Origin of the sequence: Microbispora sp. ATCC PTA-5024 (genome assembly GCF_000511135.2) — a bacterium.
Taxonomy (GTDB): Bacteria; Actinomycetota; Actinomycetes; order Streptosporangiales; family Streptosporangiaceae; genus Microbispora; species Microbispora corallina.
The window spans coordinates 556,465-609,167 of record NZ_KI866523.1; the positions used below are offsets into that span (position 1 = coordinate 556,465).

The following is a 52,703-nucleotide window of genomic DNA, read 5'->3' on the forward strand; positions in this document are numbered from 1 at the left end:
GACCACGAGCCGCCCGCGGCGCCGCCGGGCGCCGCCGTCCCCCTCGGTCACCATCGGACCTCCGTCCACACGTCCTCGTCCCCTTCGTCCCCCTCGGGCCGCCGGGTGGGGGCCCGGCACGGCGACGAGCATGGCCGTGGAATGTCAGGAAGCCGTCAGCAACCCATAGCGCTTCGATGAGCACGCGGCCGCCCGGGAACGGCAGTCCCCTGGCCGACCTAAGCTCGGCGGCATGTGCGCATATGTCCTGGTGGCGGAGGACGACGTCAAGCAGGCCGACCTGGTCCGCCGCTATCTGGAGCACGAGGGCCACCGGGTCGTCACCGTCCACGACGGGCGGTCGGCCCTGGATGAGGTGCGCCGCCGGGCCCCGGACCTGATGGTGCTCGACGTGATGATGCCGAAGGTGGACGGGCTGGACGTGTGCCGGATCGTCCGCGCCGAGTCGGACCTGCCGGTGCTGATCCTCACCGCGCGCACGACGGAGGACGACCTGCTGCTCGGCCTCGACCTCGGCGCGGACGACTACATGACCAAGCCGTACAGCCCGAGGGAGCTGATGGCCCGGGTCCGCGCCCTGCTGCGGCGCACCCGGGCGGCCGCCTCCGCGCCCGCCCCCGTGCTGACGGCCGGCGCCGTGGCCGTGGACCCGGCCCGGCACGAGGTGGTCGTGGACGGCAGGCGGATCGAGTGCACGCCGGGGGAGTTCCAGATCCTGGAGCTGATGGCCGGGGAACCCGGCAGGGTCTTCACCCGCGAGCAGATCCTGCTGCATTTGCACGGCTTCGACCGGTACATCACCTCACGGGCCGTTGACGTGCACGTCATGAACCTGCGCAGGAAGATCGAGCCCGAGCCGCGGCGGCCGGTGCGCCTCGTGACCGTCCACGGGGTGGGCTACAAGCTGACCGACGCGGCACCGGGCTCCCCCGATGACGCCTGACCCGCCCGCTCGCCGGGGCTTTGCGCGCCCCATGACGCCTGACCCGTCCGCCCGCCGGGGCTTCGCGCGCCCGATGACGCCTGACCCGTCCGACCGCCGAGGCCCGCTCGCGCGCCGTGGCCTGCTGGTGCGGCTGCTGGCCGTCTCCGTGCTCGTGTCCGTGTGCTCGATCGCGGCCACCGCCTGGCTGGTCGTCCGCAGCACGACCGTGGCGATCAGGCAGGAGGAGGGCCAGGCGCTCGCGGAGGACGCCCGCGCCTACCGGGCCCTGCTCGGCTGGGCCGCGACGCACACGACGTGGGACGGCGCGCGCGACACGGTGGTCCGGCTGGCCCACCAGATCGGGCACCGCGTCACGCTCACGACCGAGGACCGCCGGGTCGTCCTCGACTCCGACTCCGGGCCGGTGTCGCTGCCGGCCACGCCGACGGCGGTCGTCGAGCCGCTGGCCGTCGACACCGCCCTCGCCGGCGGATCGCCCTCCGACCGGATCGACCCCCGCGTGACCGGGCCGTTCCGGCTGCCCCGGGCCGAGCGCACACGGCTGCGCGTGGCCGCCGAGCAGCAGGCGCTCTGCCTGCGGCAGAGCTTCTCCGCCACCGCTCAGGTCGTCGAGGGGCCGAGCGGGCGCCCGTACGTCGAGTCGCCCACCCTCAACCCGACGCTGGCCGCCCGCTGCGCGAGCCCGGTCCTGGACGGCCTGACGCCCACGGAGCGAAAGGCGCTGCGCCACCTCACCGGCCTCGTGAACGCGTGTCTCGAGCGCCGCGGCGCTCCCCCGGTGACGCTCGGCCTCGACTTCACGTGGACGCCGGTGCCCGCTCCGGCACCGGCCGGCGGCCGGGCCTCCGGCCCCTCGGCGCAGCCGCCCGCCGCGAGCGTGCCCAGCTGCATCGCCACCGGCCGGCACGAGCAGCTCGCGCCGTACGTCGCCCCCTCCGTTCTGCTGTTCGTCAGCAGTCGCGGTGCCGGCGCCTCAACGATCGTCGACCTGTCCCCCACCGGCCAGGCCAGGATCGCGGGGGTCGTCGCGCTCGTGCTGGCCGTCACCGTGGGCGTGACCGTCCTGGCCGGCGTACGGCTCGTCCGGCCGCTGCGGGCGCTGACCCACGCGGCCCGGCAGATGGCCGACGGGGACGTGTCCGCCCGCGTGGAGGTCGCCGGCGGGGACGAGATCGGCCGGCTGGCGGACGCCTTCAACGCCATGGCCCGGCGGCGCGAGCAGCTGGAGGAGCTGCGCAAGGACATGGTCAGCGACGTCGCGCACGAGCTGCGGACCCCGCTCAGCAACATCCGCGGCTGGCTTGAGGCGACCGAGGACGGCCTGGTCGCGCCGGACCGGGCGCTGATGTCCTCGCTGCTGGAGGAGGCCGCGCTCCTCCAGCACGTCGTCGACGACCTGCAGGACCTCGCCGTCGCCGACGCCGGGGAGCTGACGCTGCACCGGCGGCCGATGTACGTCCACGAGCTGCTCGACCAGGTGGCCACGGCGCACCGGGGAGGCGCGGACGGCACGGGCGTCCACCTGTCCGTCGAGGTCGAGGGAGAACCGTCGGTGGCGGCCGACCCCGTGCGGCTGCGCCAGGCCGTGGGCAACCTCGTGTCCAACGCCGTCCGGCACACGCCGCCCGGAGGACGGGTGGCCCTGCGGGCGCGCGAGGAGGGCGCCGACCTGGTGATCGAGGTCGCGGACACCGGCGTCGGCATATCGCCCGAGGACCTGCCGCTGGTCTTCGAGCGGTTCTGGCGGGTGGAGAAGTCCCGCAGCCGGCGCACCGGCGGCAGCGGGCTCGGGCTGCCCATCGTCCGCAAGCTCGTCGAGGCGCACGGCGGCTCGGTCTCCGCCGCGAGCGTCCCGGGCGAGGGCTCGGTCTTCACGATCCGCCTGCCCGTCCACTCCTGAAGGGGCAGGACGCACGACTACCGCGCCCTCATCCGGGCCTGACGATTCCCTGACACCGGTCGCCCATCCTCGTCCCCATGAACGGACACAGCATCGTCACGCCGACGCACATCCGGCTCGGGAGGGCACTGGGCGCGGCCGCGCTCGCCACGGCCGCGCTGACGGCCTGCGGAGGGACCTCGCAGGCCGCCGCCGGCGCGCAGAACGACCACGTCGCCTCCCTCGTCACCGCCACGGCCTCCGGCGCGACGGCCGCGGGAACGGCCGCCACCCGGCCGCCGAAGCAGGAGACGGTCGACTCGCGACGCCCGCAGCTGCGCCTCGACAGCTCCGCGGAGGAGATAACCGCACTGAGGAAGGCCTACGCCGAGTGCCTGGGCGAGCACGGCGCATGGGACGCGGGGACGACGGGCTCCGCGGCGCAGAAGGCCGAGGACAAGGCCCGGAAGGCCTGCGAGGACAAGGAGCCCCTCCTGCCGCCCGAGATGGACCCCGAGCGGAACCCGCACTACGCCGACGCCGTCCGGGCGGAGGTGAAGTGCCTCAAGGGACACGGGTTCAAGGTCCACCTCGTCCCCGCCGCCGGCTCGGACCCCAACGCGATCTCCTGGACGTACGACAGCATCCCCGCGGAGGGCGTGGACATCGAGGGGATCCAGGACCAGTGCCGGATCAAGGCGTTCGGCGGCGGCGGGGCGTTGCGCCCGGGCCCCGCGTGAGCCGTACGGCCTGAGGGAGGCCTGGCCCGGGTCCGGCGGAGGTGACGGAGGCGGCTGTCCGGGTACCGCTCCTGGCATGACCTCTGGACCGGATCCGCTGGCCGGGCTCGACCCGTTCGGCATCTTCGACACCGAGGCGGAGCGGCTCGACCGCTTCTTCGCCTCCCTCGACGAGGACGGCTGGAACCACCCCTCCCGCTGCGAGGGGTGGACGGTGCGCGACGTGCTCGCCCACCTGGCCGGCGAGGAGCTCTACAACCACGCCTGCCTGGACGGGGACATCGACGGCTTCTACGAGCTGCTCGACCACGAGGGCGTGCGCGGCGGGTTCGAGGGCTTCAACGAGTGGTGCGTCCGCAAGCGCCGGCTGCTGCCGGTGCGGCAGGTGCTGGACGAGTGGCGGGCCAAGAACGGGGAGACCCGCAGGCGCATGCGGGCGCTCGGGACGGACGCCTCCCTCGACACGTCCGTCGGCCCGTACCCGACGGGATTGCAGGCCTTCCACTACGGCTCGGAGTACGCCACGCACGCCGACGACGTGGGAGCGCCCGTGCCCGGCGAGGAGGCGCCGGGCCGCCTCGACTGGCGGGTGCGTGTGGGGATGTTCGCCCTGGACGAACGCGGCGCGAAGGCCGGGATCGAGCGCACGGGCGACCGCGTCCTGGTGACCGTGGACGGCATGGGCGCCGACCTGTCCGCCGAGGAGTTCGTGGAGGCGACGGTGGGCCGCCTGCCTGCCGCGCACCCGATCGACGCCCGCCTGCGGGCCGCCCTGCGCTGCCTCGCCTGAGCCCGCCGCTCCCGGCCGGTCGCCTGGGACGGCGTCACAGCCCGCGGGAACGGCCCCGGCCGGGGCGCGGTGGCGACCACCGCGCCCCGGCCGGGGAACGCTCCGCGCCGGGCGGCGTCCCTCAGCGGGTCGCACCGCGGCCTCCGCCCGCCGCGTAATAAGACGCGGGCGGCCACCTGACCCGCCCCGGCCGGCGGCGGGCACGGCGTCGCCGGAAGGAGCGCCCGCGGCGCGCCGGACGGACGTCCGGCCGGGCTCGCACCCGCTCGGGCGCTGCCGGGCATCCACGCGAGCGGCTCTCGTCCGGCCGCGCTCGCACCCGCGCAAGCGGCGCCGGGCATCCACGCGAGCGGCTTTCGCGGCGTCGTCTCGGCCTGGCGGTGACGCCCGAGCCCGCGGGACGGGACGGCCGGAAGTCCCTCACGGCCGGCGGCGGGTCCCCGCCCGGTACGGCGCGCGAACCGGCACAGGCCGGGCGCGGCGGGAGGACGGGTCCGGGCGCGAGGGCCGGTGGGCCTTCCCCTCCCGCCCGGAGCGGTTCGTGCCCGGAAGGGCACACGTATCGATAAACGCGTCATCGCGAACAATCCCCAAGTCGGTACGGCCCTGGGAGGCCGGTTTGCCGGGGGGATCCAGACGTGTCGCTCATCCAGTCGTGCAGGCGATTGGCGGCGGCACGTCAACCATGCACCGGGATCGGCCCCAATCGCAATCAGGCGCGCCAGAGAGGGCCGTTCGGCCCGTGTTGCGCCCGACCGGCGGCGAAATGCCCCACGAACCCCCGGGGGTTCACGCCGGCGCGGCCGGAAGGGAGAGGATCATGGTCAGCCCTCCCCCGGGCGTCTCCTCGGGGACCAGCGTCCCGCCCATCGCCTCGGCCAGCCCGCGCGACAGGGCCAGCCCGAGCCCGACCCCGGTGTGGGCGTCCCGGTCGCCGTACCGCTGGAAGGGCAGGAACACCCGGTCGTGCGCCTCCGGCGGGATGCCGGGCCCGCGGTCGACGATCCGGACCTCCACACGGTCGCCGTACCGGCTCGCCCCGACGAGCACGGGCGCTCCGGGCGGGCTGTACCGGACGGCGTTGGACGTGACGTTGACCAGGATCCGCTCCAGCAGGACCGGGTCGGCCTCGACGTCGGGCAGGTCAGGCGGCATGTCGAGGACGACCCGGGCGCCCGCCTCCCCGAGGTCGGCCACGGCCCGGTGCGCGACCTCCTCCAGCGCGACGTGCTCGAGCGCGACCCCGAGCACGCCGGCCTGGAGCCGGCTCATGTCGAGCAGGTTGGCCACCAGCCGGGTCAGCCTCACCAGCGACTCGTCGGCGGTGGCCAGCAGCTCGTCGCGGTCCGCGCGCGACCACCGCACGTCGGTGCTGCGCAGGCTCTCCACGGCCGCCTTGGCCGAGGCGAGCGGCGTGCGCAGGTCGTGGCTGACGGCCGCGAGCAGCGCCGTGCGCATCCTGTCGGCCTCCGCGAGCGGCCGCACCTTCTCGGCCTGCTCCTCCAGCCGCCGCTGCCGCAGGGCGACGGCCAGCTCGGCGCCGAAGGCCTCCAGCACCCTCCGGTCGGACGCGTCTAGCAGGCGCCCGCGGAGCGCGAGCACGAGGCCGCCCGCGATCGGCATCCCGGTGTCGGCCGCCGCCGGGCAGGTGCAGGGCGGGCCGCCGGCGGCGCCGAGGATGCGCCACGCCTGCGGGTCGCCCGCGTCGCCCACGCCGGGGACGGCCTCGGTCCGCCGTTCCAGCAGCGTGACCGACGTCAGGCCGAAGATCTCCCGCAGCCGCGCCAGCAGGGACGGCACGGCGCCCTCCCCCCGCAGCACGTGCCCGGCCAGGGTGGACAGGATCTCCGCGTCCGCGCCCGCCCTGGCCGCCTCGCGGGTGCGGCGGGCGGCCAGGTCCACGATCGCGCTGACGGCGCCGCCCACGACCACGAAGACGACCAGGGCCAGCAGGTTCTGCGGGCTCGCGATCGACCAGGTGTGCAGCGGCGGGGTGAAGAACCAGTTGAGCAGCAGGAAGCCGCCGACCGCCGCGGTCAGAGCGGGCCACATCCCGCCCACGAGCGCGACCGTCACGACCGCCGCCAGGAACAGCAGGATCTGGCTCGGCAGCGTGAGCGCCCCGCGCAGCGGCAGCAGGACCCCCGTGAGGGCCGGGACGCCCAGCAGGGCCAGGGCCCACCCCGCGATCCTCCTGCCCCGGGTCAGGGCGGCGCGGGACGGCTGCGGACGCCTCCCGGCCCGGGCCTCGTCGTGCGGGATCATGTGCACGTCGATCGAGCCGGACAGCGCGGCGACCGTGACCCCGACGCCGCGCGTGAGCAGCCGGGCCGCCCGGCCGCGGCGGGAGGCGCCGAGCACGAGCTGGGTGGCGTTGACGCTCCGGGCGAAGCCGAGCAGCGCCTTCGGCACGTAGTCGCCGACGACCTGGTGGTAGGAGCCGCCCAGGTCCTCCACGAGCGTGCGCTGCCGGGCGAGGTGGACGGGGTCGGTCCCGGCCAGCCCGTCCGACCGGGTCACGTGGACGGCGAGCAGGTCGGCGCCCGTGGTCCTGGCCGCGATCCGGGCGGCGCGCCGGATGACGGTGTCCCCCTCCGGGCCGCCGGAGAGGGCGACGACCACCCGCTCGCGGGTCTCCCAGGTGCTCAGGATGCCGTGCTCGGCGCGGTAGCGGTCGAGCTGCTCGTCGACCTTGCCGGCCACCCACATCAGGGCCAGCTCGCGCAGCGCGGTGAGGTTGCCCTCCCGGAAGTAGTTGGCCAGCGCCGCGTCCACCTTCTCGGGCACGTAGATGTTGCCGTGCGCCATCCGGCGCCGCAGCGCCTCGGGTGACATGTCCACCAGCTCGACCTGGTCGGCCCGGCGGACGACCTCGTCCGGCACGGTCTCCCGCTGGGGCACCCCGGTGATCTCCCGCACCACGTCGTTGACCGACTCCAGGTGCTGAATGTTCACCGTCGAGATCACGTCGATCCCGGCCTCCAGGATCTCCTCGACGTCCTCCCAGCGCTTGGCGTTGCGCGACCCCGGCACGTTCGTGTGGGCCAGCTCGTCGATCAGCACGATTTTCGGCCGGCGGGCGATCACGGCGTCCACGTCGAGCTCGGTGAACGTCCCGGCCCGGTACGCGATCGTTCGCCGGGGCAGCACCTCCAGCCCCTCCAGGAGCTCCTCCGTACGGGGACGGTCGTGGGTCTCCACCAGGCCCACGACCACGTCCCGCCCGCGGGCCCGGCCGCGGCGGGCCTCGCAGAGCATCGCGTACGTCTTGCCCACCCCGGGTGCCGCGCCGAGGTAGACCCGGAGCCGCCCGCGCGTCATCGGCGTGCGCCCCCGCCGTCAGGAGCGGGCGCCGTCGAGCTCCTCATGGAACCCAAGGTACGGCGCGCGGCGGCCGCCGTCTCGGGGGCCCGGACGCTCAGGGCAGCCAGGAGACCCGGCCGTGCAGCAGGCCGTACCCGACGAAGGCGACGACGTCGATGAGGGTGTGGGCGACGATCAGCGGCATGGCCCGCCCCCAGCGCTGGTAGAGGCGGCCGAAGACCAGGCCCATCACGACGTTCCCGGCGAAGCCGCCGAAGCCCTGGTAGAGGTGGTAGGAGCCGCGCAGGACCGCCGACACCCCCACCGACCGCCACGGCGCCCAGCCGAGCTGTCCGAGCCGGTGCAGCAGGTAGCCGCTGACCAGCACCTCCTCCAGCACGCCGTTCTGGGCGGCCCCGAGCACCAGGACCGGCACCCGCCACCACACCTCCGGCAGGTCGTCCGGGACGACGTTGAGGTTGACGCCGGACGCGTACACCGCGAGGTAGAAGGCCAGGCCCGACCCGCCGATCGCGGCGGCAAGCACGGTCCCGCGCAGCAGGTCGCGCCCGGGCTCGCGGCGGTCGACGCCGATGGTGCGCAGCGACTCCCCCGAGCGGGCCAGCAGGTAGGCCACGAGCCCGACGGGCGCCACGTTCACCGCGAGCTGCGCGAGGTGGAGCGACAGGTCGAGCCAGGGGCGGCCGGGCGCGTACGAGCTGTTGAGCACGGCGTGCTGGCTGTCCAGCGCCTTGGGCGCGGTGAGCGCGCCGATGAGCTGGATGAGCGACAGCAGCCCGCTCGCCCCCAGCGAGACGGCGAAGACCGCCACGATCTCCGGCCCGATGAGCCGCGGCGTCAGGCCCGAGGGGTTCGACGTCCCCACGGAGCCGCCCGCCGGTCGTGCGGCGCTGTCGTCGTCCATGCCCGCAGGGTAGCGCCCGCCCGGACCCGGTCCCGCCCCCCGGCGGCGTCATCGCCGCGACGGCGTCAGTACGGCAGCGCCCGGGCCTTGAACGAGGCGGCCACGAAGGGCGCCTTGAACTTCGGGAACGCCACGGTGTTCGCGTAGCCGTCCGAGGTGTACCGGTCGTTGGGGTTGGCCTTGAGCCAGTCGAGCCACGCCATGGAGCAGAACTTCACGCAGTCGCCGACCTTCTCCTTCGACCGGATGCGCGGGATGCCCACCGGGTCGAAGTCCTTGGTGTACGGCGAGGGCGCCGGGGTGTACCCGGCCAGGAAGACGCCCCGGTAGTTGTACGACACGCCCTTGTACGAGCCGTGCAGAGCCCACTCCTTCTTGCTCGGCTGGTTGCCGTACGGCAGGGCGAGCGTCACCGGAGGCGTCTTGATGAGCGAGGTGATGAGGTTCTGCCCGCCGACGATCTGGTTCTCGACCTCCTCCTTCGACTTGCCAAGGAGGTTGAGGTGGTCGTGGGTGTGGTTGCCGATGTCGAACCCGTTGTCCTTCAGCCACTCCAGGACCTGGACCTGCTCCTCCTGGCGGGCCTTGCCGAACATGTCCTTGATCACGTAGAACGTGGCCACCGGGCGGAAGCCGGGGTGCTTGGCCGCGACGTCCATGAGGATGCCGACCGCCGTGTCCGGCAGCGGCTTGCCCATGCCGTCGAGCGACACCTGGGACGGCGAGGAGTCGTCGAACGTCAGCACCACCGGGTGCTTGCCGGCCGGAATGTCGATCTTCCCGGTCACGTACTCGGCGGCCGTGATCGGCACGTAGTCCTCGGCGGCCAGCCGTTCGAGCTCCTCGCGGAACTGCTGCGGCGAGCGGTCGTCGCCGGGCGGCGGGTTCTTCACGATCCGGTGGTACATGATCACCGGGATCTGGCCCAGCTCGTTGGCCTTCACCCGGGCCGCCGCCTCCATCTCGCTCTTGCGGAGCGAGGCCTCGGCGGCCACCCTGTGCTGCTTGGCCGCCGGAGCGTCCGCCTGCTTGACCGGCTTGGCGCTCGACCCGCACGCGGACAGCGTGACGGCGCTCAACGACACCACTGCCAGGCCGGCAGCCCCGAAGCGTCCCATGGATCCCCCTCAACGGGCCGCGGTACTCGATGAGCGACTCCTACCCACCGACCTCGCGATTCTCACCGAGCGTAGGACAAACACCACGCTGCGTGAATCTCCGCAGGAATTACCCGCTTCGGGCGTGTCGCTTCGCGACGGCCCGCCTCAGATCCGGGGCGCGGCCTCAGATCTGGGGCTCGGCGCAGAAGGCGACGCCGTCGCCGGACAGCTCGACCGGGCCGTCGGACGCGGGGACGAAAACGGACTCGCCGGCCTGCAGCTTGACCTCGGCGCCGACCCGGACGGCGCCCTCGGTGCACAGCACGATCCGCGGCAGCGCGCCCTCCAGCACATGGGAGGCGCCGGGTGTGACCCTGCGGAGCAGGAAGTCGGGGCACGGCGGCGCGTACACGCCGCCGGCCGGCTCGACGGCGAGCGGCTGCGCGTCCGGCCGGGTGACGCGCAGCAGCTCGTCCACGTCGATGTGCTTGCCGGTCAGCCCGGCCCGCATCACGTTGTCGGAGCACGCCATGATCTCCACCCCGAACCCGTCGAGGTAGCAGTGCAGGACGCCGGCGCCCAGGTAGAGCGCCTCGCCGGGGGCGAGCTCGTGGCGGCGCATGAGCAGCGGCGCGAGGACGGCCGGGTCCTCGGGATAGCGCCGGGCCAGCTTGGCGACCAGCGCGTAGTCGGGCTGGTGGACGCTCGATGCGGCCCACACGACGGCCTCGACCAGTTCGCGCCGGGAGCCCGGCCACTCCAGCAGCAGCCGCAGCGCGGCCAGGACGTCGCCGTCCCGCAGCGCGTCGGCGACCGGCGTGAGCGCCTCGACCTGGAGGCGGCCGACGAGCATGGCCGCCTGGTCGGCGGGCCGGAAGCCGGCGAGCCCCCGGAACGGCGTGATCGCGCAGATCATCTCGGGCTTGTGCCAGGGGTCGGCGTAGTTGGCGTCGCCCCGGGCGAACCCGTCGGCCGCCTGCTCCGAGTCGGGGTGGACCTGCAGCGACAGCGGCTGGTCGACCGCGATGACCTTCAGCAGGTACGGCAGGCGCTCCCCGAACCGCTCGACGACCGGCCACCCGAGCGTCCCCTCGGGGTCGGCGGCGACGGCGTCAGCCAGCGACACCGGGGAGCCGTTCCCGGACAGCAGCGACGGGCTCGCGGGGTGCGCGCCCAGCCACATCTCGGCCTCCGGTCCCCCGGCGGGCCGGCCCATCAGGGCGGCGATGGCCGTACGGGAGCCCCAGGCGTAGTCCTTGATCGGGTTGGTGAGCAGATCCACGTCGTCCTCGCGTTAGGTGACCACCGGCGCGCGGCGGGGGAGGGGGAGCGCGCCGGTGTCAGAGACTAACAGCCGTCATCGGCGCGGCTCGTTGACGCATCGCAGCACCGGGTGGCGGACGAGCGCGTCCGGGTCCGGGCTGCCGCCGGTCACGTGGAAGACGGCCGTCTCCCCCGGCAGCAGCGTGACGAGCTGGTCGTCCACGGTCGCCAGGGGGTCGAGGCGGTCGGGGAACAGCGCCAGCTCCCGCACGACGGTCCGCGCGGTCACGGCGACCCGCAGGCCCTCGGCCGTCCGCTCCACCACGGTGTCCATCTCGGCCTCCGGGTAGTCCATGGCCGGGTCCTCGGACGGGAACCGCAGCGCGCGGACGCCGTCGAGCGTGGCGGTCAGGACCTCCCGCGCCGGGTCGTCCGGGGTGAGCAGGGCCGCAGGCAGCGCGACCGACGCCGTCCCCCGCGCCGGTACCTCGACCGCGAGGCGCTCCTTGGCGAGCGGCTCCCCGGACAGGGTCAGCCGGACCACCGACAGCTCTCCCGACCACGGCTCGTCGCTGTCGTTGACCACGGCCACGGCGTCGTCCTGGAACGTCAGCAGCCGGTCGGCGTACGCGCGGCGGACGGCGTGCCAGAGCGGCTTGAGCCGGCCGCCGCCGTCCACCGCGGCCCACGAGGTCACCGGCCAGCAGTCGTTGAGCTGCCACACGATCGTGCCCATGCAGTACGGCGCGAGCGCCCGGAACCGCTCGAGCGCGAACGTCACCGCCCTGGCCTGGTTGAGCTGCGTGTAGTAGTGCCAGTCGTCGAAGCCCTCCGGCGCGGGCAGGTGGTCGCCGAGGCCGCGCAGCAGCTTGAGGTTCCCGTCGACCGCCTTCTGGTGGTGCGCGACCCCCGGCGAGGCCGGCGTGAGCGGCTCGTCGGTGACCGCGGCGCGCAGCGTGGCGTACGCCGGCGGGCCCTGGAAGCCGAACTCGGCGACGAACCGCGGGCTGTACGTCGCGTAGTGCGTGTAGTCGTGGGCGTTCCAGACGGTCCAGATGTGCGCCGTCCCCCGGGACGGGTCGTTGGGCGGCAGGTCGGGGGCGCCGGAGTAGGGGGTGCCCGGCCAGTAGGGGCGGGTCGGGTCCAGCTCGGCGACGATCCGCGGCAGCAGGTCGTAGTAGAAGCCGCCGCCCCAGGTGCGGCCGTGGAGGTCGTCGCGCCAGTCCCAGTCGGCGAGGCCCCAGATGTTCTCGTTGTTGCCGCACCACAGCGCGAGGCTGGGGTGGCGCGCCAGGCGGGCCACGTGCTCCCTGGCCTCGGCCTCCACCTCCCCGCGGAACGGCTCCTCCTCCGGATAGGCGGCGCACGCGAAGGGGAAGTCCTGCCAGACCAGCAGGCCGGTCTCGTCGGCCAGGTCGTAGAAGTCCTCGCTCTCGTACAGGCCGCCGCCCCACACCCGCAGCAGGTTCGCGCCCGCCCCGGCCGCCTGGGCGAACCGCTCCGCCACCCGCTCGCGGGTGAGCCGGCTGGGAAAGGTGTCCTCGGGGATCCAGTTGAACCCCCGGACGAACACCGGCCTGCCGTTCACGACCAGGGTGAACGCGCCGTCCGTCCGGTCCAGCTCGATCGAGCGGAAGCCGATCCGGCCGGTCCACTCGTCGTCGCCCAGGCGCACCGTCAGGTCGTACAGCGGCTGCCCGCCGTGCCCGCGCGGCCACCACAGCTCCGGTGCGGGCACGGTCAGCGTGACGACGCCGGTGCGCCGCCCGGCGTCCAGCCGCACGGTCTCGGTCACCCCGGCGACCGAGGCGGTCAGCGTGAGCGGGCCCTCGGCCGCGCGGTCGGCGGTGACGTGCACCTCGACCCGGCCGTTCACCGCGCCGTCCGACTCCTCCAGCGTCACGAGCGGGCGGACCTCGGCCAGCCGGGCGCCGCTCCACGTCCGGATGCCGATGGGCCGCCAGATGCCGGACGTCACCAGCGTCGGCCCCCAGTCCCAGCCGAAGTTGCACGCCATCTTCCTGATGAACGGGAACGGCTGCTCGTACGCGCCGGGACGGTCGCCCAGGGCCGCTCGCCGCGCCTCGGCGTACTCGTACGGCGGCTCGAACAGCACCTTCAGCGTGTTGTCGCCCTCGCGCAGCAGGTGGCGCACGGAGAAGCGGTACGACCGGTGCATGTTGGCCGTCCTGCCCAGCTCGACCCCGTTGAGCGTCACGGTCGCCGCCGTGTCGAGCCCCTCGCACACCAGGTCGGCCCGCTCGTCGTCCGTCCCGTCCCAGGTGAAGACGGTCTCGTACGACCACGCGGTGCGGCCGATCCAGGTGAGCCGCGTCTCGTTGTCGTCGACGTACGGGTCCTCGATGAGCCCGGCGGCCAGCAGGTCGGTGTGGACGCAGCCGGGGACGGCGGCCGGGACCCCGGCGACGACAGGCCGCAACTGTCCCGTGGACGACACGGCCGTGACGGTCCATCCCTCATGCAGCGGACGGTACGAGCTCACGCTTTCTCCTTTGCGGGTTTCCTGGGGGCGCCCGCCCCCTCAGCGCATCCCGAGCAGGCCGCGAAGTGGCCGGGCTCGGCCTCGGCGAGGCCCGGGCGGGTCCGGACGCCCTCCGGGCTGCCGTGGTACGGGCACGGCGTCTCACCGGGATCCGCCTCCTCCTCGTCCCACCGCGCGTGCAGCCGCGGCACCGCGGCCAGCAGCGACCGCGTGTACGGGTGGAGGGGGTTGGCGAAGACCCGCTCGGTGGGGCCCGTCTCGACGACCGATCCGTGCCGCAGCACCACCGTCCGGTCGCTGACGTAGGTGCCGAGGGACAGGTCGTGGGTGACGAACAGGATGCCGAGCCCGCGCGCCCTGAGGTCGGCCAGCAGGTTCAGCACGTCGATCCGCGTCGACGCGTCGAGCATGCTGATGATCTCGTCGGCGACCAGGAGCCGGATGTCGAGCAGCACGGCCCGCGCGATGAGCATGCGCTGGAGCTGCCCGCCGCTGAGCTGGTGGGGATACCTGCCGAGCACCTGCCCGGGGTCGAGCCGCACACCGCGCAGGGCGCCCTCCACCCGTTCGCGCCACTCCGCGGCGGCCACCCGGGGGAAGTACTCGTCCTTGATCATGGAGAACACGCGGTCGGCCTTGAAGACCGGGTTGTAGCAGCTGAACGGGTCCTGGAAGACGCCCTGCACCTGCCGGTAGTACGCCTTGGCCGAGGGCAGCGCCCGGATGTCGGTCCCGTCGAAGGTGATGGCGCCGGAGCTCACCGGGGTGAGCCGCAGGATCATGCGGGCCAGCGTGCTCTTGCCGCTGCCGCTCTCGCCGATGAGGGAGACCACCTCCCCGGCGTTCACGTCGAAGCTGACGCCGGAGACCGCCCGCAGCTCGCGGCCGCCGAACGCGCCGGCCCGGTAGACCTTGGAGACGTCGTCGAGTCTGAGCATCACTCGGCCTTCCAGCAGGCGACGTGGTGGCCGGGGGCGACCTCCGCGAACGGCGGCTGCTCGGCGCACCGGGCGAACGCGAGCGGGCAGCGGTCGCGGAACCGGCACCCGGCGGGCGGGTCGAGCAGGGACGGCGGGGCGCCCGGGATGCCCGCGAGCCGCCGGTCCTCGTGCCGCACCCCCGCCTCCGGCAGCGAGGAGATCAGCATCCGCGTGTACGGGTGCCGCGGGGCCGTCACGAGGGCCTCCGCCGGGGCCTTCTCGGCCAGCCGCCCGGCGTACATGACCGCGATCGTGTCGGCGATCTGGTGGACGAGCGCGATGTCGTGGGTGACGACGATCATGCTCTTCACCAGCCCGCGGTCGCGGAACTCCCGCAGCGTCCGGGCCACCGCCTTCTGGGTGGAGACGTCGAGCGCCGAGGTGACCTCGTCCGCTATCAGCAGCGAGGGGTCGAGCAGCGTGGAGATCACCATGACCACCCGCTGCCTCATGCCGCCGGACAGCTCGCCGGGATAGCGGTCCAGCACGTCGCGGGCCAGGCCGACCAGCTCCAGGCGCCGCTCCAGCTCGGCCGTCTCCGGCCCGGCCCCGCGGGAGGCCAGCAGCTCGGACACCATCCTGCCGATCCTGCGGGTCGGGTTGAGCGCGCTCATCGCGTACTGCGGGACGAGCGACACCTCGCGGAACCGGTGGGCGTTCATCGCGGCGTCGTCGCCGATGGGCAGCGTCACGCCGTCGAGCTCGACCGTGCCGCCGACGTGGCGCATCCGGCCGTCGAGCCGGATCAGGCTCTTTCCCAGCGTCGACTTGCCCGATCCGGACTCCCCGGCCAGGCCCATGATCTCGCCGTCCGCGACCGAGAAGGTGACGCCGTCGAGCGCCTTCACGTCGCCCCGCAGCGTCCGGTAGTGGACCCGGAGGCCGGTGACCGTCAGGGACACGTCACATCTCCCTCAGCTTCGGGTTGAACACCTCGTCAAGCCCGACGTTCATGACGTACAGGGCGCCCACGACGGCCGTGATCCCGGCGCCCGGCGGGACGAACCACCACCACATCCCGAGTTGCAGGGCGCTCCAGCGGGCGGCGTTGTTGAGCATGAGGCCGAGCGAGACCCCCTGGGTCGGCCCGAGCCCGATGAAGTCGAGCGAGGCCGCGACGAGGACGGCCCCGCCGAACAGCAGGATGAACGTCATGAACAGGTAGGAGCTCATGTTCGGCGCGATCTCCCGCACGATGATCCGGGGAGTGCGCACGCCGCTGAGCCTGGCCAGGTCCACGAAGTCGCGCGAGCGCAGCGAGAACGTCTGCGCCCGGATCGCCCGCGCCGCCCAGGGCCACGAGGTCAGCCCGATGAACAGCGCCTGCACGCCGATGCTCCGCACGCCCAGGTACGCGTTGGCGACGAGCAGCACGACCAGGGCGGGCAGCACGAGCACGATGTTGGTGAGCATGTTGAGCACCTCGTCGACCAGGCCGCCCCGGTAGCCGGCGGTGAAGCCGACCGCCATGCCGATGAGCGCCGCGAGGCCGCCGCCGAGGACCCCGACCAGGAAGGTCGACCGCAGGCCGTACACGAACTGGGCGAACACGTCCTGGCCGAACGTGGTGGTGCCGAACCAGTACTCCCCCGACGGCGACGCCATGGCCGGCCCCACGTAGTCGTTGGGCCCGTACGAGATCGTCATGGGGCCGACGACCGCGGCGGCCAGGAACACCACCACGACGACCAGGCCGGCGACCAGCTTGCCGTTGCGCAGCGCGAAGTGCAGCGCCTCCCGGCGTACGGCCGGGGCGGGGGTCTCCTCCGTGACCGCGTGCGTCGTCGTCACGCCGCTCCTCCCATCCCGGCCCTGGTCCGCGGGTCGACCAGGACGTACGCGACGTCGACGACGAAGTTGGCGACCAGCACGCCGAGGACGATGAACAGGAACGTGCCCTGCAGCAGGAAGAAGTCCTGGTTCTGGATGGCCTGCAGGATGAGGTGCCCGAGCCCGGGGTACGAGAAGACGATCTCGGTGACCAGGGCGCCGGCGACCAGCACGCCGAGTTGCAGGGCCAGCCCGGTGATCTGCGGCAGGATCGCGTTCCTGAAGGCGTACCGCCGCACCAGCCGGCCGGGCGCGCCGAGCGACCGCAGGTAGGTCACGTAGTCCGCCTCCAGCTCGTAGATGATCATGTTGCGCATGCCGATGGCCCAGCCGCCGAACGCCACGAGGAACAGCGACGCGAACGGCAGAAACCAGTGCTGCAGGAGGCTGCCGGCGAACGCCCAGGACAGCTCGGGCCGCATGGCGAAGCTGTAGGCCCCGGCCACCGGGAAGATCCCCGCCACGATGCCGAGCGCCCAGGCCAGCAGGATGGCCAGCCACATGTACGGCGTGGCGGTCAGCACGTAGCCGAGCGGCAGGACGGTGTTGTCGAGCCACCTGCGCCGCGCCGCGAAGGCGCCGAAGCGGTTGCCCGCCACCCAGCTCAGCAGGATGGCCGGGACCAGCAGCCCCAGCGTGTACGGCACGGCCCGGACGATGACGTCGGTGACGGGGGTGGGGAACAGCCAGATGCTGATCCCGAGGTCGCCGCGCAGCAGCGCCCCCCAGAAGTTGAGGTACTGCCGCCACAGCGGCTGGTCGAAGCCGAACATGCTCGTGTAGTGCAGGCGCATGGCCTCGACCGCCGCCGGCTGGGAGACGTTGGCCCGCGAGAGCATGCTCTGCACGGGGTCGCCCGGCATGAACCGCGGGATCACCCAGTTGACGGTGACGGCCACGAAGAACGTGAGCCCGTAGACGAGCAGCTTCCTGCCGAAGTACCGGCGCACAACCGACCTCCAGGTCGCACAGGGGCGCCCCCCTTCCCGCCGCGCGAAGGGGGGCGCGAGAAGATCAGCCTCCGGAGACCGGCTGGAGCTCGGTCAGCATGAGCGTGCCGCCCATCTCCAGCCAGTTGCGCCACAGCGTCGGCGGGTACTTCGGCGTGCCCGCCGCGCTCGTCGGCCAGTTCTTCCACACGGAGTCGGTGGTCTGCGACCACAGGCCGTTGTACCAGAGCGGGATCACCGGCAGATCCTGCAGCTGGATCTTCTGTAGCTGTGAGGTGATCTTCCTCATGCCCTCGATGTCGCCCGGCTTGACCTGGTCGAGCTGCTGGGTGAGGTCCCACGCCTGCTTGTTCTCGTACCGGCCGAAGTTGGTGACCGTCTGCATCTTCTGGACGGGCATGCGGAAGACGTAGTCGTAGTACATCCAGGGGGTGTTCGACAGCTGCCGGTCGTTGTTGAGGACCATGTCGAACTTGCCGGCGTTGCGGTTGTCCACAAGGGCGTTGTAATCGGGGAAGTCGGCCTGGACGTCGATCCCGGCCTCCTTGGCGCTCGCGCTGATGACGCGGGCCGCCTCCATCCAGTCGGTCCACCCGGCCGGCACGACGAGCTTGAGCGAGATCCTGGCCCCGGTCGGCGACTCGACCAGCCCGTCGCCGTTCGTGTCCTTGTACCCCGCGTCGGCCAGCAGCTTCTTCGCCTTCGCCACGTCGTGGGTGAAGCCGTACTGGGCGACCACGCTCTGGTCGACGTACTTGTCCCACTGGGGCAGCAGGCCCGTCGGGCCTGCCGCCTTGACGAGGTTGCCGTAGACGCCCTCCACGATCTTCTTGGTGTCGACGGCGGCGGCGACGGCCCTGCGGAAGTTCACGTCGTCCATCGGCTTCTTCGTGGTGTTCAGCAACAGCCACGTCGTGTTGGCCGGCAGCATGTACGGCGGCTGGTCGTAGTACGTCTTGATCCCGAAGTTGCCCTTGACCAGGTTGGGGATGCCGGGCAGGAAGTTGCCGCTGAGGTCGAGGCCCTTCTGCAGCAACATGCCCATCGCGACCTCGTTGCTGGAGTTCACGATGTCGACGATGTACTTGGGCTTCACGTCCTTGCCGAGGGCCTTGGTCGCCCACCAGCCGTCGCGCTTCACCCAGACCATGCGGTCCTGGTCGTGGGACTGGTACACGTAGGGCCCGGTGCCGATCGGCTTCTCGTTGGCCCCGTTCATGACCTCGTCCTCGGTCCGCCCCTGCCAGATGTGCGCGGGCAGGATCGCCCGGCTGTACAGGTGGTTGGCCCACTCCTGGTAGTTGGTCTTGGAGAAGGTGAACCTGACCGTGAGGTCGTCCACCTTCTCGACGCTCTTCAGCCAGCTCCACAGGGGGTGGTAGGGCACCGTCTCCATCTTGCCGAGCTCGAAGGTGAACACCACGTCGTCCGCCGTGAACGGCTGCCCGTCCGACCAGGTGACGCCGGGCCGCAGCTTGAGCGTGTACTCCTTGGCGCCGGTCCAGTCGCCGCTCTCCGCCAGCCAGGGCGTGAACTTGTCGGTGTTCGGGTCGTACATGAAGAGCGTCTCGTAGACGAGGCCCTTGGTGCCCGTGGCGAAGTCCCACTCCCGCAGCGGGTTCCAGTTGGCGGGCGGGCCCCACTGGGTGCCGCTGGTGTAGAGCGTCTGGCTGCGGGGGAAGGCCCCGCCGCCCGCTCCCGGCAAGGCCGCCGCGCCGCCCGGGTTCGAAGCCTGCGAGGGCGTCGTCCCGCCTCCGGAGCAGGCCGTCAGCAGGCCGGCCGCCAGCAGCGGGATCAGAAACCGTGGTCGGTCTCGCATGGTGACTCTCCTTCCCCCACGCGGCGCGCGCGGGGACCGCACTCCTGCCAGCCCCGATGATGGATGGGAGCCCTGATCGGGCTCCCCTGTGAACCGGTTCCGGCGCCGCCCCCGTACGGCGGGGCGGGACATCGCACGGCGGTACGGTGTCGCTCACCTCGTCTCCGCCGGCCGGGCCGCGCTGAACCGGATAAGTACCGAGACCGTAAAATCCCAATGTCTGTGGTGTCAATAGCCTCCGGGCGCGGCAAAGTAACGGTAGTAATGTCAGCCCTACTGGACCGGTTCAGTCGAGGGGACACGTGAGAAGACCCACGATCGCGGACATCGCGCGCCAGGCGGGCGTCTCCAAGGGCGCGGTCTCGTACGCCCTGAACGGGCAGCCGGGGGTGAGCGAGGCCACCCGGGCCCGCATCCTCGCCATCGCCCAGGAGATCGGGTGGCGGCCGAACATCGCCGCCCGCGCGCTGAACGGCGCGCGCGCGCACGCGGTGGGCCTCGCCCTGTGCCGCCCCGCTCGGATCCTGGGCGTGGAGCCCTTCTTCATGGAGCTGATCAGCGGCATCGAGGCCGAGCTCGCCTCCCGGTCGTACGCGCTGCTGCTGCAGGTGGTGGCCGACCACGAGGCGGAGACCGAGGTCTACCACCGCTGGTGGGGCGAGGGGCGCGTGGACGGCGCGATCCTGGTCGACCTGCACGTCGAGGACCCCCGGGTGCCGGAGATGGAGGCCATGGGCATGCCGGTCGTCGTGATCGGGCACCCCTCCGCCGCCGGAGCCCTCGTCGCGGTGTGGTCGGACGACGGGGCCTCCGTCCGGGAGACGGTCGCCTACCTGGTCGCCCTCGGCCACCGGCGGATCTCGCGCGTGGCGGGCCTGCCGCGACTCGTCCACACCGCCATCAGGGACACCGCGTTCGCCGACGTCTGCGCCTCGCTCGGCGTCGAGCGGCACCAGACGGTGCACACCGACTACACGGGCGAGGAGGGCGCCCGGGCCACGAGGCGGCTGCTCAGCTCGCCCGACCGGCCGACCGCGATCGTCTACGACAACGACATCATGGCCGTGGCGGGGCTGTCGGTGGCCCAGGAGATGCGGCTCACCGTGCCCGCCGACCTGTCGATCGTGGCCTGGGACGACTCGCCGCTGTGCCAGGTCGTCCGCCCGCCGCTGACCGGCCTCACCCGCGACATCCCCGCGTACGGCGCGCACGCGGCCCAGCGGCTGCTCGCGCTGATCGACGGCGGGGAGACCACGCCCCTGGAGGACGAGGCCCCCCGCCTCACCGCGCGGGGCAGCACCGCCCCGCCCGGCTGACCCTCGGCTGGGGTCGGGCGACGCCGCCGCGCCGACGGCTCAGGACGGTTCGCCGAGCAGTTCGAAGCGCTCGGCCATGCCGGCGAACACCGGGTCGTCCTCCTCGGGCACCGTGGTCCAGCAGCCGAGGCAGAAGCTCACGCCGCCGCGGATCGCCATGTACTCCCGCAGGGCCATGACCCGTCCGGCGTCCTCCTTGACGCCGGTGAGCAGGGCCGAGGGCAGCCCCGCGACCCGTGTCTCGGCGATCCCGAAGCCGGTGAACCCGAGTCCTTCGAGAGAGGACCGGACGATCTCCGCCATCTCGGTCGCCTCGCGCCCCGGCCGCACGGGCTGGCGAAAGACGATCAGCCCGTGCCTGCGGTCGTTCCTGTCCCCGTACCTGGCGGTCTCCCAGGGGCTGTTCCTCAGGTTCGGCGGCCGTTCGTCCCACCCCTGCGGGACGTGGACGGCGTAGCCGAAGTCGGTCCTCTCGATGCGCTGCCATTCCATGCCGTGCTCCTCGGCGTCACTGCGCCGAAGGTGCCTGAGGGCAGCGGTGTAGGACTCGCCCGTGCGGCGGGCGCGCTCGCGGACGCGGCGCTTGAAGTGCTTGTCGGCTGTCATCAGGCCCCTCGGCACCACGGAACCCGTCCCCGGCGAGGAGCCCGTGGCGGGCGGATGACCAGCGATCCGAGGAAACGACTTCCCCTTTGCCTCCACCGAGCGGCCCCGCCGGGAGGGCCGAAGGAGGTTGGGCGGTGGATCGACGCCGACCGTCAGCATCGCCCACGCCTGTCTGGCTGTCAAGGCGCGATCGCCCCGCCGGAGACCCTCCGGCCGCCGGTTCCCGCCCAGGTCAGGGCTGTGCGGGAAGGACGGACCAGTCGATGACGATCCGCGCGGGGTTGGCGGGGTCCGACCAGACGCGGACCGTGCGGCCGGGCAGCACGCCGCCCATCAGCAGGCGCGGCAGGATCTGCCGGTGGCTCACCGGGTACGGCTGCCCGCCCTGCGGCTGCACCAGGAGGTCGAAGGCGACCACGACCTGGTCGTTGACGGCGGTGCCGGTGTCCCGCATGCCGGTGATCACGGCCGAGGCCGGGACGCCGGCGCCGACGAGCTCCTGGTTCCCCGTGCCGAGGAAGCTCTTCATCTGGCCCAGCATCCCGGTGGACGGGCCGGAGCCGTTCACGAGCCGCATGCTCAGGATGATCGTGCTGGACACCAGGACGAACATCCCGGCCAGGAAGGCGGGCAGTCCCCACCCCATCGTCACGAGGGAGCTCATCCCGTAGATTCCGGCGATCAGCAGGGCCAGCCCGGCTCCGGCGGCGACGACGAGCGCGTTGCGCGGCATGTTTCACAACCTTTCACGTTTTTCGTACGTCTCAGAGATAGCGGGCGGCCTTGATCCCCACTTGCAGAGCGCTTTACGAGAAGTTTGAAAGCTGGCATTCAGGGGGGATCGCTACACTTGGCCCGATTTGCCGCTACTGGCTACTGACCTGGGGTGAGACCCCGGTCCGACCTCAGGAGCACGACAGTGGGTCACGTCGACGTCCGTCCCGCGCCTCCCGCGGAGGACCTCCCGGCGCCGCCTCGCACCGCGCCCAAGTGGCGGGCATGGCTGTGGGTCGCCCTGTCGGGCGCGTTAGGGGTCGTCGTGGCCGCCGCCGGCTCGGCGGTCGGCGGCTACGTGAAGCTCAGCGGCAACGTCCGCCACGAGACGGTGACGACGTCGGAACTCGGCACCCGGCCGGCGAAGATCAGCAAGGCGCTGAACGTCCTGATCGTCGGCTCCGATCAGCGCGACGGCGCGAACGCCAGGTACGGCAAGGTCCCCGGCGAGCGGACCGACACGATCATCCTCGCGCACATCTCCCCGAAGCGGGACGGCGCCGTGCTGATCAGCTTCCCGCGCGACTCGCTCGTCCAGCTCCCGGGCTGCCCCGCGAAGAAGAGCCAGGCCCTTCCGGGTCAGCGGGCGCACGTCGGCATGATCAACGAGTCGTTCAACTTCGGCGGCATCGCCTGCACCTGGCGGACGATCGAGGGGCTGACCGGCATCCACATCGACCACTTCGTCAAGGTCGACTTCACCGGCTTCAAGGCCATGGTGAACGCCCTCGGCGGCGTCCCGGTGTGCATCCCCGAGCCCATCGACGACAAGAAGGCCCTCCTCCACCTGAAGGCGGGCAAGCAGCTCCTCATGGGCGAGCAGGCCCTCGGGTACGTCCGGGTCCGGTACAGCATCGGCGACGGCTCCGACATCGGGCGCATCCAGCGGCAGCAGATGTTCCTCGCCTCGATGGCCAAGAAGGCGATGAGCGGGCAGACGCTGACCAACCCCTCGGCGCTGTTCGGCTTCCTCGACGCGGTCACCAAGTCGATCACCACGGACCCCGACCTCACGCTCGGCGTGATGAAGGACCTGGCCATGAGCGCCAAGGGCCTCACCGCCGGCCAGATCCGGTTCGTCACCACGCCGTGGCGCTACTCGGTCGCCAACCCCGGCCGGGTCGAGTGGGTGGAGCCGCAGGCGGACCGGCTGTTCAAGATGGTCGCCGCCGACGAGATCAGCAAGAACGTCAAGAGCGGCGAGCAGAAGATCCCGAAGTCGCAGATCCACATCGTCGTCCAGAACGGCACCGGCACCCAGGGGCTCGGCACCCAGGTGGCGGCCGAGCTGGAGCAGCGCGGCTACCACATCGTGAAGGTCGAGCCGGCGCCCAAGCAGTACGCGAAGTCCGTGATCAAGTACGGCCCGAACGGCGAGAGCCGGGCGGCGCGGCTGTTCCGCGAGCTGAAGAGATCCACCACGTTCCAGGTCAAGGCCGCGCAGACCCAGTCGCTCGTCCTGGTGGTGGGGGCGGACTGGAACGGCCTGAAGCCGCCGAAGTCGCTCGACGACGTGGAGGGCTTCGACGCCACCCAGGACAGCTGCACGGCCTCCTGACCGGAACGGCGCCGTTCGCCGGGCGCCGATCGGCGTCCGGCGCGGCCCGGGTCCGCTGCCCGCGGACCCGGGCTCCGGGTCCTAGAACAGCCAGCCGAACAGGCCGCCGTTGTGCTTCGGCGGGTCCTGCGTGGGGGCGGGGGCCGACGTCGGCTGCGCAGGCGCCGAGGTGACCGGATCCGGCGTCGGCTCCGTCGGCTCCTCGGCCGACACCGGCGGCTGCGAGGTCGGGACGTGGGTGGGCGACGTGGTCGCCCGGTGGGTGGCGCTCGCCCGGCTCGTGGGCGCCGTCGTCCGCGGGCGGGGCGCCTGCGGACTGGCCTTCGGCGGCGCGGAGGGCGTCACGTCCGGGTCGGCGGCGACCGGCTCCGTCGGGCCGGGTTCCGCGCTCGGCCCGGACTCGACGGGCGAGGGGGACGCGACGGGCGGCGCCGGCGCCTCAGCCGTGCAGCCCGGTCCCGACGGGCAGGAGGAGGCGGACGGCTGGCCGACCCAGGCCGTGAGGGCCCAGATGACGCCCAGCACCGCGACGGCGGCCACACCGGCCCGCACCAGCACGCCCCGCCGGCGCGTCTCCTCCACCTCCTCGGGGTCGTCCGGGCTGTTGCGCCAGCCCGCGCCGAGGAAGCCGCCGCTGGAGCCGCCGTCCTCGCGGTCGTGCCAGGCCGGCCGCATCACGTCCTGGTCGGTCGCCGGGCCGCCGTCGTCCTCGTAGGACTCGTAGGACTCGTAGGAGTCGTCCTCGTACGAGGCGTCCTGCGGAGCCCCGTCCGCGTCGTCGTCGCGGTCGAGGTCGTCGTCGAGGTCGCGGGGGCCGGCGTCGTCGAGGCGGGCGCGGTCGTCCGGGCGGCGGCCGGGACCGTCGTCGTGGCCGCCCGCGTCGTCCGGGGTCCAGTCCTCGGAGAGCAGGTCGCCGCCGCGGGGGGCGTGGTCGGCGGCCCTCCTGCTCACGGCCGCGTCGTCCAGCTCCTCCGACCAGAACCTGTCGGCCTCGGAGCCGTACCGGCCCCCCACGGGGATGTACGGCCGGACGAGCGGGCCGGTCTCCTCGCGAGGGTCCTCGGGGTCGAGCATGGAGGTCCTTCCTCTCGCGTCATCGCTAGCGATCGTTAATAGCACTCTCCGACAGCCGATGTCTGGAAATTTCACAACAATCACTAGAGGCTCAGTTGTACGGGAACGCACACCGGGCGTCCGAGGAACAGCCCGATAACAAAAACCCACTCAACTTGACGGGAATGCCGGAAGGGCCTTTAATAACGACGAACCCGACTGATTAAGTAGGAATACAAGGAGACGGGCATGAGAGTGCGCAGGCTCAGGGGAATCGCGGCCGCCGCCGTGGCCACCACCGCCCTGGTCACCGCCTGCGGGGGAGGGAACGGCTCTGCCGGGGGGGACGGCAAGGTCCAGCTGGCGCTCGTCGCCTATTCGACTCCGCAGGCCGCGTACAAGGACATCATCGCGGCGTTCCAGAAGACGCCGGAGGGCAAGAACATCACGTTCACCCAGTCGTTCGGCGCGTCCGGCGACCAGAGCCGGGCCGTGGCGTCCGGCCTCAAGGCCGACATCGTCGAGTTCTCCCTGGAGACCGACATCACCCGGCTCGTCAAGGCCGGCCTCGTCGCCCCCGACTGGAACTCGGGCCCGACCCAGGGCATCCTGACCAAGTCGGTCGTCGTCATCGGCACCCGGAAGGGCAACCCGAAGAACATCAAGACCTGGGACGACCTGGTCAAGCCGGGCGTCGAGGTGATCACCCCCAACCCGTTCACCTCCGGCGGCGCCCGGTGGAACCTGCTGGCCGGGTGGGGCGCCAAGTCGAACAAGGGCGCCGACGAGGCGGCCGGACTCTCCTGGCTCGACGCCCTCCTCAAGAACGTGCCCGTCCAGGACGACAGCGGCCGCAAGTCGCTCCAGACCTTCACCGGCGGCAAGGGCGACGCGATCCTCACGTACGAGAACGAGGCGATCTTCGCCCAGCAGAACCACCAGGAGATCGACTACACGGTCCCCGACTCGACGATCCTCATCGAGAACCCGGTGGCAGTCACGAAGAACAGCGCCCACCCGAAGGAGGCCGCGGCCTTCCTCAAGTACCTCTACTCCACCGAGGCCCAGACGATCTTCGCCAAGAACGGCTACCGCCCGGTCGTCGACGGGATCAGCGGGTTCGACTTCCCCACTCCCCCGCAGCTTTTCACGATCCGGGACCTCGGCGGCTGGGACGCGGTGACCAAGAACCTGTTCGACCCGACGGGCAAGGTCGCGGACATCGAGCGCAAGCTCGGAGTGGCGACGGAGAAGTGACCTCCGGCAGATGACCACCGACACCGCACTCCGGCCCGCCCCCGCGCCCGGCTCCACGCCCGGCGCGGGGGCGCGGCCGCGCTCGCGCCTCTCCGGGGGCACCGCGACCGGCCTGGGCGCCGCGGTGCTCTACCTGAGCCTGATCGTGCTGATCCCGCTGGCCCTGGTGGTCTGGCGCTCCGCCGACCACGGCCCCGGCTACTTCTGGCGCGCGGTCACCACCCCCGACGCCTGGGCGGCGCTCACGCTGACCATCGGCGCCTCGGTGATCGTCGCGCTGGTCAACCTCGTCATGGGCACGCTCATCGCCTGGGTGCTGGTCCGCGACCGCTTCCCGGGCAAGGCCGTCGTCGACACCGTCATCGACCTGCCGTTCGCACTGCCGACGATCGTGGCCGGCCTCGTGCTGCTCGCGTTGTACGGCCCGGAGAGCCCCCTCGGGATCAACCTCGCGTACAGCAGGGCGGGCGTGATGCTCGCGCTGCTGTTCGTCACGCTGCCGTTCGTCGTGCGGACGGTCCAGCCGGTGCTGCTCGAACTCGACGCGGACATGGAGCAGGCGGCGGCCTCCCTCGGCGCAGGGCCGTTCCAGATCTTCCGGCGGATCATCCTGCCCAACCTGGTGCCCGCGATGCTGTCCGGCACCGCGCTCGCGTTCACCCGGTCGATCGCCGAGTTCGGCTCGACGGTCCTGATCTCGGGGAACCTCCCCTTCAAGACCCAGGTCGCGGCGGTGAACATCTTCAGCCAGATCGAGGGGGACAACACCACGGGCGCGGCCGCGATCTCGACCGTGCTGCTCGTGGTGGCCCTGGTCGCGCTGATCTCGCTCGATCTCCTGCAACGCTGGGGGAACCGCCGTGGCTAAGTACGCTCTGCGCGCGCTCGCCCTCGTCTATCTGCTGTTCCTGCTCGTGCTGCCGGTCGCGCTGATCGTCTGGCGGACGTTCGGGGACGGGTTCGGGCCGTTCGCCGAGGCGCTGACCTCGCCGTCGGCCCTGCACGCGTTCCAGGTCACGCTCACCGTGGCCGTCTGGGCCGTGGTGGCCAACACCCTGTTCGGGATCGGGGTGTCGATCCTGCTCGTCCGGCACTCGTTCCCCGGGAAGAGGCTGCTCAACGCGTTCATCGACCTGCCGATGGCCGTCTCGCCGGTGGTCGTCGGGCTCGCGCTCATCCTCGTGTACGGCCGGTTCGCCCCGGTCGGCGGGCTGCTGGAGAGCTGGGGCATCCAGGTGATCTTCTCCACGCCGGGAATGGTGCTGGCCACGGTGTTCGTGTCGCTGCCGCTGGTGGTGCGGGCCGTCGTGCCGGTGCTGGAGGAGCTGGGCGACGAGCAGGAGCAGGCCGCGCACACGCTGGGCGCGAGCCGGTTCCAGGCGTTCCTGCGCATCACCCTCCCCGGCATCCGCTGGGCCCTCGGCTACGGCGTGGTGCTCTGCCTGGCGCGCTCCCTCGGCGAGTACGGCGCGGTCGCGGTCGTCTCCGGCCGCCTGGTGGACCAGACCCAGACGCTCACACTGTTCGTCGAGGAGCGCTTCCAGAACTTCGACCAGCCGGCCGCGTTCGCCGCGGCGACCGCCCTCGCGCTCATCGCGGTGGTCACCCTGCTGCTCACCAAGCTCCTGCGCCCGAAGGATTGACGCCCATGGCCATCGAAGTACGAGACGTGAACAAGTCGTTCGGGGCGACGCCCGTCCTGCGCGAGGTGTCCGTCGACGTCGCGTCCGGGTCGCTGACGGCACTGCTCGGCCCGAGCGGCGGCGGCAAGTCCACGCTGCTGCGGGTCATCGCCGGGCTGGAGCAGCCCGACACCGGCACCGTCCGCATCTCCGGCGTGGACGCGACCCGGCTGTCGCCGCAGCGGCGCAACGTCGGCTTCGTCTTCCAGCACTACGCCGCCTTCAAGCACCTCTCGGTCTTCCGCAACGTGGCGTTCGGGCTGGAGATCCGCAAGCGGCCCAAGGACGAGATCCGCAAGCGGGTCATGGAGCTGCTGGAGCTCGTCCACCTGGAGAAGATGGCCGACCGCTACCCCTCACAGCTGTCCGGGGGCCAGCGCCAGCGGATGGCCCTGGCCCGGGCGCTCGCCGTGGAGCCCGAGGTGCTGCTGCTCGACGAGCCGTTCGGCGCCCTCGACGCGCAGGTCCGCAAGGAGCTGCGCACCTGGTTGCGCCGCCTGCACGACGAGGTGCACGTCACGACCGTCTTCGTCACCCACGACCAGGAGGAGGCGATCGAGGTCGCCGACACGATCGTGGTCCTGGCGAACGGCGAGGTGGTGCAGGTCGGCAGCCCGGCCGACGTGTACGACAACCCCGCCAACCCGTTCGTGATGCGCTTCCTCGGCCCGGTCACCGAGATCGGCGGCAGCCTCGTCCGCCCGCACGACATCGAGATCAGCGTCGACCCGATCGAGGGCGGCACCCCCGCGACCGTCTCCCGCGTCGTACGGCTCGGCTTCGAGGTGCGGGTGGAGGTCGAGGTCGGCGGCCAGGAGGCCTGGGTCCAGGTGACCCGGGAGTTCGCCGACCGCCTCGGGCTCGAACCGGGGGACGCCGTCGTCGTCAGGCCCGCCCCCGGCGCCCGATCCCTGGCTCTCAGCGCCGTGTGACAGATGCGGCTATCCGCCCGGACGCAGTACGCCCTGCGCGCCGCCGCCGAACTCGCGGCGGCGCCGCCGGGACCGGTCCCCGCCGAGAAGATCGCGGTGGCCCAGGACATCCCCCGCCGATTCCTCGACAACATCCTGCTTCAGCTGCGCCGCGCCGGCCTGATCCACAGCCAGCGCGGCCCGGACGGCGGCTACTGGCTGGCCCGGCCGGCCACGGAGATCACCCTCGCCGACGTGATCGTGGTGGTGGAGGGCGTCTCCCAGGACAGCGAGCGGTTCCCCGGCGTCGCCGGGCCCCTGGCCAACGTCTGGAGCGCGCTGCGCGAGTACGAGCACGCGACGCTCACGGAGATCACCCTGGCGCATATCGCCAGTGGTTCCCTTCCGCCCCTTTAGTTGTGGAAGACTCCGCAATCAGTGAAATGTGCCAGGCGTAGAGGCAGGGCGGGATGGGGACTGCTGGGCAGCTCATCGTCAAGCGGTACCAGCTGGTGCGCGCCCTCGGTCACGGCGGGACGGGCATCGTCTGGGAGGGCTACGACACGCTGCTCGACCGTCCGGTCGCCGTCCGGGAGGTGCTGCTGCCCGACGGGCTGACCGAGACCCGCCGGCTCCAGCTCGCCCAGCGCGTCGCCCGCGAGGCCCGGCACGCCGAGCGGCTGCGCCACCCCCACGTCGCCGCGGTGTACGACGTGGCGGAGGAGGACGGCGTCCCCTACGTGGTGATGGAACTGGTCCGCTCCCGCTCGCTCGACGGGCTCGTGGCGAGCGACGGGCCGCTCACGCCCGAGGCGGCGGCGCCGATCGCCCGCAAGGCGCTCGCCGCGCTCACCCACGCCCACGCCCACGGCGTACGGCACGGCGACGTCCGGCCGTCCAACGTCCTGATCGCGCACGACGGACGGGTGCTGCTCGCCGACTTCGGCGTCGCGGCGCTGGCCGCCGACCCCGCCTTCGCCCGGACCTCGGCGCAGCGGTCGCCGGCCCACGGCGAGCCGGTCAGCGCGACGCGCGGCGTGGCGGCGTTCCTCGCGCCGGAGCGGGCCGACGGCGGCCCGCTCACCGCCCCGGCCGACCTGTGGTCGCTCGGCGCCACCCTCCATTTCGCCCTCACCGGGCGGCCTCCCGGCGCCCGCGCGCAGGAGGAGGTCCCCGAGGCGCTCCGGCCGGTCGTGTCCGGCCTGCTGGCCCGGGACCCGCGCAAAAGACTCGACCCGGAGGAGGCCAACCGCGCCCTCGCGGCCCTGGAGCCGCCGCCCGCGCCACCGGCGCCGCGCGTCCGGGAGAGCCGGACTCGCCTGCTCGCGGGCATCGCCTTGGCGGCGCTGGTCGCGGGCGGAGCAGGCGGCTGGGCCATGCTGCGGCCGCATTCCGGCGCGTCCGCCGTCCCGGAGCAGCCGCTCGCCGCGACCGCCGCCGTCACCCCGGCGGCGCCGTCGCCCTCGCCGTCCCCCAGCGCCGCGCGCCGGCTGAAGCTGAAGTGGTACGCGGCGCAGGCGGGCTGGCGGGCCGCCGTGCCGAAGGGCTGGACCCGCGAGGACGGCGACTACGCCGTCCGCTGGCTCGACCCGCGTGGAGCGGCCCAGCTCACCGTTGAGGTGACGGCCCAGAGCGGCACCGATCCCCTGGGAGCGCTCCACGAGGCCGAGGCGATCCTCTACCCGACGGTGAAGGGCTACCGGAAGCTGCGGCTCAGGTCCACCACCACGCCGTACGGCCCGGCCGCCGACTGGGAGTTCTCCTGGACCCAGCGGAAGGCGTCGGCCCCCGACCACCTCGGCAAGGGCGCCGCCTACCACCAGTACCGCCGGGTGATCTCCACGCCCACGACGACGAGCGTGCTCACCTGGACGACCACGGCGGCCGACTGGGACCGGCTGCGTCCCACGCTCGTCAAGGCGTTCCAGATGTTCCAGCCGCCCGCCTGACAATCCTTTCCACTTCCCCCGCCGCGTCCGGACCCCGGCGGGGGCCGCGCTGTGCCATGCTTCCTGATGGCAGTGATAACGGTTTTCATGACTAGAACAGAGGAGACTCTCGTGCGGGTGGCCTTCGTCGGCAAGGGCGGGAGCGGGAAGACGACGCTGTCGGCGCTGTTCGCGCGCTACGCGGCGCGGCGCGGTCCGGTGGTCGCGATCGACGCCGACATCAACCAGCACCTCGGCCTCGCGCTGGGCGCGGCCGAGACCCCGCGCCCGCTCGGCGGCATGCTGACCGAGATCAAGGACTATCTGCGGGGGGACAACCCGCTGATCCGCGACGCGGCGTCGATGGTCAAGACGACCCCGCCCGGCCGCGGCTCCCGGCTGGTCAGGCTCGGCGACCCGTTCTTCCCGTCCTGCCGGGTGGCGGGCGTGTCCCTGATGGTGACCGGCCCGTTCGGCGAGGAGGACCTCGGGGTCGCCTGCTACCACTCGAAGGTCGGCGCGGTCGAGTTGTTCCTCAACCACCTGGTCGACGGGCCCGGTGAGTACGTCGTGGTGGACATGACGGCGGGCGCCGACTCGTTCGCCTCCGGCCTGTTCACCCGGTTCGACCTCACCTACCTCGTGGCCGAGCCGACCCGGCAGGGCGTCGGGGTCTACCGGCAGTACCGCGACTACGCGGCCGACTTCGACGTGGCGATCGCCGTGGTCGGCAACAAGGTCCAGTCGCCCGGGGACGTCGACTTCCTGCGCGAGCACGTCGGCGACGCCCTGCTGACGTGGTTCGAGCACTCCCCGGCCGTCCGCGCGCTGGAGCAGGGGCGGCCGTTCGCGCTGGGCGACCTCGAGCCCGCCAACCTCCGCGCTCTCGGCGCGCTGCTCGACCGCCTCGACCGCCAGCCGAAGGACTGGGAGAGGTTCGGCAGGCAGGCGGCCGAGTTCCACCGCAGGAACGCCCTGACGTGGGCCAACCGCGCCGCCGGCGAGGACCTGACCGCCCAGATCGACCCCGGCTTCGTGTACGGCCCCGCGGTCGCCGCGCCCTGACGCCGCGCCGACGCGCGACGCCGCCGCTGAGCCGCCGCCGCTGAGCCGCCGCCGCTGAGCCGCCGCCGCTGAGCCGCCGCCGTGACGCCGCGCCCGTTCGCGACGACGCCGCCGCTGTGCCACCGGCGCCCACCGACGTCGCCTCCGCATCAGATGGAGGCGGTCCCCCTCGGAAGCACCGTCATGTCCGTCCTCGGAGAGGAGAACCCATGTCACTGACCGTCCCCGCCGAACTGCTCGGCCAGGCCCGTGGAGGCGAGGTCGACGACGAGGCGTTCGTCGCCTGCGTCCGCGACTCGCTGCCGTACGCCTGGGCCGTCATCAGTGAGCTCGTCGAGCGGCGCGGCCGCACGGGAGCCGAGTTCGCCGACAACCAGGTGCCCCCTACAGACGAGGCCGCCCGCGGCCAGCTCCTGCGGTGCCTGGCGAGCGACGCCATGCGCGGCGCCCTGGAACGGCACTTCGGCGTACGGCTGGCGTTCCAGAACTGCCACCGGGTGGCGGTGTTCCACCCGTCCGCCGCGGCCGCCCACGCCGAGTTCGTGACGCCACGCGCCCAGATCCTGAACCAGAGACCCGACCTCGTCGACTGCTGACCGGCGCCGGGGGGCGGTGGCCCGGTTCACACCGCCCCCGGGCGTCCCGGCTCGGCGGAGCCGAGTCCCACCCGCCGTGCCCTGACAATGGCCTGCGCCCGATCGTCGACCCGCAACTTCGCGAAGATGCTGGAGACGTGGTTGCGCACGGTCTTCTCGCTGAGAACGAGACGGCGGGCGATCTCGGTGTTGTTCAGCCCGTCGGCCACCAGCCGCAGCACCTCGACCTCCCGGTCGGTGAGCTCGGGCAGGGGCCGGGCGGCCCGGCCTCCGGCGGGGGCGGCGGCGAAGTAGGCGAGGGCCCGCTCGGCGACACCGGCACCGAAGATCACCTCTCCGAGGTGGACGGTCCTGACCGCCCGGACGATGTGCTCCTGCTCCGCGCCCTTCACCAGGTAGCCCCGGGCTCCCGCGCGCATCGCCGTGAACAGCGACTCGTCGTTGTCGAACATCGTGAGCACCAGCACCGCCACCTCGGGAAGCCGCCGGCGCAGTTCCCCGATCGCCTCGACGCCGTTCATGCCCGGCATGTCGAGGTCCAGCAGCACCACGTCCACGCCCAGGTCGGCGGCGAGCTCGACGGCGGCCCGGCCGTCCGCGGCCTCCCCCACGACGACCAGCCCGTCCACGTCGGCGAGGGCCGCCCGCAGGCCGTACCTGAACATGGGATGGTCATCGGCGATGAGCACCCTGATCGGCTCCCTGTCCGCCACCTCATCCCTCCAGCCGCAGTGTCGCGAGGACCAGTGTGCCGCCGCCGGCGGCCGGGCCGACCTCGCACGTGCCGCCGAGCTCGGCCGCCCGCTCCGCCATCGACCGCAGCCCGAGGCCCCGTCCCGTCCGCCCCGGCTCGACTCCGGTCCCGTCGTCCCGTACGGCCAGCCTGAGCATGCCGGCCTCGGCCGCCAGTCCGACCTCGCACACGCGGGCGTCCGCGTGCCGTGCCACATTGGTCAGCGCCTCCAGCGCGATCCGGTAGGCCGCGAGCTCGACCGCCGGGACGAGCGGGGGCAGGTCGCCGGGCGCCGTGACGGTGATCGTCAGCGCGCCGCCCGTCCGGGCCGACAACGTGTCGGCGTGACGTCGCAGGGCCGCGACGAGGCCGAGGTCCGCGAGCCCCTCCGGACGGAGGTCGGCGACGAGGCGGCGGACCTCGTCGAGGCCGCCCAGCACCTCGGACTCCAGACGTCCGAGCAGGTCGGCCGGTCCCGAGTCGCCGACGGCCCGGCGTGCCGCGCCCAGGCCCAGAGCCACGCCGGCCAGCGTGGGGCCGAGGCCGTCGTGCAGGTCCCTGCGGATGCGGTGCCGCTCCTCCTCCCGGGCCGCCAGTACCCGGTCGCGGGAACGCCTCAGGTCACGCGTGAGCCGGACGCCGTCGGCCGCGGCGCCCGCGTGCCGGGCGAAGTCGTGCAAGAGACGCTCGTCGGCCGGATCGAGCCCCCGCCGGCCCTCGCGCAGCCCGATCGTGAGGCGTCCCACGTCCTCGCCCGCGTGCCGGAGCCGCAGGTCGACGAGATCGGCGGGCGGCTCGCCGTACCGGGACGCGGGGACGTCCTCCCCATCGAGGGTCACCGCCGCGTACGGCAGGCGCAGACCGGTCGCCACCGTCCGGACGATGATCGGCAGCACCTCGTCGGGCGCGATGGCGCCCGAGAGCCGGCGCCCCAGATCCGTGATCGCGGTGTAGGGGTCGCGGCTGCGCCCGTAGAGGAGTCGGTCGACGGTCCGCTGGACGAGCGCCCTGGCGGGCGAGAGTCCGAGGGCGATCACCACCGCGGCGGCCACGGCTCCGGTGCCCCCGCCACCGACCATGGTCGAGGCGAGGCCGACGAACAGCCCGAAGACCCCGGCGACAAGGACGGTCAGCGCGACGTACACCAGGGTGCGGCCGAGCAGGCGGTCGGCCTCGAACAGCCCGTGCCGGATCGTCGCGACGCCCAGGGCGACGGGGAAGAACCCCCACGCCGCGGCGGGGAGCAGCCCGTTGTGGTCCGGGACGAGCTGTGCCAGCAGTCCGACGAGGAAGGGGACGAAGAACCAGCCGATGCGGCGCCGCTCGGGCCCGTCCGCCCGTCGCATGCGCAGCAGCAGTCCCGCCGCGCCCGCCACGCCGCACGCCGCCGCCAGGGCGAGCGACGCCGCCCCCACCGCCGCCAGGGCCGGTTCCGCCGCCCGGGGCAGGGCGAGGGGATCGCTCCACCGCGGGAACTCCTCCCGCATCGGCGCGCCGGACATCACGATCGCGGCCGTGCCGCAGGCGACGGCGACGCCCCCCGCCCACAGCAGGGGACGCCACCGCCGCGAGGCGACCCTCCCGTCGGGGAACAGCGGGGTGATGAACGCCGCCGCGAGCAGCATCCCGGGGAACCACACGTAGCCCCCGGTGAAGGCGGCCACCCCCGCGAGCGGCGGTGGCGGAGTCCGCTGCGCGTACTGCGCGCCGAGCACGGACAGACCCTGGAACTGACCCTCCGCGACGAGGACCCAGCCGAGCGCGTGGCCCGGCCGGCCCCGCACGACCACGGCGCCGGCGACGCCGAAGGACACGGCCACGACGGCCGCGGTCACCTCGTTCGCCGCGACAAGCCGCGCCGGCGTCTGCCCGTTCACCCGCGCGAGGACGGCCCACAGCAGCGCCTCGACCACAGCGGCGACGCCGAGGGCCAGGGCCACGGTGGACCGGGCGGCCCGGCGGCCGGCGTCCGCGGGGACGGCGACCGCCGCCGGGCCGATAGAGGTCATGGCCGCTCCGTCACGCCGCCGCGGCCGTCCGAATCGTCCGCCACGGGCGTGCGCAGCAGTGCCGCCGCCATCCAGACCAGTCCCGCGGCCGCGATCAGCGTGCTCGGGAACGGCGGGTCCGCCAGTTGCGTCAACTGGAAGGCGACCAGCAGTGCCGCGGCCGCCCGGGGGAGGGCGCGGGAGCGCCATACGGCCGCCATCATCACGACGATACCGACGAAGGCCCCGGCGAAGAACATCACCGTGAAGACCGTTCCGGGCAGCGACCCGTCGGGGCCGTCGCCCAGCGCCGCCGCGAACGCCGTGGCGTCGATCTTTCCGCTCCGGGCCACCATCTGACCGGCCATCTCCACCCCGGCGATCATGGCCTGCCCCGTGAGCCCGAGGACCAGGAGCACGGCCCCGGCCCAGGCGAGCCGCGGGGACCGGCGGCGGGACAGCAGCAACCAGACGGCGGTCGCGCCGAGCAGGCAGGGTGTGGCGAGCATGTCGGCCGTGAGGGCGATCCCTGCCGGGCCGGGGTGGGCGGCGGTCCAGGCCGACGAGGCCGCGCCGTCGAGATCCGGCTCCACGACGTCGGCGGCGGCCCACAGCAGCCCGGACAGGGCCAGGGTCGTCGCGCCGGCGACGCGGGCGGCGCCGCTCCAGGTGGCGGCGGGTGAGTTCGTTCGGACGAGACTGTCGAGAGATGTCATGGTGGCTCCGTTCGCGACGGCCGTGATCCGGCCGAGTGGCAGAACGGTCCACCGGGACCTGTCCCGGCCGCATCGGTCCGGTGTCCCGTCCGGGGCCGGAGCGCGCCGCTCAGGCGGAGCGCAGGGCCGGGAGCGCGCCGCTCAGAGGGAGCGCAGGGCTGGGAGCACCTCGGCGCCGAGGCGGGCGACGGTCTCCAGCGTGCGGGCGGGCGAGCCCGTACCCTCGACCATCAGCACGAGATGCCGCAGCCCGGTCCGCGCCACCGTCGCGCGCATCTTCTCCACACAGTGCTCCGGCGAGCCCACCGGGTGGATCCGGCACAGCAGGTCCACGTACGCGGGGACGTCGCGCCGCGGCCGCGGACGGCCGTCGACGGGCACGTAGCCGGCGAGCCCCGGCTCGAGCCACCGCGGCAGCGTCTCCTTCAGCTCCCGTACGGCCCGGGGGGTGCTGTCGGCCACATGGCAGACGGCGGCGGCGATGTGCGCGGGCCGGACGTCCTCCTCGCAGACGTGCGAGCGCCCGGCGACGCCCTCGCGGGCCTCGTCGTAACGGGCGACCATGTCCGCCTTCTCCTCGTCGCCGACGTGCATGCCGAGCAGCATGGGCAGTCCGCGCCGGGCGGCGTGGCGCGCGGTGCCGTCCGAGGTGCAGGCGACGACGGGCGACATCCGGGCCGGCGGCGCCACGGGGACCTCGCGGAAGCGGAAGAAGTCGCCGTCCGCCGATACCGGCTTCCCGGAGAGCGCCTGGCACAGCAGGTCGAGCGCCTCCGGGAAGCCCCTCTCGTAGCGGTCGAGCCCGGTGCCGAAGACCTCCAGCTCCAGCCACGGCCCGCCGCGCCCCACCCCGAGCCGGAACCTGCCGCCCGACGCGTGGTGCAGCACGGCCGCCTGCTCGGCGAGTGCCACCGGGTGCTGGGCCGGCAGCACGCTGACCGCGGTCCCGACCGTGATCCGCGAGGTGCGGCCCAGCGCGACGGCGGCGAGCGTGGCCGCCGAGGGGCAGACGCCGTACGTCATGAAGTGGTGCTCGGCGATCCAGGCGTCGTCGAACCCGGCGCGCTCCGCCGCCTCGACCAGCTCCACCGTGTGGCGGAGCACGTCCCCCGGGTCGGCGCCCGGGAACCCGGCCGCGATCAGGAAGACGCCCACCCGAAGGGGGCTCAGCGCGCGCCGCCGTTGACGTAGACGGTCTGGCCGCTGACGTACGACGCGTCGTCGGAGGCGAGGAAGGCGACGACGGCCGCGATCTCCGTGGGCTGGCCCACCCGGCGCAGCGGGATGGCCTGCGCGGCGGCCGCCTGGTGCTCCTCGGGCGTCACGCCCACCCGTACGGCCGTGGCCTCGGTCATGGGCGTGGCCACATAGCCGGGCGCGACCGCGTTGACCCGCACGCCGAACGGCCCGAGTTCGAGGGCGAGTGTCGCGGTGAGCCCCTGGATGCCTGCCTTGGCCGCGGCGTAGTTGGCCTGGCCGCGGTTGCCCAGCGCCGACCGGCTCGACAGGTTGACCACCGCGCCCGACCGCTGGTCGACCATGTGCTTCTGCACGGCCCGCGTCATCAGGAAGGCGCTCTTGAGGTTGACGTCGATCACCTTGTCCCAGTCGTCCTCGGACATCCGGAACAGCAGGTTGTCGCGGGTGATGCCGGCGTTGTTGACGAGCACGTCGATCCGGCCGAACTCGGTGACGACGTCGGACACGAGCGCCTCCACCTGACCGGAGTCCGAGACGTCGCATCCGAAGGCCGCGGCGCTGCCGCCCGTGACCGCGATCTCGTCGATGATCGAGGCGCAGCGGGCGGCCGTCAGGTCGACGCAGCCCACCACGGCCCCCTCCGTCGCGAGCCGCCGCGCCGTCGCGGCGCCGATGCCCCGCGCCGCGCCCGTGACCAGCGCGTACTTGCCGGTGAACCTGGACATGACAAAGTCCTCCTCGCCCCGAAGCCCGATCACGCAGAAACCTACTCCCCGCGACCGCCGCGGGGCCGTCATGCCACGGGACGGACCGGGCTCGCGTAGAGGGAGGCCACCGCGGCCTCCAGGGCGTCGAACGTGCGGCCGACGAGCACGATGTGGTCCCGCCGGACGTCCTCGGCCGGCTCCCCGGCGATGATCCTGCGGGCGCCCTCCAGGTAGGCGGCCCGGTACGCGGCGACGGCGAGCGCCCCGGCGATCCGGGGACGGGGGTCGCCCGGCGGGTGGCCGGCCGCCTCGGCGACCTCGGCGAACAGGCGGGCGACGACGTCCTCCATCTCCTCGCCGAACTCCCGCGCCCGCGCCCGCAGCGCCGGCGACTCGGCCACCACGTGCCAGAAGTGCTGGTAGCCGGCGCCGATTCCGCCGAGGGGATGGCCCTCCTCCAGCAGCCCGACGAACAGCCGCCGCAGCGACGCCAGCGGCGTCTCCCCCTCGGCGCGCCCGCGCACGGCGGCGGTGACCAGATCGACGGCCTGCGGGAAGCGGTCGAGGAAGAGGTCCTCCTTGCGGGGGAAGTAGTTGAACACCGTCTTCGTCGACACCCCCGCCGCCTCGGCGACCTCGGCGACCGTGACGTTGTCGAACCCCCGCACGATGAACAGCCCCGACGCGACGTCCGAGATCAGCTGCCGGGTCTGCGTCTTCTTCCGTTCCCGCAGTCCCATCTCCTGAGCCATGCCAACACTATAGTTGCTAAAAAGTTTTATTCAACGTAAGTTTCTAGCCGATGTACGAAGAGACGGAGGGGACGGCATGACGGGGTACGACGTGGACGTGGTGGTGGCGGGCGGCGGCCCGGTCGGGCTGATGCTCGCGTGCGAGCTCCGGCTCGGCGGGGCCTCGGTCCTGGTGCTGGAGCGCCTGACCGAGGTGGACCCGACCATCAAGGCGGGCGCGCTGAACGCGCCCAGCGTGGTGGCGCTCTACCGGCGCGGCCTCCTGCCCGCGCTGAAGGAGGCCCACGACCAGACGATCGCCCGGATGACGCAGTTCGTCCGGGGACGCTCCCCCGAGAAGGCGCCTGGGGAGGACCCGGCCACGACTGGAGACACCCGGGCGCCGGGAGACGGACCGGCGAAGGCGCCGGGGGACGGGCCCGGGAGAACGCCGGGAGACGGGCCGATGAGGACGCCGCCGCGGTTCGCCGGGCACTTCGCCGGGATCATGCTTCGCGGCGACCTGCTCGACGAGACCGACCCCGAGCTGGGCGGTCTCGGTCCGGCCGCGGGCGTCGGCCTCGTCGCCCAGCAGGATCTCGAACGCATCCTCGGCGCCCGCGCCGCCGAGCTGGGGGCCGAGGTGCGGCGGGGCGTCGAGGTGACCGGGTTCGAGGCGGACGACGACGGCGTGACCGTGACGGCCGGCGGCGAGCGCGTCCGGGGGCGGTGGCTCGTCGGGTGCGACGGCGGCCGCAGCACGGTCAGGAAGCTCGCCGGCTTCGACTTCCCCGGCACCGGCCCCGAGATCACGGCCTACCAGGCGCTGGCGGAGATGGAGGGCACCCAGGACCTGCGCCTCGGCTGGAACGCCACGCCCACCGGTGTCTACACGCACGGCCCGGTGCCGGGACGGATCCTGACCGTGGAGTTCGACGGCCACCCGGCCGACCGCACGAGCCCCGTGACCGCCGAGGAGCTCCAGGCGTCGATCCGCCGGGTCACCGGGGCCGACGTCGTGGTGAACAGCGTCGTCACCGCGACCCGCTTCACGGACAACGCGCGGCAGGCCACGACGTACCGGATGGGCCGGGTGCTGCTCGCGGGGGACGCGGCCCACGTCCACTCGCCGTTCGGCGGCCAGGGGCTCAATCTGGGGCTGGGCGACGCGATGAACCTCGGGTGGAAGCTGGCCGCCGTCGCCTGCGGGCACGCGCCCGGGGCCCTGCTCGACACGTACACGGCGGAGCGGCACCCGATCGGGGCGTGGGTCCTCGACTGGACCCGCGCCCAGATCGCGCTGATGCGGCCCGACCCGCACGCCCGCGCGCTGCGGGCCGTGGTGGACGACCTGCTCGCGACCGTGGCCGGGACCACGCACGTCGTGAAGCGGATCTCCGGCGTCTGGCAGCGGTACGACCTGCCCGGCGACCACCCGCTGACCGGCCGCAGCGCGCCCGACTTCGCGCTCGCCGACGGGTCGCGCCTGGCCGACCACCTCCGCGGCGGCCGCGCGCTGCTGATCGCCCCGCCCGGGCTTCCGCTGCCCGCCGTCGACGGCGACCTGGTGACGGTGATCGGCACGCCGATCGAGGACGACGACGCCCCCGGGGCCGTGCTCGTACGACCCGACGGGTACGTGGCCTGGGCGGCCGACGCCCCCGATCCGGCGGGCCTCGAGCGGGCTCTCGCGACCTGGTTCGGCGTTCCCGCGACCGTGGGCGGGGGCGTCGGATGACCCCCGGCCGGGCGGGGTGAAGGCCCACCGGGCGGTGGCTTTCGACCCGTCATCGCCCGGTCCGTCCGGGCTTGTCGATCGTTGACCGAATCTTTACCCGGAGCGGCTCTCGGCGCGCTCCGCGATCAGGGCTGTGACCTGCGGTTTCGTCGGCCCTGGTACCACTTAACCCAGGTCCCCCCAAGATGTCTCGTGTCATTTGGCATCAGGCGTGTTCGGCAGCCCCCATCATGTGCTCATGCCCGCTTTTGTCACCCTGTCCGGGCGCTCCGTGCGCCTGGAGCCGCTCAGCCTCGCGGTGATCGACGACCTCGTCGCCGCGGCGAATGAAGACCGTTCTACGTACGCCTTCACTCGCGTTCCCGCTGGCCGGGAAGAGATGGTCTCCTATGTGGAGGCCGCCTTGGCTGAGCAGGCGGAGGGCCGCTCGGTGCCCTTCGCCATCCGGTGGCTGCACACCGACCGCGTGGTCGGTGCCACCCGTCTGATGAACCTGGAGTATTGGCAGGGCCCGATGCCCTGGCCGCCGGGAACCAAGAGCGCGGTGGGCGAGGTCCCGTCCGTCGCGGACATCGGGTACACCTGGCTCGCCGCGTCGGCCCAGGGGACCGGTGTCAACCGGGAGAGCAAGTTCCTGATGCTCTCCCTGGCCTTCGAGACCTGGCAGGTGCACCGGATCACCCTCAAGGCAGACGTACGCAACACCCGATCCCGGGCCGCCATCGAGGCCCTCGGCGCACACCTCGACGGTGTGCGACGGGCGGACAGCCGAGGCGCCGACGACACGGTCCGAGATACGGCGTACTACTCCATCCTCGGCCCGGAGTGGCCCGTGGTGCGAGAACGGTTGTGCGCGAGGCTCGGCCTCGTGGAAGCGGCCTGACACCCACACGGACACGGATCACCACGGACGACGGCGCGGCCCGCCCCCCTGAGGGGACGGGCCGCGTCTGGTTTCGCGCAGTCGGAGGGATCAGGCCTCGTAGCCGTAGTCCTCGTCGTAGGCGTTGTAGAGGTCGTGCCACGAGCCGCACTTGACCGGGTAGTTGCTGTACAGGCCGACCTGGCAGACCTTGGCCTGGACCTGCGCCACGTCGTACCGCCAGAAGCTGATCGCCTTGTAGCCGCCGGCGCCGCAGTACTTGTACGACTTGATGCTGGAGGACCAGTCGTCCTCCTCGTCGTCCCAGGACGAGACGCGGAACTTGATGTAGGCGCACTTGCCGCCCTGGCCGTAGGTGCGGTGGTCGAGGTCGTAGAGCTTGCCGGTGATGTGGACGGCGTTGGACTCGTCGTCGTCGTAGTTGACGTCGATGTAGCCCTTGGCCTTCGCGAGGTGGTTCCAGGACCAGTACGGGCCCCAGTAGTCGTCGTAGTCGGACGAGTGCGAGGAGGCCGCGCTCGCGGTGGAGGCGTTGGCGGCGGTCGACAGGGCCGGGACACCCACCGCGACGGCGGCGGTGACGGCGGCGAGACCGAGGATGTTGCGGACGGAGCGACGCATTTCGATTCTCCTGAGGTGAGGACGATCCCCCGTTGCGGGGTGCTTCCGGGGTTGCACCTCAGTGATAGGCCGGGCCGCCTGCAACCTGCTTTCACCGGCCTGAAACCCGTTTGCAGGCCGCTTTCATCATTCTGAACGAGGTGTTAACAGCGCGATCACTCCTATTGAAGCGGAGTTCCTGGATCTATCATTTGGTCGGAAAACTTGCCATTGAGGCGATCTCGCACGTCAGGGTGGGATCGCGGGTACGGAGACACGTCAGATGCCCGGTCACGCCCCCGAGGACGGCCTGCGCTTCACCGTGCTGGGACCCGTCCTGGCGTGGCGCGACGCAGTCGAACTGGACCTCGGCACGCCTTTGCAACGCTCCATTCTGGCGATGCTGCTGCTCCGGGAGGGCCACGCGGTCACGCCGACCGAGATGATCGACGGGGTGTGGGGCGAGGACGCGCCGCCGCGGGCGCTGGGGGCCCTGCGCACCTACGTCTCCCGGCTGCGGACCGTGCTGGAGCCCGGCCGGTCCCCCCGCACCCGTCCCGAGCTGCTCACCTCCGTCGGCCGCGGCTACGCCCTGCGCCTGGACGCCGACCGGCTCGACCTCGGGGTCTTCGAGCGCGAGTGCGCGGCGGCGGAGTCCGCCCGGCGTTCCGGCGACCTGGAGGAGGCGGCCGGACGCCTTCGGGCCGCCCTGGCCCTGTGGACCGGGGAGCCGCTGGCCGGCGCCGTCGGCCCGTACGCCGAACACCAGCGCGGCCGGCTCGTCGAGCGGCGCATGGGCGCGGTCGAGACGTTGATGGACCTCGACCTGCGGCTCGGCCGGCACGGCGAGGTGATCTCCGAGCTGATCGCGCTCACGGCCGAGCACCCGCTGCGCGAGCGGCTGCGCGCCCAGCTCATGCTGGCCTACTACCGCTGCGGCCGGCAGGCCGAGGCGCTGGCCGTGTTCACCGACACCCGGGCCGCGCTGGTCGAGGAGCTCGGCATCGACCCCGGGGCCGAACTCACCGAGTTGCACCGGCGCATCCTCGCGGCCGACCCGTCGCTGGCCCTCCCGCGCGAGGCGGCGGCCGTGCGGGAGGCGCCCTCCACCGCGGAGCACGAACCGGACGAGCCGGTCATCGAGATGCCCCGGCCCGCCCAGCTCCCCGCCGCCGTCAGCGACTTCACCGGCCGGACCGGGCTCGTGCACCGCCTGCTCGGGCTGCTGCGCGGCGAGGGGCCGGGCGAGGGCGTGCCGGTCGCGGCCATGTCGGGCATCGGCGGCGTCGGCAAGACCACGCTGGCCGTCCACGTGGCGCACCTGGCCGAGGACGCCTTCCCCGACGGCCAGCTCTACGCGGACCTGCGCGGCTACGGCGCCGAGCCGACGCCGCCGGAGACGGCGCTCGTCGCGTTCCTGCGCGCCCTCGGCATCCCCGTGGACGTCATCCCGGACGGCCTGGCCGAGCGGTCGGCGCTGTTCCGGTCGCTGCTCGCGGAGCGGCGCATGCTGGTGCTGCTCGACAACGCCCGCGACGCCGAGCAGGTGGAGCATCTGCTGCCCGGCTCGGCCGGGTGCGCCGCGATCATCACGAGCCGGGGCAAGCTGGCCGACCTGCCCGCGGCCCGGCTGATCGACCTCGACGTCATGGAGCCCGACGAGGCCCTGTCGCTGCTGGCCGCCGTGGCCGGGCGGGACCGGGTCGCCGCCGAACGGGCCGCCGCGATGGACGTGGTGGCGGCCTGCGGGTTCCTCCCGCTCGCGGTGCGGATCGTCGCGGCCCGGCTGGCGGCCCGGCCCTCGTGGACGGTCGCCTCCCTCGTCCCCCGGCTGGCGGACGAGCGGCGCAGGCTCGACGAGATGAAGATCGGCAACCTCGCCGTCTCGGCCACCTTCGCCCTCGGGTACGGCCAGCTCGACCCGCGCCAGGCCCGCGCGTTCCGCCTGCTCTCGCTGCCCACCGGCTCGGACATCTCGGTCCTCGCCGCGGCGGCCGTGCTCGACCTCACGCCGTACGAGGCCGAGGACCTGCTGGAGTCGCTCGTCGACGCGAGCCTGCTCGAGGCCCCCGCGCCGGGCCGGTACCGCTTCCACGACCTGCTGAAGCTCTTCGCGCGGCGGCAGTCGGAGGAGGCGGACGACCCGGCCGCGCGCGCCCTCGCGCTGCGCCGGCTGCTCGGCTTCTACCTCGCCTCGGCCCGGTCGGCCCACCGGCTCGCGTACGAGGGCAGCGCGATCGCCGACAACCTCGTCGACCTCGGCGTCCAGGGGCACACGTTCTCCTCGGCCGACGAGGCCGTGGCGTGGCTGTCGGTGGAGGCGGAGGACCTGTTCGCCTCGATCGCGCAGACGGCGGCGCAGGCGGGCGGCGGCGACGACCTGCTGCCCGCGGCCGACCTGCTGCTCGCGATGGAGCCGCTGCTGGAGTCGGGCACGAACCAGCGCGAGTTCGAGCAGCGCGGCTCGGCCCTGCTGGCCGCGGCCGAGCGCGTGGGCGACCGGCATGCCGAGATGCGCTGCCGGTACGTGCTGGGCCGGGTGCTCTTCGGGGCGAACCGGCTGGACGAGGCCGAACGGCACTTCCTGGCGGCCCGCGACGCCGGGGAGGAGACCGGCGACCACGTCGTGCTCGGCGAGACCTGCAACGCGCTCGCGGTCGTGGCCGGCCGGCAGCGCCGGCACACCGAGGCGCTGGACTGGTTCGACCGGGCGAGCGCGATCTACCGGGAGGTCGGCAACCCCGCCGGAGAGGCGCTCGTGCTGAGCTACTCGGCCCGCGACCACCTCGGCCTCGGCCACCCCGAGGCGGCCATCGCCGCCTCCGAGCGCGGGCTGGCCATCTTCACCGAGATCGGCAGCGGCGCCGGGGTGGCGCGGGCGCGCTACCACCTGGGCATCGTGCTGTCGTTCGTCGGCCGGCTCAACGAGGCCGTCGTCCACCACGCCGAGTGTCTCGCGTTCTTCCGCGCCAGCAACCAGCGGGTGTGGGAGCAGCGGGTCTGCTACCGGCTCGCCGCGACGTTCATCGCCGCCGGGAGGTACGCCGAGGCCGTCCGCCACGCCGAGCAGGCGCTGACGGTCAGCCGCGAGATCACCCACCCGTACGGCGAGGCGCAGTCACTGGCCGCGCTCGGCAAGGCCCTCCTCGGGCTCGGCGAGACCGCCCGGGGGAGGGACGCTCTCGGCAAGGCCCTCGACCTGTTCGGCAGGCTCGGCTCCCCGGAGGCCGACGACGTCCGGGCCCTCCTGCGGGAAGTCGATCAGGTCGAGACGTAGGTCGTCGTCCAGGCGCGACATCCGGACGTGGTTGATCACCGGTTGCTCTCCCGCTCGATCGTCTCCGGCCGGACGTGCGCCCGCGCCGTGGGATGCCCGGCCGGCCGCCGGCCGTCACCGGGCGCGCAGGGGGCCCGGTCTCTTCCGGAGCGCCTGGTGACGGCTCGCCGCCTCACTCGGCGACCGGCCGGACTGGTCGCGCCCCCTTGGAGGGACGCTCCCGGTGGGCGAGGGTCCCGAACCCCCCCGGTCCCTCGCCCACCTCCACGGTCGCCGGTGCCGTTCAACGTCGGATCAACACGGGTTTGCAACGCCGGTCAGACGCCGTTCACGCCCCGATCGGCGCGGGCGGGTCGCGGTGCGCGGCCTCGTGGTCAGTGGGGGGCGGTCGCAGTGCGCGGCCTCGTGGTCAGCGCGGGGCGGGAACGCGTAAGAAGCCCTCGGCGACCAGCGACCGGAGGGCGGCGGGGGCGCGCTCGACCAGGGCCGCCTCGTCCTCCCCGGTCAGCTCGGCGATCGCGGCCAGCAGCGGCCGGGCCGGCAGGTCGCCGTCCACGACGCCCGCCAGGGCCGCCTCGACCGTCCCCACGACAGCCGTCCGGCGCAGCCCGCGGCTCTGCCGCAGCAGGATCCTCTCGGGGTGGTCGGCCCCCGGCGGGCCGATGCGCTCCTCGACCAGCCCCTCGGCCACCGCCAGCGGCGTGTCGAGCAGGTCGTCGCCGGACATCCGGTGCGCGGTCGCCGAGGCCCGCAGCACGTCCTCCACCTGCGCGCCCACGGGAAGCTCCACCTGCTGCGTGAGCTCCTCGACCCGCACGACCGGGTTCAGCGAGCCGGAGTCGTGCAGGGCGATCCAGCCGAAGCCGACGCCGGTGACGTCCATGGACTCCAGCCACGCCAGCCACTCGTCGTACCGCTCCCGGTAGGCCGACGTGCCGTGCTCGGCCGAGTCGCGCAGCCACAGCTCGACGTACTCGGCCGGATCCTGCACGTCCCGCTGCACGACCCAGCCGTCGCAGCCCGTCTCCTCCAGCCAGCCGCCCACCCTGTCCTGCCAGTCGTCGCCCTTGACGTGCAGCCAGTTGGCGAGGAACCGCGCGTGGCCGCCCGGCGCGAGGTGGCGCGGCGTGCCGCGGACGAGGTCGCGGCAGAACTCGTCGGCCCGGAAGCCGGACTCGCGGTAGCTGTAGCGGGCCGCCGGGGAGATCACGAACGGCGGGTTGGACACCACGAGGTCGAAGCGCTCGCCCTCGACCGGGTCGTACATCGACCCCTCCCGGGCGTCCACCCCGGTCACGTCGGACAGGCCCCAGCTCATACGGGCCAGCCGGAGCGCGCGGCGGTTCACGTCGGTGGCGACGACCTCGCCGGCCCGCCCGGCGAGGTGGAGGACCTGCACACCGCAGCCGGTGCCGAGGTCCAGCGCCCGGCCGACCGGCCCGGTCCACGCCAGCTGCGCCAGATTGGCCGACGCGCCCCCGGCGCCGACGACGTGGTCGGGCCGCAGCGACGGGTCCCCCGGCCGCACCTTCCGGTCGGAGACGACCCAGGCGGGCCGGTCGGCGCCGGTGTCCCAGGGCTGCAGGTGGACGGTGGCCTGGACGGTGTCGCCGAGCCGCACCAGCAGCCCGGCGTCGATGAGGTCGAACAGCGGCAGGTCGGCGGCCGCCATGCTCACCGGGGCGCCGAGCCACCACAGCCGGATCAGCGTCGCCAGCGGATCTCCGTCCCTGGTCGCCCGCATCGCGGGGACGATCTCCTCGCGGGCCAAGGCCGAGGCGGCGGCGTCGCCGAGCCGCTCCCGCACGCCGTCGATCGTGTATCCGGTCTCCGCGAGCCTGTCACGAAGCCGTCGGACCAGGTCAGAAGGGGCGTCCACGGAACGAATCTATCGCGGTGCGGCCGGGGCTCAGGCGGCGTTTCCGGATGTGGCCGCGGCCGCCGGCCGGCGGGAGCTGTAAGCGAGTCGCAAGTGCCGTTCAAGCGGGTGGGCCTATCTGTGTTCGATAGCCCCACCTGTGAGGACCCCGAGATGCTGATCCCCTGCCTGGCCTGCGACTCCCGCTTCCGTCCCGACGAGTTCTTCGGCGCCTGCCACGACTACAACCGCGGCCGGGACCTCGTCGCGTGGACCTGCCCCCGCTGCGGCAACCGCGACGACGTCCGGGTCTTCCCCGGCGAGCTCGGGTTCGGGTACGTCCGGCGCGGCAGGTACGACGTGCAGGACCGGATCCGGGTGCCCGGCATGCGGCGGCGGCGCCACGAGCTGCGGCTGGACATCTGCCTCGACGAGCACGTCTGGCGCGTCCGCGCCCGCGACCTCCCCGGCGACGGGTCCCGGCCGTTCCGCCGCACCCCCTTCTACGAGGACACCGGCCCGTTCGACCAGACCGGGCCCTTCGACCAGACCGGGCCCTTCGACGCGGCCGGAGCCCGCGGCTGACGGAACGCGCCGGTCAGGCCGCGGAGACCCTGGGAGACCTCAGGAGGACGGCATCCGGAGGCTGTGCCAGGCGGCCTCGCCGAGCTCCCCGATCTCGTCCTCCGTGGGCTGGTGGGCGCCGGCGAACCACAGGCGGCACATCTCCTGGGCCGGGCCGAGCCAGAGCACGTAGCACATGGTCGGCGGCACCGGCCGGAGCAGGCCGTCCTTCATGTGGGGCCGCCACCAGTCGGCCACCTGACGCAGGAACGCGCGCCGCGACTCGGCCACCTCCGGCCCCCCGGGCTCGTTGCGCCGCGGCGGCCGCTCGCTGATGAGCAGCCGCGCGCGTTCGGGGTGCTCGCCGCACCACGCCATGTGGAAGGCGACGATCGCCTCGATCCCGGCGCGCGCGTCCTGGTGGCGGGTGATCTCGGCGAGGAAGGCGCTCTGGTACGCGTCGAGGATCTCGGCGTAGAGCACGCCGAAGACGTGTTCCTTGCTCGTGAAGTGGTGGTAGAAGCTCCCGACGCTGACGCCGCTCTCCTCGCGGAGGCTGGCGAGCGTCGTGGCCGAGACGCCGCTCTGGCTGAACCGGCGCAGCGCGCCCTCGATGATCCTGGTGCGGCCGTCGCGTCCGTTCTTCGAGGTCTTCACACGGTCAATGGTGACCCAACAGAACCTTGTTCTGCAAATATGGTGTCCGATTTGACCATCACACACCCGGACTCGACCCTCATTGTCGCATCCGGCCACGCCTTCCGCACCATCGACAGCACTTTCCGGTTCTCGGCCATGACGTCCATGCCGAGCGACGTCGCGCCCCGGGCGGCCGCCCTGCGCAGGAGCGTGCGCACGAGCCGGGAGCCCACCCCGAGGTTCTGCCAGTCGTCGCCGACCACGACCGCGATCTCCACCTCGCCGTCCGCCAGGTGGCTCATCGCGTGCCCGACGACCGTGTCGCCGTGGACGGCCAGCAGCACGTCGCGCCGCTCGTCCCTGGTGATCATCGTCCGGACCAGCGACCCGCCGGGGTTGGCCAGGCCGGTGAAGAAGCGGCGCGTCTGCGAGGCCAGGGACAGCCCGGCCAGGAAGGCGCGCAGGCGCTCGCCGTCGTCGAGCCGGGCCGGCCGGACCTCCACCCATCCCGTACGGCGAAAGGGCGCGTGCCCGACCTGAGTTCGCTGCATGGACTCAGACTCCATCGGCACGGCTAGGTCTGTCAAGTAGACTTAGATGAGGTGAGAGGTCATTGAATACGATGCGTGACATGCGGCGGTATCGGGTGGAGAACTGCTCCATCGAGCGGGCCCTCGCCGTGCTCGGCGAGAAGTGGACGTTCCTCGTCCTGCGCGAGGCGTTCAACGGCGTGCGGCGGTTCGCTGACCTGCAGGCCCTCACGGGCGCGCCCCGGCAGGTGCTCAGCGCCCGCCTGACCCGGCTGGTGGACGAGGGCCTGCTGCGCAAGGTGCCCTACCAGGAGCCCGGTCAGCGGCAGCGCGACGAGTACCGGCTGACCCAGAAGGGCCTCGACCTGTACCCCATCATGATCGCGCTGATGCACTGGGGCGACCGCTACGTGGCCGACCCCGAGGGCCCGCCGGTCGTGGTGACCCACCGGGACTGCGGCGCCCCCGTCTCCCTCCACATGACCTGTGCGGACGGCCACGAGGTGGCCGGGCCGCGCGAGGCCACCCCGCGGCCCGGTCCCGGCGCCCGGCTGAGCGCCACCGCCTGAGGCGGCCCGCCCTGCCTCCCGGGTGAGGCCGCGCGCACTAGACTCCGCCCCTGGCGGCGCGACCCCGCGCCGCCCCGGACGAGATGTGCGCCGTACCCGGCCCGCACGACGACGCACGCGAGGAGACGTCATGGGCGCTGTCCCGCCGTCCGCCGTCCCGCACGCCCCCGAGCCCCGTCCGCTGGACGTGCGGTGGATCCACGGCTCGCCCTCGGCCAAGCACAACACCGACCCCGACATCCAGGTCCACTGGTACGACGGGCACACGGTCGTGCTGCGGCAGAACAAGGCGGTCGACTACGAGGCGCCGTTCCTGTTCCTGCTGTTCGGCGCCGACCGGGCCGTGCTGGTCGACACCGGGGCCACCGCCTCGCCCGAGTTCTTCCCGCTGCGGCGGGTCGTGGACGGCCTCGTTGGCGAGTGGCGCGCCCGGCACCCCCGGGAGGCGTACGAACTGCTCGTCCTGCACACGCACGGGCACGGCGACCACGTGGCGGGCGACGGGCAGTTCGCCGGCCGGCCGGACACCACGGTGGTGGGCGCGGACCGGGCCGCCGCCTGGGCCTTCTTCGGCTTCGACGAGGACCCGGACGCGATCGCCGAGGTGGACCTCGGCGGCCGCGTGCTGGAGTGCCTGGCGACCCCCGGCCACCACGAGGCGGCCGTGACGTACTACGACCCGTGGACCGGGCTGCTGCTCACCGGCGACACGGTCTACCCCGGGCGCCTGTACGTCGCCGACTGGGCGTCCTTCACCCGCACGATCGACCGGCTCATCGCGTTCTCCGAGAGCAGGCCGGTCACTCACGTCCTCGGCTGCCACATCGAGATGACCACGCGGCCGGGGGTGGACTACCCGATCCGCACGACATACCAGCCGGACGAGCCGCCGCTGGAGCTGACGACCGGCCACCTGCGGGAGATCCGCGCGGCCGTCGAGGAGATCGGCGACCGGACAGGCCGGCACGCCTACCGCGACTTCGTCATCTGCCGCGACGACGGCTGAGCGTCCGCCCGGCGCGGGCCGGAGGCGGGACCACTCGGGGTCGTGCCTACGCTGGTGACGTGTACCGGTTCCTCCTCACGCCGCGCTGGATCGGGTTCCACCTGCTCGTCCTCGCGCTGATCCCCGCCTTCCTCTTCCTGGGGAGATGGCAGTGGGGGCGATTCGAGGAGAGGTCGGCGAGCAGCGCCCGGATCACCGCGAACCTCACCAGTGCCCCCGTGCCGCTCGACCGCCTCGACGCGATCGGCGGGAGCGTGCCCGAGAGCCGGGAGTACCGCCTGGTCACCGCCACCGGCCGCTTCGACACCGCGCGCGAGGTTGTGGTGCGGCGGCGCACCCAGATGAGCCAGGTGGGCTACTACGTGGTGACGCCGCTCGTCACCCCGCAGGGCGCGGTGCTGGTCAACCGCGGCTGGGTGCCGGCGGGCGCCACCGCCGAGGCTGCCCCCGCGGTGCCCGCGCCCCCGTCCGGCGAGGTGACGGTCACCGGCCGCCTCCGGCCGTCCGAGACGGAGGACTCGACCGGGATCAGGAACCGGCCCGGCCTGCCGCCGAGGCAGGTCCTGCTCGTCAACACCGCCGATCTCGGCAGGGGCCTGCCGTACCGGCTGTACGGGGGCTTCGTGGAGCTGGCCGCGCAGCGGCCGCAGGGCGGCCCGGCGCCCGACCCGCTGCCCGCGCCCGACGTGGGCGGCGGCGGTGGGCTCAACCTCGCGTACGCCGTGCAGTGGTGGCTGTTCATCGGGGTCGCCGTCGCCGGGTGGGTCCTGCTGATCCGCCGCGAGGCCCGCGACCTGCGCGACGCCGAGCAGGAGCCGCGCGCCGCCGCCGCAGTTTAACCCGCCCGGCACCCGGCGGCCGCACACGCCGGCCACCGCCCGGACCACCCGGGGCCCTCACCCGCCCGCCGCTCTCTCGCGGTCGCGGACGGTCATCCCATGCCGCCGAACCAGCCGGGGACGTCGAGGCGGAACAGGTCGGGCGGGGTCATCCTGCGCAGGTCGTCCTCCAGGGCCCTGAGCCGGTCCTCCCCCAGCTCCCGGGCCCACCGCGCCCGCAGCTCGTCGAAGATCCGGGCGGACTGCTCCAGCGAGTCGGCCCCCCGCTCGGTCAGCCGCACGATCTTGCGTCGCGTGTCATGCGGATCGGGCACCCGATGGACGTAGCCGAGCCGCTCCAGCCCGTCGATCGTCTTGCCCGCGGCCTGCTTGGACACGCCCAGCAGCCGTCCGAGGTCGGCCGCCGTCGACCCTCCGCGCGTGATCGCCTGCAGGACGATCCCGTGCATCGGGCGCATCTCGGCATGACCGCGCCGGGCCAGCTCGGCGTGCAGCTCGTCGATGAGCACGCGGAACGCGAGCAGGAACCGCATCGGCAGCTCGAAACCGGGACGGTCAGTTGACACGATGGACAACCAGGTTCACTATTACGACAACCATGTTGTCTATCGTAGGAGATTCCGCGATGCCCGTCATCCGCAGCGCCGAGGCCCGCCGCCACGAGACCCCCAACGCCGTCACGACCACGTTCGCCTCGCCCAGCCTGGGCGGGTCCGGGCAGTCGCTGTGGCGGGTGGAGATGGCGCCTGGGGCCGCCGGCCCCCTGCACGCGTTCGACGCCGAGCAGGTGTGGACGGTCCTGGCCGGGGGCGCGACCGTCGAGCTGGGCGAGGAAACGTTCGCGGTCGCGCCCGGCGACACGCTCGTCATGCCGCCGCACGTGCCGCGCCGGGTCACGGCCGACCCCGCCGGGGGCTTCACGGCCGTGGTCACCGCTCCCGGCGGCGCGGTGGCGCTGCTGGCCGACGGCACCGTCCACGGCGTTCCCGCCTGGATCGCCTGACAGGCTCCGTCAAGACGGGAGGGGCCTGCGTACCAGGTGGGACGGCCGCCGTCACGCGCTGTGGACCGGTCCGCATCGCAAGGTGAGCGAACGGATACCAACCGGAGACCTTGCAGCTTGTTCGGTGTTATCCCTTGGCCGTACCGTTTACTACCGTGACGACGCCGCTGCATCCCGACCAAGAGCCGAGGCGGCGGGACTACGTGATCATCTCGGTCGACGACCACCTGATCGAGCCGGCCGATCTCTTCGAGGACCGCCTGCCGGACAAGTACAAGGACCTCGCTCCCAAGGTCGTGGAGACCGACGCCGGTCACCAGGTGTGGCGGTACGGCGGCGCCACCTACCCCTGCGCCGGCCTCGACGTGGGCGCCGGGCTGCCCAAGGAGCAGTGGACGCTCGACCCCGTCCGCTTCGAGGAGATGCGGCCCGGCTGCTACGACATCGAGGCCAGGATCGGCGACATGGACGCCGCGGGCGTCTGGGCGGCGCTCTGCTTCCCCGGCATGCTGGCCAACCAGGCCGGCGTCCTGTTCGCCCGCACCCGCGACCAGGACCTCGGTCTCGCCCTCGTCCAGGCGTGGAACGACTGGCACGTGGACGTGTGGGCCGGCACCTATCCCGAGCGGATGATCGCCCTGCAGCTCCCCTGGCTGCCCGACCCCGAGACGGCGGCCAAGGAGATCAGGGCCAACGCCGCGCGGGGGTTCAAGGCCGTGGTGTTCCCCGAGTTCCCCACCCGGCTGCGGCTGCCGTCCATCCACAGCGGGCACTGGGACCCGTTCTTCGCCGCCTGCGAGGAGACCGGCACCGTCGTCTGCCTGCACACCGGCGCCTCGTCCTGGGCTCCGGTGCCCTCGCCCGACACCCCGATTGAAGCGATCACCACGCTGATCCCGGCCAGCGCGATGTTCGCCTGCGCCGACTGGCTCTGGTCGGGCGTCGCCCTGCGCTTCCCGGCGCTGCGCATCCTGATCGTCGAGGGCGGCGTCGGGTGGCTGCCCATGCTGGCCGAGCGCGCCGACCACGCCCTCGACCACCCGGTCGCCGGCGAGCCGAGCTGGGAGGGCGGCCTCAAGCCGAGCGAGGTCCTGCGGCGCAACTTCTTCTTCGGCACGCTCGACGACAACGCGCTCGGAGCCGTCCGGATGGCTGTGGGGATGGAGCACGTGCTGCTGGAGAGCGGCTACCCGCGCGCCGAGTCGACCTGGCCCGACACCCAGCGCACGGTCGCCCGCAACCTCGGCAGCCTGCCGCCGACCGACATCGCCCGCGTGGCGTACGGCAACGCCGCCCGGCTGTTCGGCCACCCGCTCCCCTCGCGCGCCTGGCTGCGCATGGAGGAGAT

General features: G+C 73.0%; 47 protein-coding genes and 1 pseudogene. 24 read left to right on the forward strand and 24 right to left on the reverse strand.

Annotation, left to right across the window (positions count from 1 at the left end):
* Window positions 1–232 precede the first annotated feature (232 nt).
* The 4 genes from MPTA5024_RS15040 (at window position 233) to MPTA5024_RS15055 (ending at window position 4,355) form a co-directional block, all read left to right on the forward strand.
* On the forward strand, window positions 233–943 hold the full coding sequence (locus tag MPTA5024_RS15040) for a response regulator transcription factor (RefSeq protein WP_036324667.1): 711 nt from the start codon (window positions 233–235) through the stop codon (window positions 941–943).
* A 73-nt stretch (window positions 944–1,016) separates the two neighbouring features.
* Window positions 1,017–2,846 (forward strand): sensor histidine kinase, encoded by a 1,830-nt coding sequence (locus MPTA5024_RS15045; RefSeq protein ID WP_036326247.1) that lies wholly within the window; start codon window positions 1,017–1,019, stop codon window positions 2,844–2,846.
* Between the two features lie 77 nt (window positions 2,847–2,923).
* Window positions 2,924–3,565: a hypothetical protein gene (locus MPTA5024_RS15050; protein ID WP_051458202.1), complete on the forward strand. Its 642-nt coding sequence runs from the start codon at window positions 2,924–2,926 to the stop codon at window positions 3,563–3,565.
* A 76-nt stretch (window positions 3,566–3,641) separates the two neighbouring features.
* Window positions 3,642–4,355, forward strand: a complete 714-nt coding sequence (locus MPTA5024_RS15055) for a maleylpyruvate isomerase family mycothiol-dependent enzyme (RefSeq protein ID WP_036324668.1) — start codon at window positions 3,642–3,644, stop codon at window positions 4,353–4,355.
* 789 nt (window positions 4,356–5,144) lie between these two features.
* Here MPTA5024_RS15055 and MPTA5024_RS15060 read toward each other — a convergent pair.
* The 10 genes from MPTA5024_RS15060 to MPTA5024_RS15105 form a co-directional block, all read right to left on the reverse strand.
* Window positions 5,145–7,676, reverse strand: coding sequence for a DUF4118 domain-containing protein (locus MPTA5024_RS15060; RefSeq protein ID WP_036324669.1), 2,532 nt, complete (start codon window positions 7,674–7,676; stop codon window positions 5,145–5,147).
* Between the two features lie 97 nt (window positions 7,677–7,773).
* The gene (locus MPTA5024_RS15065; RefSeq protein WP_051458203.1) at window positions 7,774–8,583 is read right to left on the reverse strand and encodes a CPBP family intramembrane glutamic endopeptidase; all 810 of its coding nucleotides are present in this window, start codon (window positions 8,581–8,583) and stop codon (window positions 7,774–7,776) included.
* 65 nt (window positions 8,584–8,648) lie between these two features.
* The gene (locus MPTA5024_RS15070; RefSeq protein ID WP_036324670.1) at window positions 8,649–9,701 is read right to left on the reverse strand and encodes a polysaccharide deacetylase family protein; all 1,053 of its coding nucleotides are present in this window, start codon (window positions 9,699–9,701) and stop codon (window positions 8,649–8,651) included.
* A gap of 166 nt (window positions 9,702–9,867) precedes the next feature.
* Window positions 9,868–10,965 carry a mannose-6-phosphate isomerase, class I gene (manA, locus tag MPTA5024_RS15075; RefSeq protein WP_036324671.1) on the reverse strand — a complete coding sequence of 366 codons (1,098 nt, stop codon included), beginning with the start codon at window positions 10,963–10,965 and terminating at the stop codon, window positions 9,868–9,870.
* A gap of 75 nt (window positions 10,966–11,040) precedes the next feature.
* On the reverse strand, window positions 11,041–13,449 hold the full coding sequence (locus tag MPTA5024_RS15080) for a glycoside hydrolase family 2 protein (protein WP_036324672.1): 2,409 nt from the start codon (window positions 13,447–13,449) through the stop codon (window positions 11,041–11,043).
* Window positions 13,446–14,387, reverse strand: a complete 942-nt coding sequence (locus MPTA5024_RS15085) for an ABC transporter ATP-binding protein (RefSeq protein WP_051458425.1) — start codon at window positions 14,385–14,387, stop codon at window positions 13,446–13,448. The genes MPTA5024_RS15080 and MPTA5024_RS15085 overlap by 4 nt, the downstream gene beginning before the upstream one ends.
* Entirely contained in the window at window positions 14,387–15,331 is a 945-nt protein-coding gene (locus MPTA5024_RS15090; protein ID WP_036324673.1) for an ABC transporter ATP-binding protein, read from the reverse strand. The genes MPTA5024_RS15085 and MPTA5024_RS15090 overlap by 1 nt, the downstream gene beginning before the upstream one ends.
* A 1-nt stretch (window position 15,332) precedes the next feature.
* Entirely contained in the window at window positions 15,333–16,220 is an 888-nt protein-coding gene (locus MPTA5024_RS15095) for an ABC transporter permease (protein WP_036324674.1), read from the reverse strand.
* A complete protein-coding gene (locus MPTA5024_RS15100) occupies window positions 16,217–17,209 on the reverse strand; it encodes an ABC transporter permease (protein ID WP_036324675.1) in 993 nt (330 codons plus the stop codon). The genes MPTA5024_RS15095 and MPTA5024_RS15100 overlap by 4 nt, the downstream gene beginning before the upstream one ends.
* A 64-nt stretch (window positions 17,210–17,273) precedes the next feature.
* Window positions 17,274–19,028: an ABC transporter substrate-binding protein gene (locus MPTA5024_RS15105; protein ID WP_036324676.1), complete on the reverse strand. Its 1,755-nt coding sequence runs from the start codon at window positions 19,026–19,028 to the stop codon at window positions 17,274–17,276.
* Between the two features lie 302 nt (window positions 19,029–19,330).
* On the opposite strand from MPTA5024_RS15105, the gene MPTA5024_RS15110 reads away from it, so the two are divergent.
* Complete coding sequence (locus tag MPTA5024_RS15110) at window positions 19,331–20,344, forward strand: LacI family DNA-binding transcriptional regulator (RefSeq protein WP_036324677.1); 1,014 nt, start codon at window positions 19,331–19,333, stop codon at window positions 20,342–20,344.
* A 39-nt stretch (window positions 20,345–20,383) separates the two neighbouring features.
* Here the strand turns inward: MPTA5024_RS15110 and MPTA5024_RS15115 are convergent, their stop codons facing one another.
* Both MPTA5024_RS15115 and MPTA5024_RS15120 read right to left on the reverse strand, forming a co-directional pair.
* Entirely contained in the window at window positions 20,384–20,950 is a 567-nt protein-coding gene (locus MPTA5024_RS15115; RefSeq protein WP_198167165.1) for a hypothetical protein, read from the reverse strand.
* A gap of 232 nt (window positions 20,951–21,182) precedes the next feature.
* Entirely contained in the window at window positions 21,183–21,683 is a 501-nt protein-coding gene (locus tag MPTA5024_RS15120) for a hypothetical protein (RefSeq protein WP_051458204.1), read from the reverse strand.
* Window positions 21,684–21,869: 186 nt separating this feature from the next.
* On the opposite strand from MPTA5024_RS15120, the gene MPTA5024_RS15125 reads away from it, so the two are divergent.
* Window positions 21,870–23,282 (forward strand): LCP family protein, encoded by a 1,413-nt coding sequence (locus MPTA5024_RS15125; RefSeq protein WP_084369716.1) that lies wholly within the window; start codon window positions 21,870–21,872, stop codon window positions 23,280–23,282.
* 81 nt (window positions 23,283–23,363) lie between these two features.
* Here MPTA5024_RS15125 and MPTA5024_RS15130 read toward each other — a convergent pair whose 3' ends face one another.
* Window positions 23,364–24,356, reverse strand: coding sequence for a hypothetical protein (locus MPTA5024_RS15130; RefSeq protein ID WP_036324678.1), 993 nt, complete (start codon window positions 24,354–24,356; stop codon window positions 23,364–23,366).
* A gap of 228 nt (window positions 24,357–24,584) precedes the next feature.
* Here MPTA5024_RS15130 and MPTA5024_RS15135 point away from each other — a divergent pair, with 228 nt between their 5' ends.
* From MPTA5024_RS15135 to MPTA5024_RS15170, 9 genes and pseudogenes are all read left to right on the forward strand, one after another.
* Window positions 24,585–25,592 carry a sulfate ABC transporter substrate-binding protein gene (locus MPTA5024_RS15135; protein ID WP_036324679.1) on the forward strand — a complete coding sequence of 336 codons (1,008 nt, stop codon included), beginning with the start codon at window positions 24,585–24,587 and terminating at the stop codon, window positions 25,590–25,592.
* 10 nt (window positions 25,593–25,602) lie between these two features.
* Window positions 25,603–26,460, forward strand: coding sequence for a sulfate ABC transporter permease subunit CysT (gene cysT / locus MPTA5024_RS15140; RefSeq protein WP_036324680.1), 858 nt, complete (start codon window positions 25,603–25,605; stop codon window positions 26,458–26,460).
* Window positions 26,453–27,235 (forward strand): sulfate ABC transporter permease subunit, encoded by a 783-nt coding sequence (locus tag MPTA5024_RS15145; RefSeq protein ID WP_036324681.1) that lies wholly within the window; start codon window positions 26,453–26,455, stop codon window positions 27,233–27,235. Before cysT ends, MPTA5024_RS15145 begins: the two co-directional genes overlap by 8 nt.
* 5 nt (window positions 27,236–27,240) lie before the next feature.
* Window positions 27,241–27,891, forward strand: a pseudogene (locus tag MPTA5024_RS15150) (sulfate/molybdate ABC transporter ATP-binding protein); the annotation flags it as partial.
* 36 nt (window positions 27,892–27,927) lie between these two features.
* Window positions 27,928–28,206 carry a TOBE-like domain-containing protein gene (locus MPTA5024_RS44635; protein WP_425560034.1) on the forward strand — a complete coding sequence of 93 codons (279 nt, stop codon included), beginning with the start codon at window positions 27,928–27,930 and terminating at the stop codon, window positions 28,204–28,206.
* Window positions 28,207–28,209: 3 nt separating this feature from the next.
* Window positions 28,210–28,602, forward strand: a complete 393-nt coding sequence (locus MPTA5024_RS15155; RefSeq protein ID WP_036324683.1) for an RrF2 family transcriptional regulator — start codon at window positions 28,210–28,212, stop codon at window positions 28,600–28,602.
* A 53-nt stretch (window positions 28,603–28,655) separates the two neighbouring features.
* The gene (locus MPTA5024_RS15160) at window positions 28,656–30,134 is read left to right on the forward strand and encodes a serine/threonine-protein kinase (protein ID WP_051458205.1); all 1,479 of its coding nucleotides are present in this window, start codon (window positions 28,656–28,658) and stop codon (window positions 30,132–30,134) included.
* A 111-nt stretch (window positions 30,135–30,245) separates the two neighbouring features.
* A complete protein-coding gene (locus MPTA5024_RS15165; protein ID WP_036324684.1) occupies window positions 30,246–31,178 on the forward strand; it encodes an ATP-binding protein in 933 nt (310 codons plus the stop codon).
* Window positions 31,179–31,387: 209 nt separating this feature from the next.
* Window positions 31,388–31,774 carry an SCO5389 family protein gene (locus MPTA5024_RS15170; RefSeq protein WP_036324685.1) on the forward strand — a complete coding sequence of 129 codons (387 nt, stop codon included), beginning with the start codon at window positions 31,388–31,390 and terminating at the stop codon, window positions 31,772–31,774.
* 26 nt (window positions 31,775–31,800) lie between these two features.
* On the opposite strand, the gene MPTA5024_RS15175 is transcribed toward MPTA5024_RS15170, so the two are convergent.
* From MPTA5024_RS15175 to MPTA5024_RS15200, 6 genes are all read right to left on the reverse strand, one after another.
* Entirely contained in the window at window positions 31,801–32,487 is a 687-nt protein-coding gene (locus MPTA5024_RS15175; RefSeq protein WP_232326475.1) for a response regulator, read from the reverse strand.
* Window position 32,488: 1 nt separating this feature from the next.
* A complete protein-coding gene (locus MPTA5024_RS43510) occupies window positions 32,489–34,516 on the reverse strand; it encodes a sensor histidine kinase (RefSeq protein WP_036324686.1) in 2,028 nt (675 codons plus the stop codon).
* On the reverse strand, window positions 34,513–35,211 hold the full coding sequence (locus MPTA5024_RS15185) for a hypothetical protein (RefSeq protein WP_036324687.1): 699 nt from the start codon (window positions 35,209–35,211) through the stop codon (window positions 34,513–34,515). The genes MPTA5024_RS43510 and MPTA5024_RS15185 overlap by 4 nt, the downstream gene beginning before the upstream one ends.
* A 141-nt stretch (window positions 35,212–35,352) precedes the next feature.
* Complete coding sequence (locus MPTA5024_RS15190) at window positions 35,353–36,366, reverse strand: LLM class flavin-dependent oxidoreductase (protein ID WP_232326476.1); 1,014 nt, start codon at window positions 36,364–36,366, stop codon at window positions 35,353–35,355.
* A gap of 11 nt (window positions 36,367–36,377) precedes the next feature.
* Entirely contained in the window at window positions 36,378–37,136 is a 759-nt protein-coding gene (locus MPTA5024_RS15195; RefSeq protein ID WP_036324688.1) for a beta-ketoacyl-ACP reductase, read from the reverse strand.
* A 68-nt stretch (window positions 37,137–37,204) separates the two neighbouring features.
* Window positions 37,205–37,870 (reverse strand): TetR/AcrR family transcriptional regulator, encoded by a 666-nt coding sequence (locus MPTA5024_RS15200; protein ID WP_036324689.1) that lies wholly within the window; start codon window positions 37,868–37,870, stop codon window positions 37,205–37,207.
* A gap of 76 nt (window positions 37,871–37,946) precedes the next feature.
* Between MPTA5024_RS15200 and MPTA5024_RS15205 the strand changes: the two genes are divergently transcribed.
* Both MPTA5024_RS15205 and MPTA5024_RS15210 read left to right on the forward strand, forming a co-directional pair.
* Window positions 37,947–39,587: an FAD-dependent monooxygenase gene (locus MPTA5024_RS15205; RefSeq protein ID WP_036324690.1), complete on the forward strand. Its 1,641-nt coding sequence runs from the start codon at window positions 37,947–37,949 to the stop codon at window positions 39,585–39,587.
* A 211-nt stretch (window positions 39,588–39,798) separates the two neighbouring features.
* Entirely contained in the window at window positions 39,799–40,470 is a 672-nt protein-coding gene (locus tag MPTA5024_RS15210; RefSeq protein ID WP_232326477.1) for a GNAT family N-acetyltransferase, read from the forward strand.
* A 90-nt stretch (window positions 40,471–40,560) separates the two neighbouring features.
* On the opposite strand, the gene MPTA5024_RS15215 is transcribed toward MPTA5024_RS15210, so the two are convergent.
* Complete coding sequence (locus MPTA5024_RS15215) at window positions 40,561–41,091, reverse strand: hypothetical protein (protein WP_036324692.1); 531 nt, start codon at window positions 41,089–41,091, stop codon at window positions 40,561–40,563.
* 262 nt (window positions 41,092–41,353) lie between these two features.
* Between MPTA5024_RS15215 and MPTA5024_RS15220 the strand changes: the two genes are divergently transcribed.
* Window positions 41,354–44,347, forward strand: coding sequence for an AfsR/SARP family transcriptional regulator (locus MPTA5024_RS15220; protein ID WP_036324693.1), 2,994 nt, complete (start codon window positions 41,354–41,356; stop codon window positions 44,345–44,347).
* Window positions 44,348–44,756: 409 nt separating this feature from the next.
* Here the strand turns inward: MPTA5024_RS15220 and MPTA5024_RS15225 are convergent, their stop codons facing one another.
* Window positions 44,757–46,235, reverse strand: a complete 1,479-nt coding sequence (locus tag MPTA5024_RS15225; protein ID WP_051458206.1) for a DUF7059 domain-containing protein — start codon at window positions 46,233–46,235, stop codon at window positions 44,757–44,759.
* A 144-nt stretch (window positions 46,236–46,379) separates the two neighbouring features.
* Between MPTA5024_RS15225 and MPTA5024_RS15230 the strand changes: the two genes are divergently transcribed.
* Window positions 46,380–46,790, forward strand: a complete 411-nt coding sequence (locus MPTA5024_RS15230) for a hypothetical protein (protein WP_232326478.1) — start codon at window positions 46,380–46,382, stop codon at window positions 46,788–46,790.
* A 39-nt stretch (window positions 46,791–46,829) separates the two neighbouring features.
* Here MPTA5024_RS15230 and MPTA5024_RS15235 read toward each other — a convergent pair whose 3' ends face one another.
* Together MPTA5024_RS15235 and MPTA5024_RS15240 are read right to left on the reverse strand one after the other, a co-directional pair.
* Window positions 46,830–47,426 carry a TetR/AcrR family transcriptional regulator gene (locus MPTA5024_RS15235; RefSeq protein ID WP_036324695.1) on the reverse strand — a complete coding sequence of 199 codons (597 nt, stop codon included), beginning with the start codon at window positions 47,424–47,426 and terminating at the stop codon, window positions 46,830–46,832.
* Window positions 47,423–47,959: a GNAT family N-acetyltransferase gene (locus tag MPTA5024_RS15240; RefSeq protein WP_051458426.1), complete on the reverse strand. Its 537-nt coding sequence runs from the start codon at window positions 47,957–47,959 to the stop codon at window positions 47,423–47,425. The genes MPTA5024_RS15235 and MPTA5024_RS15240 overlap by 4 nt, the downstream gene beginning before the upstream one ends.
* 80 nt (window positions 47,960–48,039) lie before the next feature.
* Between MPTA5024_RS15240 and MPTA5024_RS15245 the strand changes: the two genes are divergently transcribed.
* The 3 genes from MPTA5024_RS15245 (at window position 48,040) to MPTA5024_RS15255 (ending at window position 50,352) form a co-directional block, all read left to right on the forward strand.
* Window positions 48,040–48,507, forward strand: coding sequence for a winged helix-turn-helix transcriptional regulator (locus tag MPTA5024_RS15245; protein WP_198167166.1), 468 nt, complete (start codon window positions 48,040–48,042; stop codon window positions 48,505–48,507).
* Between the two features lie 130 nt (window positions 48,508–48,637).
* Window positions 48,638–49,513: an MBL fold metallo-hydrolase gene (locus MPTA5024_RS15250; RefSeq protein ID WP_051458207.1), complete on the forward strand. Its 876-nt coding sequence runs from the start codon at window positions 48,638–48,640 to the stop codon at window positions 49,511–49,513.
* Between the two features lie 59 nt (window positions 49,514–49,572).
* A complete protein-coding gene (locus tag MPTA5024_RS15255) occupies window positions 49,573–50,352 on the forward strand; it encodes an SURF1 family cytochrome oxidase biogenesis protein (RefSeq protein ID WP_036324697.1) in 780 nt (259 codons plus the stop codon).
* A 92-nt stretch (window positions 50,353–50,444) separates the two neighbouring features.
* On the opposite strand, the gene MPTA5024_RS15260 is transcribed toward MPTA5024_RS15255, so the two are convergent.
* A complete protein-coding gene (locus MPTA5024_RS15260; RefSeq protein WP_198167167.1) occupies window positions 50,445–50,918 on the reverse strand; it encodes a MarR family winged helix-turn-helix transcriptional regulator in 474 nt (157 codons plus the stop codon).
* 59 nt (window positions 50,919–50,977) lie between these two features.
* Between MPTA5024_RS15260 and MPTA5024_RS15265 the strand changes: the two genes are divergently transcribed.
* Window positions 50,978–51,355: a cupin domain-containing protein gene (locus MPTA5024_RS15265; protein ID WP_036324698.1), complete on the forward strand. Its 378-nt coding sequence runs from the start codon at window positions 50,978–50,980 to the stop codon at window positions 51,353–51,355.
* A gap of 155 nt (window positions 51,356–51,510) precedes the next feature.
* The coding region (locus MPTA5024_RS15270) for an amidohydrolase family protein (RefSeq protein WP_063794697.1) at window positions 51,511–52,703 on the forward strand (1,193 nt) is incomplete at its 3' end.

Bases quoted from the DNA above. Each gene is read 5' to 3' on its own strand.
- MPTA5024_RS15040 (WP_036324667.1), top strand. From the start codon at position 233: ATGTGCGCATATGTCCTGGTGGCGGAGGACGACGTCAAGCAGGCCGAC.
- MPTA5024_RS15045 (WP_036326247.1), top strand. From the start codon at position 1,017: ATGACGCCTGACCCGTCCGACCGCCGAGGCCCGCTCGCGCGCCGTGGC.
- MPTA5024_RS15050 (WP_051458202.1), top strand. From the start codon at position 2,924: ATGAACGGACACAGCATCGTCACGCCGACGCACATCCGGCTCGGGAGG.
- MPTA5024_RS15055 (WP_036324668.1), top strand. From the start codon at position 3,642: ATGACCTCTGGACCGGATCCGCTGGCCGGGCTCGACCCGTTCGGCATC.
- MPTA5024_RS15060 (WP_036324669.1), bottom strand. From the start codon at position 7,676: ATGACGCGCGGGCGGCTCCGGGTCTACCTCGGCGCGGCACCCGGGGTG.
- MPTA5024_RS15065 (WP_051458203.1), bottom strand. From the start codon at position 8,583: ATGGACGACGACAGCGCCGCACGACCGGCGGGCGGCTCCGTGGGGACG.
- MPTA5024_RS15070 (WP_036324670.1), bottom strand. From the start codon at position 9,701: ATGGGACGCTTCGGGGCTGCCGGCCTGGCAGTGGTGTCGTTGAGCGCC.
- MPTA5024_RS15085 (WP_051458425.1), bottom strand. From the start codon at position 14,387: ATGCTCAGACTCGACGACGTCTCCAAGGTCTACCGGGCCGGCGCGTTC.
- MPTA5024_RS15105 (WP_036324676.1), bottom strand. From the start codon at position 19,028: ATGCGAGACCGACCACGGTTTCTGATCCCGCTGCTGGCGGCCGGCCTG.
- MPTA5024_RS15115 (WP_198167165.1), bottom strand. From the start codon at position 20,950: ATGACAGCCGACAAGCACTTCAAGCGCCGCGTCCGCGAGCGCGCCCGC.
- MPTA5024_RS15120 (WP_051458204.1), bottom strand. From the start codon at position 21,683: ATGCCGCGCAACGCGCTCGTCGTCGCCGCCGGAGCCGGGCTGGCCCTG.
- MPTA5024_RS15130 (WP_036324678.1), bottom strand. From the start codon at position 24,356: ATGCTCGACCCCGAGGACCCTCGCGAGGAGACCGGCCCGCTCGTCCGG.
- MPTA5024_RS15135 (WP_036324679.1), top strand. From the start codon at position 24,585: ATGAGAGTGCGCAGGCTCAGGGGAATCGCGGCCGCCGCCGTGGCCACC.
- cysT (WP_036324680.1), top strand. From the start codon at position 25,603: ATGACCACCGACACCGCACTCCGGCCCGCCCCCGCGCCCGGCTCCACG.
- MPTA5024_RS44635 (WP_425560034.1), top strand. From the start codon at position 27,928: ATGCGCTTCCTCGGCCCGGTCACCGAGATCGGCGGCAGCCTCGTCCGC.
- MPTA5024_RS15155 (WP_036324683.1), top strand. From the start codon at position 28,210: ATGCGGCTATCCGCCCGGACGCAGTACGCCCTGCGCGCCGCCGCCGAA.
- MPTA5024_RS15160 (WP_051458205.1), top strand. From the start codon at position 28,656: ATGGGGACTGCTGGGCAGCTCATCGTCAAGCGGTACCAGCTGGTGCGC.
- MPTA5024_RS15170 (WP_036324685.1), top strand. From the start codon at position 31,388: ATGTCACTGACCGTCCCCGCCGAACTGCTCGGCCAGGCCCGTGGAGGC.
- MPTA5024_RS43510 (WP_036324686.1), bottom strand. From the start codon at position 34,516: ATGACCTCTATCGGCCCGGCGGCGGTCGCCGTCCCCGCGGACGCCGGC.
- MPTA5024_RS15185 (WP_036324687.1), bottom strand. From the start codon at position 35,211: ATGACATCTCTCGACAGTCTCGTCCGAACGAACTCACCCGCCGCCACC.
- MPTA5024_RS15195 (WP_036324688.1), bottom strand. From the start codon at position 37,136: ATGTCCAGGTTCACCGGCAAGTACGCGCTGGTCACGGGCGCGGCGCGG.
- MPTA5024_RS15200 (WP_036324689.1), bottom strand. From the start codon at position 37,870: ATGGCTCAGGAGATGGGACTGCGGGAACGGAAGAAGACGCAGACCCGG.
- MPTA5024_RS15205 (WP_036324690.1), top strand. From the start codon at position 37,947: ATGACGGGGTACGACGTGGACGTGGTGGTGGCGGGCGGCGGCCCGGTC.
- MPTA5024_RS15215 (WP_036324692.1), bottom strand. From the start codon at position 41,091: ATGCGTCGCTCCGTCCGCAACATCCTCGGTCTCGCCGCCGTCACCGCC.
- MPTA5024_RS15220 (WP_036324693.1), top strand. From the start codon at position 41,354: ATGCCCGGTCACGCCCCCGAGGACGGCCTGCGCTTCACCGTGCTGGGA.
- MPTA5024_RS15230 (WP_232326478.1), top strand. From the start codon at position 46,380: ATGCTGATCCCCTGCCTGGCCTGCGACTCCCGCTTCCGTCCCGACGAG.
- MPTA5024_RS15240 (WP_051458426.1), bottom strand. From the start codon at position 47,959: ATGCAGCGAACTCAGGTCGGGCACGCGCCCTTTCGCCGTACGGGATGG.
- MPTA5024_RS15245 (WP_198167166.1), top strand. From the start codon at position 48,040: ATGCGGCGGTATCGGGTGGAGAACTGCTCCATCGAGCGGGCCCTCGCC.
- MPTA5024_RS15250 (WP_051458207.1), top strand. From the start codon at position 48,638: ATGGGCGCTGTCCCGCCGTCCGCCGTCCCGCACGCCCCCGAGCCCCGT.
- MPTA5024_RS15265 (WP_036324698.1), top strand. From the start codon at position 50,978: ATGCCCGTCATCCGCAGCGCCGAGGCCCGCCGCCACGAGACCCCCAAC.